At 47.7% G+C, this 48069-nt stretch carries 34 protein-coding genes and 2 pseudogenes; 32 read left to right on the top strand and 4 right to left on the bottom strand.

All coding sequences use genetic code 11. The annotated features are described in order from the left end of the window. The first annotated feature begins 196 nt into the window (after positions 1-196). The 10 genes from purH (at position 197) to ADU23_RS04615 (ending at position 12888) form a co-directional block, all read left to right on the top strand. A complete protein-coding gene (gene purH, locus ADU23_RS04660) occupies positions 197-1744 on the top strand; it encodes a bifunctional phosphoribosylaminoimidazolecarboxamide formyltransferase/IMP cyclohydrolase (RefSeq protein ID WP_053372680.1) in 1548 nt (515 codons plus the stop codon). A gap of 103 nt (positions 1745-1847) precedes the next feature. Further along, complete coding sequence (gene purD, locus ADU23_RS04655) at positions 1848-3113, top strand: phosphoribosylamine--glycine ligase (RefSeq protein ID WP_053372679.1); 1266 nt, start codon at positions 1848-1850, stop codon at positions 3111-3113. A 257-nt stretch (positions 3114-3370) separates the two neighbouring features. Beyond that, the gene (locus ADU23_RS31965) at positions 3371-4486 is read left to right on the top strand and encodes a polysaccharide deacetylase family protein (protein ID WP_053372678.1); all 1116 of its coding nucleotides are present in this window, start codon (positions 3371-3373) and stop codon (positions 4484-4486) included. A gap of 30 nt (positions 4487-4516) precedes the next feature. Continuing rightward, positions 4517-5962: a VCBS repeat-containing protein gene (locus ADU23_RS04645; RefSeq protein WP_053372677.1), complete on the top strand. Its 1446-nt coding sequence runs from the start codon at positions 4517-4519 to the stop codon at positions 5960-5962. A gap of 25 nt (positions 5963-5987) precedes the next feature. Further along, positions 5988-6836, top strand: coding sequence for a response regulator transcription factor (locus tag ADU23_RS04640; RefSeq protein WP_053372676.1), 849 nt, complete (start codon positions 5988-5990; stop codon positions 6834-6836). Then, the gene (locus ADU23_RS04635; RefSeq protein WP_197286036.1) at positions 6824-8227 is read left to right on the top strand and encodes a sensor histidine kinase; all 1404 of its coding nucleotides are present in this window, start codon (positions 6824-6826) and stop codon (positions 8225-8227) included. Before ADU23_RS04640 ends, ADU23_RS04635 begins: the two co-directional genes overlap by 13 nt. A 402-nt stretch (positions 8228-8629) precedes the next feature. Next, positions 8630-9451 carry an alpha/beta hydrolase gene (locus ADU23_RS04630; protein ID WP_053372674.1) on the top strand — a complete coding sequence of 274 codons (822 nt, stop codon included), beginning with the start codon at positions 8630-8632 and terminating at the stop codon, positions 9449-9451. Positions 9452-9961: 510 nt separating this feature from the next. Beyond that, the gene (locus ADU23_RS04625) at positions 9962-11035 is read left to right on the top strand and encodes a DUF3048 domain-containing protein (protein ID WP_053372673.1); all 1074 of its coding nucleotides are present in this window, start codon (positions 9962-9964) and stop codon (positions 11033-11035) included. 221 nt (positions 11036-11256) lie between these two features. Beyond that, positions 11257-11868, top strand: a complete 612-nt coding sequence (locus tag ADU23_RS04620; protein WP_053372672.1) for a DUF47 domain-containing protein — start codon at positions 11257-11259, stop codon at positions 11866-11868. A 24-nt stretch (positions 11869-11892) separates the two neighbouring features. Next, positions 11893-12888 (top strand): inorganic phosphate transporter, encoded by a 996-nt coding sequence (locus ADU23_RS04615; RefSeq protein WP_053372671.1) that lies wholly within the window; start codon positions 11893-11895, stop codon positions 12886-12888. A 645-nt stretch (positions 12889-13533) separates the two neighbouring features. Here the strand turns inward: ADU23_RS04615 and ADU23_RS04610 are convergent. Continuing rightward, positions 13534-14067, bottom strand: coding sequence for a hypothetical protein (locus ADU23_RS04610; RefSeq protein WP_053372670.1), 534 nt, complete (start codon positions 14065-14067; stop codon positions 13534-13536). A gap of 235 nt (positions 14068-14302) precedes the next feature. On the opposite strand from ADU23_RS04610, the gene ADU23_RS04605 reads away from it, so the two are divergent. From ADU23_RS04605 to ADU23_RS04585, 5 genes are all read left to right on the top strand, one after another. Further along, on the top strand, positions 14303-14593 hold the full coding sequence (locus ADU23_RS04605) for a YerC/YecD family TrpR-related protein (RefSeq protein WP_053372669.1): 291 nt from the start codon (positions 14303-14305) through the stop codon (positions 14591-14593). A 12-nt stretch (positions 14594-14605) separates the two neighbouring features. After that, the gene (locus ADU23_RS04600; protein WP_053372668.1) at positions 14606-15388 is read left to right on the top strand and encodes a sirohydrochlorin chelatase; all 783 of its coding nucleotides are present in this window, start codon (positions 14606-14608) and stop codon (positions 15386-15388) included. Positions 15389-15451: 63 nt separating this feature from the next. Next, positions 15452-16360 (top strand): diacylglycerol kinase, encoded by a 909-nt coding sequence (locus ADU23_RS04595; protein ID WP_176707798.1) that lies wholly within the window; start codon positions 15452-15454, stop codon positions 16358-16360. Positions 16361-16592: 232 nt separating this feature from the next. After that, entirely contained in the window at positions 16593-18080 is a 1488-nt protein-coding gene (rlmD, locus tag ADU23_RS04590; protein WP_053372666.1) for a 23S rRNA (uracil(1939)-C(5))-methyltransferase RlmD, read from the top strand. 649 nt (positions 18081-18729) lie between these two features. Next, positions 18730-19449, top strand: coding sequence for a hypothetical protein (locus ADU23_RS04585; RefSeq protein ID WP_053372665.1), 720 nt, complete (start codon positions 18730-18732; stop codon positions 19447-19449). A gap of 281 nt (positions 19450-19730) precedes the next feature. Here the strand turns inward: ADU23_RS04585 and ADU23_RS04580 are convergent, their stop codons facing one another. Next, on the bottom strand, positions 19731-21053 hold the full coding sequence (locus tag ADU23_RS04580) for an IS4 family transposase (RefSeq protein WP_053372664.1): 1323 nt from the start codon (positions 21051-21053) through the stop codon (positions 19731-19733). Between the two features lie 424 nt (positions 21054-21477). Here ADU23_RS04580 and ADU23_RS31960 point away from each other — a divergent pair. The 12 genes and pseudogenes from ADU23_RS31960 to ADU23_RS04510 form a co-directional block, all read left to right on the top strand. After that, positions 21478-22065: pseudogene (locus tag ADU23_RS31960) on the top strand (aminoglycoside phosphotransferase family protein); the annotation flags it as partial. 267 nt (positions 22066-22332) lie between these two features. Further along, a complete protein-coding gene (locus ADU23_RS04570) occupies positions 22333-22902 on the top strand; it encodes a GNAT family N-acetyltransferase (RefSeq protein ID WP_053377463.1) in 570 nt (189 codons plus the stop codon). Positions 22903-23456: 554 nt separating this feature from the next. Continuing rightward, complete coding sequence (locus ADU23_RS04560) at positions 23457-25424, top strand: serine hydrolase domain-containing protein (protein ID WP_053372662.1); 1968 nt, start codon at positions 23457-23459, stop codon at positions 25422-25424. A gap of 61 nt (positions 25425-25485) precedes the next feature. After that, a complete protein-coding gene (locus tag ADU23_RS04555) occupies positions 25486-26160 on the top strand; it encodes a response regulator transcription factor (RefSeq protein ID WP_053372661.1) in 675 nt (224 codons plus the stop codon). Continuing rightward, positions 26157-27515, top strand: a complete 1359-nt coding sequence (locus ADU23_RS04550) for a HAMP domain-containing sensor histidine kinase (RefSeq protein ID WP_053372660.1) — start codon at positions 26157-26159, stop codon at positions 27513-27515. The genes ADU23_RS04555 and ADU23_RS04550 overlap by 4 nt, the downstream gene beginning before the upstream one ends. Before the next feature lie 366 nt (positions 27516-27881). Further along, positions 27882-28247: a hypothetical protein gene (locus ADU23_RS04540; RefSeq protein WP_157265609.1), complete on the top strand. Its 366-nt coding sequence runs from the start codon at positions 27882-27884 to the stop codon at positions 28245-28247. Positions 28248-28560: 313 nt separating this feature from the next. Further along, complete coding sequence (locus tag ADU23_RS04535) at positions 28561-30390, top strand: sensor histidine kinase (protein WP_053372657.1); 1830 nt, start codon at positions 28561-28563, stop codon at positions 30388-30390. Beyond that, the gene (locus ADU23_RS04530) at positions 30365-31513 is read left to right on the top strand and encodes a response regulator (RefSeq protein WP_053372656.1); all 1149 of its coding nucleotides are present in this window, start codon (positions 30365-30367) and stop codon (positions 31511-31513) included. Before ADU23_RS04535 ends, ADU23_RS04530 begins: the two co-directional genes overlap by 26 nt. 178 nt (positions 31514-31691) lie before the next feature. Beyond that, positions 31692-32345 carry a M48 family metallopeptidase gene (locus ADU23_RS04525; RefSeq protein WP_053377462.1) on the top strand — a complete coding sequence of 218 codons (654 nt, stop codon included), beginning with the start codon at positions 31692-31694 and terminating at the stop codon, positions 32343-32345. 236 nt (positions 32346-32581) lie between these two features. Continuing rightward, complete coding sequence (locus tag ADU23_RS04520; protein WP_053372655.1) at positions 32582-33154, top strand: LamG-like jellyroll fold domain-containing protein; 573 nt, start codon at positions 32582-32584, stop codon at positions 33152-33154. Then, a pseudogene (locus ADU23_RS04515) lies at positions 33147-34271 on the top strand (alpha-L-arabinofuranosidase C-terminal domain-containing protein); the annotation flags it as partial. The gene ADU23_RS04520 and the pseudogene ADU23_RS04515, both read left to right, overlap by 8 nt. 400 nt (positions 34272-34671) lie before the next feature. Next, complete coding sequence (locus ADU23_RS04510) at positions 34672-38562, top strand: Ig-like domain-containing protein (RefSeq protein ID WP_053372653.1); 3891 nt, start codon at positions 34672-34674, stop codon at positions 38560-38562. 60 nt (positions 38563-38622) lie between these two features. On the opposite strand, the gene ADU23_RS04505 is transcribed toward ADU23_RS04510, so the two are convergent. Continuing rightward, complete coding sequence (locus ADU23_RS04505; protein ID WP_053372652.1) at positions 38623-39264, bottom strand: TetR/AcrR family transcriptional regulator; 642 nt, start codon at positions 39262-39264, stop codon at positions 38623-38625. A 169-nt stretch (positions 39265-39433) separates the two neighbouring features. On the opposite strand from ADU23_RS04505, the gene ADU23_RS04500 reads away from it, so the two are divergent. Further along, the gene (locus tag ADU23_RS04500; RefSeq protein ID WP_053372651.1) at positions 39434-40186 is read left to right on the top strand and encodes an SDR family NAD(P)-dependent oxidoreductase; all 753 of its coding nucleotides are present in this window, start codon (positions 39434-39436) and stop codon (positions 40184-40186) included. Between the two features lie 105 nt (positions 40187-40291). Beyond that, positions 40292-40849, top strand: a complete 558-nt coding sequence (locus ADU23_RS04495; RefSeq protein ID WP_063845941.1) for a GNAT family N-acetyltransferase — start codon at positions 40292-40294, stop codon at positions 40847-40849. Positions 40850-40908: 59 nt separating this feature from the next. Here ADU23_RS04495 and ADU23_RS04490 read toward each other — a convergent pair whose 3' ends face one another. After that, positions 40909-44802 carry a glycosyl hydrolase family 18 protein gene (locus tag ADU23_RS04490; RefSeq protein WP_053372650.1) on the bottom strand — a complete coding sequence of 1298 codons (3894 nt, stop codon included), beginning with the start codon at positions 44800-44802 and terminating at the stop codon, positions 40909-40911. Positions 44803-45246: 444 nt separating this feature from the next. On the opposite strand from ADU23_RS04490, the gene ADU23_RS04485 reads away from it, so the two are divergent. The 3 genes from ADU23_RS04485 to ADU23_RS33115 all read left to right on the top strand — a co-directional run. After that, the gene (locus tag ADU23_RS04485; protein WP_053372649.1) at positions 45247-45723 is read left to right on the top strand and encodes a GNAT family N-acetyltransferase; all 477 of its coding nucleotides are present in this window, start codon (positions 45247-45249) and stop codon (positions 45721-45723) included. A gap of 254 nt (positions 45724-45977) precedes the next feature. Further along, positions 45978-46850 carry a glycerophosphodiester phosphodiesterase gene (locus ADU23_RS04480; protein ID WP_053372648.1) on the top strand — a complete coding sequence of 291 codons (873 nt, stop codon included), beginning with the start codon at positions 45978-45980 and terminating at the stop codon, positions 46848-46850. Between the two features lie 251 nt (positions 46851-47101). Beyond that, positions 47102-48069: fibronectin type III domain-containing protein (locus ADU23_RS33115; RefSeq protein WP_197286035.1), on the top strand; the 968-nt coding region annotated here is incomplete at its 3' end.

Raw genomic sequence — 48069 nt, 5'->3', positions numbered from 1 at the left:
TCGCTGGAGGAATAGAGCTAGAAATTAGCTCTATTTCCCAAACTTCGGCTCGTTAGAGCGAAATAGGGCTAGAAACTAGACCTATTCCCACCGGCAGCGGTGGAAATGAGCCCATTCGAGCGAATGTAATGGACGGTCGGAAGGTTTTCTTTTGAGAAAAGCATTGGTTTGGTCAAATAGATGAGGAGGTATTTGCGTGGCTATTCGTAGAGCGTTAATTAGTGTTTCCGATAAGTCGGGAATCGTGGAATTTTCCAGAGAGTTAGCAAATCAAGGTGTGCAAATTATTTCGACGGGCGGTACGTTCAGCCTGCTTCAAAAGGAAGGCGTTCCGGTTATCGGTATTTCCGATGTGACGGGTTTTCCTGAAATTCTGGATGGACGCGTCAAGACGCTTCACCCGGCCGTTCATAGCGGACTGCTTGCCGTTCGTGATGATGAAGAGCATCAGAAGGCGATGAAGGAGCTTGGCCTTGACTACATCGACCTCGTTATCGTTAACCTTTATCCGTTCAAAGAAACGATCGCGAAGCCAGACGTATCGTACGAGGACGCAATCGAGAACATCGATATCGGCGGACCTACGATGCTGCGCTCCGCTGCCAAGAACCACGCGTTCGTAACGGTTGTAGTTGACGCCGGCGACTACGGCACGATTCTTGAAGAAGTGAAAGCACAGGGCGACACGACTCTTGAAACGCGCAAACGTCTGGCTGCCAAAGTATTCCGCCACACGGCTGCTTACGATTCCCTAATCTCGGACTACCTCTCCAAGCAAATGGGCGAGCCGCTTCCCGAGATTTACACCGTGACTTACGAGAAAGTACAGGATCTTCGTTACGGCGAGAACCCGCATCAGAAGGCTGCTTTCTACAGCAAGCCGCTTGCAGCAGCAGGCAACGTAACAACGGCTGAGCAGCTTCACGGCAAAGAGCTTTCCTACAACAACATCAGCGACGCCAACGCTTCGCTCGCGATTCTCAAAGAATTTGACGAGCCAGCGGTTGTAGCCGTTAAACATATGAACCCATGCGGCGTAGGTATCGGAGCAACGATTCACGAGGCTTACCAAAAAGCATATGCAGCGGACCCTACCTCGATCTTCGGCGGCATCGTTGCGGCTAACCGTACGATTGGCGCTGATACGGCCGAGCTGCTTGGCGGCATTTTCCTCGAAATTATCATTGCACCGGACTTCACGCCTGAGGCGCTTGATATTTTGACGAAGAAGAAAAACATCCGTTTGCTCAAGCTTGGCGAGCTGTCCGCAGCTGGCGAGCGCAAGCCGGAATGGCTTGTGACATCGGTTGACGGCGGCATGCTTGTTCAAGAGAGCGACGTTCACAGCGTGACGGAAGCGGATCTTCAATTTGTAACAGACCGCAAGCCGACTGCGGAAGAGCTCAAGCAGCTTCTATTCGGCTGGAAAGTCGTTAAGCACGTGAAATCCAATGCGATTTTGCTTGCGAAGGATGACATGACGATCGGCGTTGGCGCTGGCCAGATGAACCGCGTAGGCGCAGCGCGCATTGCGATTGAGCAAGCGGGTGAAGCAGCTAAAGGCGCAGCGCTTGCTTCGGATGCGTTTTTCCCAATGGGCGATACGGTAGAGCTTGCGGCAAAAGCAGGCATTACGGCGATCATCCAACCAGGCGGCTCCATTAAGGACGAAGAGTCTATCGCTGCGGCGAATGCAAACAACATCGCAATGGTGTTCACAAGCGTACGCCACTTCAAGCACTAGATTCGAGAGAAGCTAATTAAATGCAGCCGTACGTTAACGACAGTAAGCTGGCGAAGGCGGCGGCTGCAGCCGTTTCAAATAGTCATATAGGGGGTTAAGCGAAATGCGTATTTTGGTAGTAGGCGGCGGCGGACGCGAGCATGCGATCGTATGGGCGCTTAAGAAAAGCGAAAAGGTAGACGAAATATATTGCGCGCCGGGGAATGCCGGCATAGCGCAGCTTGCTGATTGCGTGCCGATTGCAGTCAATCAGTTCGATGAGCTAATTGGGTTTGCCAAGGATACGGCGATTGATCTTGTGTTTGTAGGTCCGGATGATCCGCTTGCGGATGGCATCGTGGATGCGTTTGAGGCTGCCGGCATTCAGGCATACGGCCCTCGCAAAAACGCAGCGGAAATCGAAGGCAGCAAAATTTTCATGAAAAATTTGTTGAAGAAATACGATATCCCAACGGCGAAATACGAAACGTTCACCGATTACGAGACAGCTTCCGCATACCTGCGCGAGCAATCTGCTCCGATCGTGATTAAAGCAGACGGCTTGGCAGCGGGCAAAGGGGTTACGGTTGCAGCTACGCTTGAGGAAGCGGAGCAGGCGCTGCACGAAATGATGGTTGATAAAGTGTTCGGCCAAGCGGGCAGCCAAATCGTAATCGAGGAATGCCTAGTCGGACAAGAAATGTCGATTCTGGCTTTCGTTGATGGCGAGACGGTTCGTGCGATGGTTCCCGCACAGGACCACAAGCCGATTTTTGACGGCGATAAAGGTCCGAATACAGGCGGAATGGGCACCTATACGCCGCTGCCGCATATCGATCAAGCGATTATCGACCAGTCGATTCAAAATATCATTATTCCTACTGCAAAAGCGATGGTCAGCGAAGGCCGGCCGTTCCGGGGCGTTCTGTTCGCAGGCCTTATGATTACAAAAGACGGCCCAAAAACAATCGAGTTTAATGCGCGCATGGGCGATCCGGAAACGCAGGTCGTATTGCCGCGTTTGGAAACGGATTTGGTTGACATCGTGCTTGCATCATTGAATGGCAATCTGGACCAGCTTGACATCCAGTGGAGCGACGAAGCGGCAGTCTGCGTCGTTGTGGCATCGGAAGGCTACCCTGCTTCCTATCCGAAGGGCAGAGTCATTACAGGACTTGCTGAAGCAGAGGCGCAGGGCGCGCTTATTTTCCACGCAGGCACTGCCGAGAAGGACGGGCAGTTCGTTACAAACGGCGGACGCGTGCTTGGCATCGTCGGCCGCGGACGCGATATCGCGGAAGCGCGTGCTCGCGCATACGAAGCCGTCAGCGTCATTGACTTTGAAGGCAAGCAAAACCGTACGGACATTGCAGCCAAAGCGCTTATTTAAGCCGGGAGCAAGCTTAGCTTGCTTCTAAATATTTCCTAGCTAATAGAGCGGAAAATCCATCCAATGGCGCATCGAGCGCCGTGAAGGACGGGGCTGTCGCCTAAATGAGTCAGCCAGACGTATCTGGCTGGCTTTTTTTGTTTTATTTTCACGACTAATGTGTCAAATGCACTCGAAAGGTGTTACTTATTTGTAACTCTATCAATCATCAGTAGAGTTACAATTATGCTATCAGCGAGGAATAGTAGGTGAGTGGAATGGCAAAAGCAAAAAGGCATCGTCGTCACATTTTTGTAGGGGTCGTTATGGCTGTCGTTATGGTATGGATCAGCGGCTGTTCGGCTAGTCAGTCTTTCAGTCTGGCATCATTGTTGTCAGGCGATAAGGCACCAGTTGTAGACGCAGGGAACGTGGAGAAGGGACCGCAGACAGCAGGCGGGACAGACGGAGCAGGTGATGTCGTGATCGTAGGCAATGGCGGAACCGAAGACGGCGGCATTATCCATGGCAATATTGAAGGCAAGCCAACCGGAGGCAAAGAAACAACTCCGCCAACGGACAAGCCGGATGCGCCAGCAACGGATAAACCGGATACGAAGCCAACGGACAAGCCGGATGCGCCAGCAACGGATAAACCGGATACGCTGCCATCGGACAAGCCGGATGTATCAGCAACGGATAAACCGGATGCGCCAGCAACAGGCAAACCGGATGCGCCAGCAGGGAAGCCAGGCAAGCCGGCCGAGGATAAGCTGGACAAGCCTGATCAGATTTTAACCGGTACGAAGCCGGGCAAGGAAGAGAAGCTAATCGCGCTCACGTTTGATGATGGGCCGGATAAGCGTTATACGACCGAGATTTTGGATATCCTGAAGGAAAAAGGAGTAAAAGCTACCTTTTTTGTAGTCGGGCAACAAGTAAGCAAAAATCCAGAGGTGCTTCAGCGCATCGTGGACGAAGGGCATGCGGTTGGCAATCATACTTATCATCATAAAGATTTATCGAAGTTAAATAAGCAGCAAATTATCGAGGAAGTCAAAACAGCGGATGCCGCAATCAAAAAAGCGATCGGCTTTACGCCCATATTGTTCCGCGCTCCGTACGGCGCTGTATCGGATACGCTTAAAGTATTATTGAAGTCGAATAATCGTGATCTAGTCGGTTGGAACATCGATACGCGTGATTGGGCAGGCACATCGTCAGCCGATATCCGCAAAATGATTAAGAACGAGGCGAAGCCCAGTGGTATAATATTAATGCATTCTTTTGGAGGCAAGCATATTAAAAACACGGTACAAGCTTTACCAGACGTTATTGATGATTTGGTGAAAAAAGGGTATACGCTGGTTACTGTCGATCAAATTATTGCTTAACACCGGTACATGTACGAGGAGGCTGTAAAGTTGGATGACGCAAGTTATACAAATGCCAGGCGTAGGCGCGGAAAAATAATACGATGGAGCGTTCTGCTCAGCGGCGTTATCCCACTCCTATTCTTGGCAACTGGCTGCCGTTATACAGCTGCGCCTGCGGACCTTCTGCAAAAGCCAGCCATTTCGCCAGAAAAGCAGGCGATTGTGCAAGCAATCGAAAAAAATCTGCCTGTTTACAGCAAGCTTACCCTTCCTCTTAGAGAGGAGCATATGGAAGCGATACGTCTGATTGACGTGGATGGAGACGGCGTGAAAGAGGCCGTAGTTTCTTATTACAATGAATACAGTTCACCTGAGCTTATGGTGTTTAAATATACAAAGGCCGCATGGAAGCCATGGGTGCTCGTGCAGCAGCCGCTTGCTAGAATGATCGATTGGCTGAAAATTGAGGATCTCGATAAAGATGGCGATATGGAAATTATGATCGGTTGGATTGGGGCATTCGACAGTCCCAATGTGCTCGAAATCTACTCGTTTGCTACAGCGCCGGTACGGAACGAGGCGGGCAAGCTGATGCTGAAGCCGGTAGAAACCTTTTCCTATTCCTACGGGGATACGGGCGATATGAATGAGGACGGACAGCTTGAGCTGGCTATCATCTCTGAGATCGGGACCAATCAGGAAATGGCGCTGCCAGAATACCATTTAACGATCTACAATTGGATAAATGGCGGCATGCGGGAGATTTACTCGGAAAAGCTGTATGACGGAGTAAATAACTACGAGCGTCTGCTCATAGGAAAAATCTCGCAAAGGCATCGAGGGATTATTTTGGAGGCGTCGACGGGTGCTCATGCTACTTACACCGCCATGTACGTGTGGGAGAGAAACAAGCTGCGGCTCGTCTATCCGAACTTTGACACGGAATATGAGAGCTTTAGCGGTACGCCTACGATGAGCGAGGATATTAACGGCGATGGGATTTTGGAGCTGCAATTGACCAAAGAGGCTCCGGGATATGAGAACGTTCCTTATTCCGAATCCAAATGGTTGAATGATTGGGTGCAATGGGATGGCAAAGATAATTTTGTTAAAATAAGAGAAGAATTCACCGACTATAGATACGGCATGCAGCTGCTTATACCCGAGCAATGGATGGGGCGCTATACGCTGCACAGCTCGGATGAGCAGTACGCCTTCGTGGCGATCGATTATTGGAATGAGAAATCAAATGTTACGGCCAAAATGGCTACTTTATATGCCGTTCCGCAGAAAGATTGGGAAAACGTCGAGTCCGTATGGAAGCAAAGCGCCAAGCCATACCGCCAGCTTCTGACCGACAGCGGCAACGTGTTCGCGGTTTCGTTCGTAAAGGAGGCGCCGCTTGGCTGGCCTGAAGCGGAGCGGCAAGCGTTCAGCGAGATGGCTGGGGTGGAAGCAGAGTTCGCTTCTTCTTTAACGATTCGTAACGATTAAGTGAGAAAAGCGGGTGCTCTAAGCTATGCGAATATTATTGTTGGAGGACGAGGAGTCCATCCGCGGCTTTGTCCGTATTAATCTGAAGCGTAACGACATGGAGGTCATTGAAGCTGAAACGGGAGAAGAGGCGCTAGCGCTTGCCGCTTCGGAGGGCCCTATCGATATCGCGCTTCTTGATGTGATGCTGCCTACGATCAGCGGCTTCGAGGTATGCGAGCAGCTTCGCTCGCGCTACCCGCGCATGGGAATCATTATGCTCACGGCGAAGTCGCAGGAGGAAGATAAAATTCATGGGCTGGAGCTAGGTGCGGACGATTATGTACAAAAGCCGTTTAGCCCTGGCGAGCTCATCGCGCGCATTAAATCCCTTTACCGGCGCATGAAGCCGGATGCTGCTGAACCGGAGCAGGAGGCTGGAGCCGCAGAAGAAGGGATTGCGGCAGCAACGGAGGGAGCTGCCGAGGCTAACGCGGCACTTAAGGCTGTACCTGAAGCCGCTCCCTATGCGCAGGCGCCAACATCGATGCAGCAGATGCAAGCTCCATATGTAAGCTTCCATCAGGAGCTGCGGGTGGAGCCGTTTCGATTATCTGTTGCAGAGCGCAAGCTTTGGAAGCTGGAGAAGGAAATTATTTTGACGCCGACGGAATGGACGCTTGTCAGACTGTTGATGGAGCGCGTAGGCGAGAGCGTCAGCCGTGATCACATTTTAACAGAGGTATGGGGCCGGTATTACGTTGGCGATCTCAAGGTGGTTGACGTGAACATTCGGAGGATCCGACAAAAGATAGAGAAAAACCCTTCTGATCCGGCCTTTATCGAAACCGTATGGGGATATGGCTATCGGTGGAAGCGGGGATGCAGCGAATGAAAAGCGTGCAAACGAGAATGGTGTGGAGCTATTTGCTGCTCATCGTGCTTGTCGTCAGCGTGCTTGGCGGCGTATTCGCGGCTTTGATGTGGAATTATTATTATGGAAGCGCGCAGAGCTCGGTCAAGCAAAGAGCGGAATCGGCGCTAACGCTGCACAGCCGGTCCCTTTCCTCGCTCACGGTAAAGGATCAAGGCGATTATATGCTGCAATACATGGTGGAGAGCAGCACGAGGCTGCAGCTGCTCGACAGCACCGGACAAATTCGAATTGATTCGGATGGCTTCGCGCCGGATATCCATTATACGACTGCTGACGTGAAGGCGGCTATTGCGGGGAAAACCGGCAGCTGGCGCGGCGTTGATCCGTACTACGGCGAGCGCGTCATGTCGGTAACGATACCGCTCTGGAATGAAACGAGAGTCGTATCGATGCTCCGTTACTCGGCTTCGCTGAATCAAGTTGATGCGATGGTCAGCCTGCTCATCCGAATGGCTGCGGCAGTTGGTGTCGGAGTCGTGCTGCTGTTTCTTGGGTTAAGCTTATTTCTTGCGCAGCGCATTGTGAAGCCGATTCGGGAGCTGACGCGGGCTGCGCGCTATATGGCGGAAGGAGACTGGACGCGGCGCGCGATGCAGCGCAATGATGACGAAATCGGTCAGCTGGCGGAAACGTTTAACGTGATGGTGATGGAGCTTAGCAAGCGGGAGAAGCTTAAGGACGATTTCATATCTTCTATCTCACATGAGCTGAGGACCCCTCTAACCTCGATAAAAGGGTGGAGTGAAACGCTGAAGGAAAGCGAGCCTACCGAGGATGATGAGGAAGTAAAGCTAGGCCTCTCGATTATTAGCAAAGAAACGGAGCGGTTATCGGGGCTTGTTGAGGATTTGCTCGATTTCTCAAAGCTGTCTGCGCGAACGATGGAGCTGCACAGGGAAGTACTGGATTTCAATAGTCCGGTCAAGGAGACGGTGAATCAGCTGGGTGTGCGTGAGGAGCATACGCGTGTGCGCATACTGGCCAATTACGGGAAAAGCCCGATCGTTGTGCGAGGCGATGCGAACCGTCTTAAGCAGGTCATCATCAACTTGATCGATAATGCGCTCAAGTTTACGCCTGCGGGAGGGACGATAAGAGTTGCCACTACGATCGAACAGGAGAACGCGATGCTCACCGTAGCCGATACCGGCTGCGGGATCGAAGCGGAGGATTTGCCGCATGTGACGGAAAAGTTTTATAAGGCAAACACGGGACAAGGCGGTTCGGGGCTGGGCCTCGCGATATGCAAAGAAATTATAGAGCTCCACGGCGGCCAGCTTACGATAGACAGCGAGCGTGGAGCCGGAACGATTGTGACGATTCGAGTGCCGATTATGCATGAGGAGTAATCCTCAGCCTATGGGCGCCCGAATCGTCATTCTTTGTAGAAAAGCAATTTCCGGTTGGCAATTACAAAAATAGAAGCGACAACAATTCCTAAAATAAGCAGGAAGGAAAGCCAATGTTCCTTCAGCCATTCTATCCACATAGGCATGGGAGAACCTCCTAAACGTTTTGCGAAGCAGTCTGCTTCGTAAGCTCTGTTCATGTGCATAGTATGTCCCGTTTGAGCGGTAAAATAATGATCGTGGGCCTGTTATGCTATAATAACGGAGGACTAGCACGCGATCGATTTTATTTTCCTATGCATGATTGACAGGCAGAGAGCGGTGATGCTATTATGGGTTTATTGTTAATTCAAAGTATACGGGTAGGAATTATTATATATAGGCAATCAGGAGGTTATCGGGATGGAAAAGCACTTGACGCTGCGACATGACGGACTTGAGCTTGCGGCAACGCTGCATTACCCAACTGACGGAAACAAAACCGAGTCAGAGAAGAGGCAAGCTATTATTATATGCCATGGATTCGTTGGCTCCCGTATCGGAGTTGACCGTTTATTCGTGAAGACGGCGCGTGCTCTTGCAGCGCAAGGCTCTTACGTGCTTCGTTTTGATTACGGCGGCTGCGGCGAGAGCAGCGGTGATTACGGCGCGCTTGGATTTGATTCGATGGTAGACCAGACCAGAGCGGCGATCGATTATGTGGCGAGCATGGAATGCGTAGACCCGCTGCGAATCGTATTGCTTGGACACAGCCTTGGCGGAGCGGTAGCGATAATGACGGCGGTTAAGGACAAGCGGGCAAAGAGGCTTGTGCTATGGTCACCGGTAGCTTATCCATTTAATGATATTGTACGCATAGTTGGACGCAGCAGCTATGACCTTGCAGTTACGTCCGGCAGTTCTGATTATCAAGGTTATACGCTGCAGCCTGTGTTCTTCGAGTCGCTGCTTCAGCATCAACCTTTTCAAGCGGCGACAAGATTTGGCGGTGAAGTGCTGCTCGTACACGGAACGAGCGATGATCTCATTCCAGTCGACTACAGCTTCCTTTACCAAAAGGTATTTTGGACCCGCAGCGACGGCTTATGCGACAAAGAAATCATTTTTCAAGCGAACCATACGTATTCGGCACGCGATCATCAAGAGGAAGCGATACGCGTGACCTCGGAGTGGTTGAACGGTCTAGATAAGAAGCAAGAGGAATGGCATCATTGGAGTATATAGGCAAGTGCAGGACGGCAATAAGGAAGGAGCGAGCTTTTTGGACTATAAAAAAGCTTGCTCCTTCTTATTTGGTTTGGCGTTTACATTTCCCGTTGTACGGGATATCTACCTTAATCGTAAAGCTGCTTCCACAGCTTAGGATGCATGAGGCGCAGCTTGTGCCCAAGCACATAAGGATCAACTCCGATTTTTAAGCCTTCCTCATACGTATTCAAAATTAGCTCCTTGATTGTATCCTCCGCGATTATCGTCATTTCCTTATAAGAAGTAGGCGTTTAATATTCGTACATCCCGGCTTTATAACTAGCTTTAATATGAAAATGGACGTCATTTCCGTGAATAACGGCATCTTATTCCTGCTGGGAGATAGGGATAAGATATGCATTTTATGGGTTTTGTAACCGAGAAAGCAACTTAATTGTCGAGACAACCGTCAGAAATTGTGTTTAAATGGAAGTTAAGTGTAAACGAATACAAGCTGCGCGTAGCGGGAAAAGGCAGGGTTAACGCATGATCAAAACCATTAAACAATCGGCAGTTTTGCTATTATTGTCGCTTATTCTCATCCTATCGGCATGCAGCGGAGGCAAGGGGGATAACGAATCCCCGCAGCAAACCGGCGAAACAAATGATCCGACTAACACGGCAGAGCCCGTAACTACGTCCGTTCCGCTTCCTTATGATGCGCCGTTAACCGGACTAAAGCTGGAGAATGCGGCAACAGCACGGCCAATCGTCGTCATGATCAATAATTATGCGGCAGCCCGTCCGCAATCGGGGCTGACTAACGCTGACGTCATTTGGGAAGTGCTTGCGGAAGGCGGCATTACAAGGCTAATCGCCGTATTTCAGAGCACAAGCGCATTAACGGACACGATCGGACCGATTCGCAGCATTAGGCCATATCTCATCGATATTGGTGACAGCTTCGGAGCGGTGCTTGCTCACGCTGGCGCGAGCAACGACGGTTATGCGATTTTACAGCGGCAGGGCAAGCCTTATTTGGACGAAATCTCGAATGCGGGCAGCTATTTCTGGAGAAGCAAGGAGCGGAAGGCGCCGCATAATCTCTATTCGAGCCTAGAGAAGCTTCGTACGGGTGCCGAGAAGAAAAAATACAGCATGGACAAGCAGGTACCGCCGTATACGTTTGCGGAAGCGGGCTCGACGGAGACAGGTGTTCCGGCTAGCGATATTACGATATCTTTTTTACTGAAAAATTACAATGTGGGCTATAAATATGATTCAGCAGCGGGATTGTATAAGCGCTCAATCGGCGATAAGCCGCATATCGATATGAACAATAACGAGCAGCTTTCGGGAACGAATCTAGTTGTGCTTGGCGCGGATCACAAAACGCTGGATAATGAAGGGCGGCTATCTGTTGACCTCAATAAGGGTGGCTCGGCGATTTTGTTCCAAAAGGGCAAAGCGATCGAAGCGGAATGGGTGCGCGCTCCCGATGGCATGATCAGAATTGTGAAAAACGGGGAAGAGCTTCCATTTGTTCCGGGCAAAACCTTTTTCCATATCGTGCCGAACAAACCGACATTCGAAGGACATGTCACGTGGGTACAAAACTAACACTTTGGAAACACTGTTAACAGACGTTAACGGATGAGCTTCCAAGGATAGAGAGGACGCAATCTTGTTTCAGGATTGTGTCTTTTTTATATTTTTTTCGAAAATTTTTAAGTTTTCTTAAAACCTTTACATTCTCTTAACAATTCGCATGTAAACTATGTTAAGATATTGTGGGCTCATAACAGTACGCCTAAACATCAAGTCGGATAAAGGGGATTACGATGTTCAAGAAAAAGGATATTTTCTTTAAGACGTTCGAAGAAATGGCTGACGCCATCGTAGAGGCAGTTGAGTATTTCGCCAAAGGCCTTTCAGATCTATCGGATGTATCGGCTTTCGCTAAGACCATGAAGGAATACGAAAGCAAATGCGACAAAAACGTGCATACGATTTTGAAGGAATTGAACAAAACGTTCATCACTCCAATCGAGCGCGAAGATATTATGGCCCTTACGACTTCGCTTGATGATGTGCTTGATGGCATTGAAGCTTGCGCGTCCCGGTTCGAAATGTACGACATTCGCGAGAAGGACGAGTACATAACGCTGTTCGGCGATATTCTTGTTCGTTCGTCTCACCAAATCAAGAAGGCAATCTACTTGTTGACAGAGCGGAAGCTGCTTGCGATTCGTGAGCCGAATATTGCGCTTAACGAGCTGGAGAACCAAGCTGATGACTTGCTTCGGGTCTGCATCAAGAGCTTGTTTACAAATGTCACAGATCCAATTGAGCTGATGAAGCGCAAAGAGATTTACGAGATGCTGGAGCAAACGACCGACTTCTGCGAAGATGTGGCTAATACGCTGGAATCGATCATTATGCGTAACAGCTAATCTGGGGAGTAGGAGTATTTCACAATGGATTTAATGGTACTATGGATTGTTGTCTTTTTGGCGCTTTCGTTTGATTTTATAAATGGGTTTCACGATACGGCGAATGCGATAGCAACAGCCGTATCCACGCGGGCGTTAAAGCCTCGCGTCGCAATCGTTATGGCTGCCGTGATGAACTTTGTTGGCGCGGTTACGTTTACGGGCGTTGCGGCTACAATCGGTAAAGGCGTCGCTAATCCGGCTGAGCTGGAGCACGGCGTTCCAATCGTTATCGCCGCGCTGCTTTCGGCAATCGCTTGGAATTTGATTACATGGTGGTTTGGTATTCCTTCCTCATCCTCGCATGCTTTGATCGGCTCTCTTGCAGGCGCAGTCATCGGCGGGGCAGGCATGAGTGCCATTAACTCCGGCGGTCTAATTAAAATCGTTCAAGCGTTGATCTTTTCACCGTTGATCGCTTTCTCTGCCGGGTTTATCATCATGTGGATATTGAAGCTGATATTTGCCAAATCAAGTCCGCATCAAGTGAATAAAGGCTTCCGGTTTGGCCAAATTTTGACGGCTGCTTTCCAATCGTTCTCGCACGGTACGAATGACGCTCAAAAAGCGATGGGCATTATCGTATTTGCCCTAGTTGCTTCCGACCTTCAGACGACGATGGACGTTCCGCTCTGGGTTAAAATTTCCGCAGCGACAGCAATGGCGCTTGGTACCTCGGTAGGCGGATGGAAAATCATCAAGACGATGGGTACGAAGATTTTCAAAATCGAGCCGATCAACGGCTTCGCAGCAGATATCGGTTCTGCGGTCGTTATCCTGACGGCTACGATGATTCATTTGCCTGTTAGTACAACTCACGTTATTACTTCGTCCATTCTAGGTGTAGGTAGTGCAAAACGCTTCTCTGGTGTAAAATGGGGAGTGGCAGGCCGGATCGTCGTTGCCTGGATTATCACGATTCCTATTACAGTTTTGATGGCGATGTTCTTCTATTGGATTATTCACTTCTTCTTTCTATAAGATGGAGTGACAATGAGATAGTGAGGAAAACCTCACTCGCCATGAACCTAGGTTCATGGGGAATGAGATTTTTCTCACTATTTTTTGTGTTCTCTACTCATCCATTTGGAGAGCGCTGAAAAGGGAATGGGTGTGGACAACCTGTGGCGAAACGCGGCGAAATTTGCGCGTATGCACATCATTAATAACAGTTGTGCATGAAAACACTTTTGTATGCCGCTCGATGGTGTATAATGTTTAAGCTATCGAAAAGATAACCAATTGAGGCGCGGAACGCTCTTTATTTGTGGATACATTCGAGGTTTGGCTCGTAATCATACATTTTCCGGGCGGGATATACACATTGAAGCAACAGCTGTGCATGAGATGGCCTATGGAGGCTGCCGAACGATGTCGAAGGTTGCACTTGTGCACAGGCGAATTGATTTCCGATGCGCTAAAAGCAATAAATGCTGTGGATAGCCGAGGTGTTGGCGTTATCCACAGCCGGATAACTTCTAAACGGATGTGTGAAATTGTGCATAAATAAATAAAGTGTCAGAATAATTCGATTTATACACAATTGGACCACAGCTGTGGATGAAATGAACACACCCTGATCGCTGCGCTTATGCACATCAATCAGGGTGAGTGTCATTTAACGGTTTATCGACGGCGCTTTGGCGTACGGCGGCGAGTTTTGCCATTGCCTGAACCAGAGCCGGAGCCAGGCTTGCGACGCTTGCGGCGTTTTGGCTTCCACTCGACTTCATCATCGTCGTCCGATTTGTCTTTTTTGAAGGAGCCCATTAACACTTTGACTAGAGGCGCCATTTGAGAGACGCTCGACATGACTTTCTGCACTTTCGTAACGGTTGTAAGGATACCGTCGATGCCGCCAATACGGTCGACAAAACCTTTGATTTCGCCTAAGTTGGCGAGATTGGCAAGGGAGAAGCCGCCTGCTTTGGGAGTGGCGGTCGTTTCGATTAGCTCAGTTGTTGACTGCGGTACGACGGCGGGCAGGATATCCTGCGCTTGCGGCGTCGATACTGCCGGCGGCATGGTTGGCAAGTCTGCGGCAAAGCTGAAGCCGGAAGACTTTGCCCCAGACGATTTGCTTGGCTGGTCCGCTAGGCGCTGGCCGCCGTGCCAATCGTAATGCTGGTTGCCGGTACCGGGGTTATTGCGATAATTCACACGGATCACAACCCTTCTTTTATAATAGTCTATGGGGTAGGCGAACATAAGGATTGGACGAATGTCCCGAGTGCGGAATTTTTTCTAGATAAATGCCCTGTGCTTGTATTGGCCATCGCATGAAAAATCGACGGCTTCCGCCTTCCGTTCTGTAAAGCGTGAATACGGTAATGTTTGAAAAAAACGGTTAAAAAAGATACAATAGTTACATTAGTTTTAATAGGAGTGAATGCGTATGCAGCTTAAAAAACTTAACGATAAAGCAATAGATCAATTATTCGAAGCGATTCTCACATTGAAATCAGTTGAGGAATGTTATGTGTTTTTTGACGATTTGTGCACCGTAAATGAGATTCAGTCGTTATCGCAAAGGCTCGAGGTCGCGCGTATGCTCGGCAAGGGCAGTACATACAATGCAATCGAAGCGGAGACAGGTGCCAGCACGGCAACCATTTCTAGAGTGAAGCGTTGTTTGAACTACGGCAATGACGGGTATAAAATGGCTTTAGAGCGTCTCGGAAGGTAGGTTCCTTCTCCGATGAAGCCAGGTATTCTTGTTATTAGTCACGGCTCCAGGGAAACCGCGTGGGTACAGCTTGTCGACGATGCAATTGCTTCTGCGGCAGCTTCACCGCGTTTATCTAATGTACCAATCGTGTCGTCCTTTCTTGAAATTGTTAAGGGACGGCTTATTCAGGATGGAATCGATGCTCTAGAAGAACAGGGCGTTACAGCTATGTTCGTAGTACCGTTATTTCTTTCGTCAGGCAGCACGCATGTGGATGAAATCGGGCAAGCGTTTGGTTTTCCGTGGGTATCGGATTTAGAAGGCGATCTTGGCACGTTCCGCGTAGCCGCTAAGGTTCATTATGGTACGCCAATTGATGACGATCCGGAAATCGCAGAGCTGCTTGCTTTAAATATTGCAGAATTGTCTTCAGAGCCAGGCAAGGAAGCTATATTGCTTATTGGCCATGGGAGCAAGGAAAAGGTATTCCATGAGCGCTGGCAAGAAGGATTAAAGAAGCTTGGGATGCGCCTCCGCGTGCTTGGCGGCTTTAAGCGTGCGGAATACGCAATGCTTCTGCCTGATCAGGCAGCGGCTAAGCTTGCAGCTATGCAGGCGGCTAATCCCGAGGAAGCGGTTATCGTAGTGCCGCTGTTCCTAAGCCAGGGCTATTTTACAAACCATGTTATTCCGACCCGACTTACTGGGCTTACGTATCGATATAATGGCAGAGCGATGCTGCCTCATCCGGCAATCGAGAGATGGCTGGAGCGTCAGATGTACAACGGATTGCAAAGTTTGAATGAAAAGTAGAAGACATGTGCATGTCTGATTACGATGGGTTGATTGGATGGTTAGGAGTGAGCCAAGATGGCAATCAAAAGGGCGAGACTGATATATAACCCGACATCGGGAAGAGAAGAAATGAAGAAGCGTCTGCCTGATATTCTCCAGCGTCTTGAACAGGGCGGCATCGAAACAAGCTGTCATGCGACGATCGGCGAAGGGGATGCGACGCTTGCGGCAGCGGAAGCAGCGGATCGCGGCTATGATATGATCATTGCAGCGGGCGGCGATGGGACGTTGTATGAAGTTATCAATGGTTTGGCGACTAAGGCTAACCGTCCTCCGCTTGGTATTTTGCCGGTGGGGACGACCAATGACTTTGCTCGGGCAACGGGCATTCCGAAGCATTGGGAGTATGCGGTCGATCTAATCATTCAACAGTATACGCGGCCGATTGATGTCGGTAAGGCAAATGAGCGTTATTTTATCAACATTGCCGGGGGCGGTTCCTTGACGGAGCTGACCTATGATGTGCCTAGCAAGCTGAAGACGATGATCGGGCAGTTGGCTTATTATATGAAGGGCATGGAGAAAATGACCCGCCTTCGCCCGACCGAGCTGACTTTCCAAGCGGCTGGCGTTGGCGAGTTTCATGACGAGTTCATGATGTTCCTCATCTGCAACAGCAACTCGGTTGGCGGCTTCGAGCGTTTGGCGCCAGACTCCAAGCTGGATGACGGCTTATTGGATGTTTTGCTTATTCGCAAGTGCAACCTGCCGGAATTTATTAAGCTGGTGACGCTAGCGCTGCGCGGCGAGCATTTGAACGACCCGCATGTTATCCATTTCCGGACGGATGAGCTGAGAGTGACTACGCCGGATTACGTGCAAATAAACCTCGATGGCGAGTATGGCGGCGTGCTGCCTTGCACGTTCTCGGTGCTGCCGTCGCATTTGCGTATTTTTGCGGATGAAACAGGGGAGTCTACGTACCGCTAGCTGCGGATGAATTGGGGAAATAGGGAATAATGGAGCTAAAAGAGTGATAGCGCATTAGTGAATAGAGCAATATTGAAATAGAGCAATGGTGAAAATGAGCAATTGTGAAATTTAGCAATAGTGAAATTGAGCAACAGTGAGACAGTGCAATAGGGAAACAGAGCAATAGGGAAACAGAGCGATGGATAAGAAATGAAAAGCAACAGCATTGAAGATAGAGCGGAGAGAGTTTATGAATAAATGTAGAAGCAGAGGCGGCAAAGGAAGATCACGCGGCGCGGCGGGGACGAATGCAGCGGCGATTCCGGTAGATGCGCCTTTTCAAAAAAATGAAGAGGTCACCGTCGATATAATCGGCCTGACACATGACGGAGAAGGGGTAGGCCGCGCTGACGGCTTTACCCTTTTTATTCAGGGTGCGCTCCCTGGCGAACGCGTGCGAGCAAAGGTCATGAAGGTGAAGAAGCAGTATGGATATGCACGGCTCGAGGAGCTGGTGCTTAAGAGTCCATCGCGCGTGGAGCCGCCTTGCGATATTTATAAGGAATGCGGCGGCTGCCAGCTGCAGCATTTCGACTACCCTGCGCAGCTGGAGTGGAAGCGGCAGCATGTCGTGGATAACCTTGTGCGCATCGGGAAGCTGAATGTGGTTGGAGAAGGCAATGCTGAGGGTAAGGGCATTGTTGTGCACAAAACGATTGGCATGGACGAGCCTTGGCGTTACCGGAATAAGGCTTCGGTACCAGTAGGCTCAAGATCCGATGATGGGCAATTGATCGCAGGCTTCTACGCACGCGGCAGTCACCGGATCATTGATATGGACGATTGTCTTATTGAGCATGAGCACAATGACGAGGTCATTCGCGTCGTGAAGCGCATCGGGCGCGAGCTTGGCGCAGCGCCTTACGACGAATCTACGGGCCGCGGCGTGCTGCGCCATGTGATGGCGCGGACCGGCGTAGTGACCGGCGAGATTATGGTTGTGCTTGTGACCAACGGCAAGAAGCTGCCGATGGCGGACCGCTGGATCGAGCGTATCCGCGAGGAGCTGCCGGGCGTGAAGAGTATCGTGCAGAACGTGAACGAGCGCGACACGAACGTTATTTTTGGCGATGTGACTCGCGTCCTATGGGGCAATGAGGTCATCTATGATGAGCTCGACGGCATTCGCTTCGCTATCTCAGCGCGATCGTTCTATCAGGTAAACCCGATGCAGACGGTGGAGCTATATCGCAAAGCAGTGGAGTATGCAGGCTTAACGGGCTCGGAAACCGTTATTGACGCCTATTGCGGCATCGGAACGATCTCGCTGTTCCTCGCTCGTCGGGCAGGGCGTGTCTACGGCGTTGAAATTGTGCCGGAAGCGATTGAGGATGCGGCGCGCAATGCTGAGCTGAACGGCATCACGAACGCGTCGTTTGAAGTAGGGCCAGCGGAGGTTGTAATACCTCGCTGGCGCAAGGAAGGGATTACGGCGGATGTAATCGTCGTTGATCCGCCTCGCAAAGGCTGCGACCCGGCGCTGCTCGAGACGATTCTGGCTATGCAGCCGGAGCGGGTCGTTTATGTGAGCTGCAATCCGTCTACGCTGGCAAGGGACTTGCGAGTGCTCGAGGACGGCGGGTATAGGACGGTTGAGGTGGTGCCGGTGGATATGTTCCCTTGGACGGTTCATGTGGAGAGCGTGGCTGTGTTGGTGAGGGATGGTAAAGTAAACTGATTGGTAAGAAGTGGCATGGATGGTAAGCTGTCAAAGCACTTTTCAAATTAGAAACAGGAAGTGCTGTAGTTCACTTGATGGATTGCTGACAAAATATAAATAATAAAAAAACACTTGTTTGAAATCAACAAGTGTTTTTTTTATATTAATGATCTATTGACCTGAGTACTTAGGTTAAATAGGTGAGAATCAAAAAAACGAAATTATTGAGAAAAATGAAAATTCGGTCGACAGTTAACCACTGAAGATCGACCCTGAGAAGGGGCTATATGTCAGGGGAGCACTACAGCAATTAAGAAGTTAACCTCCCTATCGAGCCAAAGTAAATGTTATAGGAACGAAAGTATCGAAAGCAAGAAGTTGGCGTTTTTATGTGTAGTCTTCCTTGTGTTAAAGGGATTCTAGTGCAGCCAAACAACCTTGTGACAGTATGAGAAGAAACTAAATCGAAGTTTTGCGAACATTCATTCATTAAATACTTTGAAATACTTCACTGTTTTAATGTGTAAAAACTTCTGTATAAAAAAGGTAAATCCTATTGACTCATTGAATTATACTATTGGACTAAATTACTGGCATGGGTATATTCACTTACAAAGATAGGAACCGTCCAACAAGTAAAAGGGGATAAACAATAAGGGGGAGAACCATGAATTATCGAGAAATTTATTTAAATGAGTTAAGAAGAAAACGTAATAAACGAACAAAGCCAAGAGCTACAATAATTAATAAAATAATTTCTAAGCCAAAGTTGCCTGCAAATAACGAAATTGACAATAAAGGCCGTTGGTATAAATATATTATTAATAGAGGAGACTCGGCATTAGACAATGGATATTACTGGGAAGCAATAAGTATTTACTATTCACTTATTGAAGATCGTTTAAATTCAATTGTTTTAAAAATATATAAGAAAACTAGAGCCTCTCATCCTGCTTACAGAATATTTGAAAATGAAATCAAAAATGGTTTTTCATATGGAGTCAATAAAAAAATTATTTGTATTGAAGAACTTTTGACTGAACCACACTACGGTAATTTATTAAAACACTATTTTAAAATCTCTTCGGTATCGACTAATAACAAGTACAGTATTTTAGACAACATAGATAAAAAAAATAATATAAGTGCGTCCGCACCAGGAAAAGCAAATTACGAAGCGTGTGTTGACGGAATCTTGGCAAGTGTGCGAGAGTGGGGGCAAAAATATCGTAATGCTCTTCAGCATGGTATGGGTGATCCCAAAGAATATTACAATAAGCATAATAGTGTTTATCCTTATCAAGACTTCAAACAATGTGCACAAGATGGTAAAAAGGTATTAAGAGAACTAACCGCAGCAGTAGCCGGATTAAAGAAAAAATTATAATTTTCTTGAGTAAATACCAAGCAAACGACACATGTGGAAAGCGTTGCGCTATTAACATGGCACCATAATTCATATTTTGATGGATTTGCTTTTAAAAAAAGAGGGGCACCAAGCCAATGTCATTAAGTTAAGCTAAAAGACAAAACCGGAAATAAAGCGGAATTCGAAACGGCATGGGGAGAAGCCCTATGCCGTTTGTTTTTTAGTTCAACCAAGTAAAAAAGCGTACAGCAAACAAAGCGGATACAATATCCGCTTAAAAAATGTTCAAGTGAACCGAATTATGCTACTCTGTAAACGAAGCTAACCGCTGATTTATAACGGATTTTGCGTGTATTCTTCTGACCTGGGCGAATGGGTCGAATCGGCAAAATGTTTTTTCGAATCAGTGCTTCAACATCGGGCAGGAGTTCATCGTCGCGTAACCACAAGAAATGTCTACAAACATGAACGGCAACCGTGAAGTTGACTTGGTAGGCGTGCCGTTTATCCATTTGCGAAATGACGACGTGCGAGGTCATCATTTCAGCGAAATTGTACATGATCATTCTTGCGAAAATCTCTTGGACGATGAACTCTTGCTTTTTTGCGTGAAAACTAGTCAGACCGACAGTGTATTTTAATGCCCGGAAAGAGGTCTCAATGCCCCATCGCATGTTATAAATGGACTTGATTTCATTCGGTGGGAAATCAGCGGCAAAAAGATTCGTAATGACGGTTTCATAACCGCCACTGGGCAGGATGAAACGAACAACCCGAAAGGAAATTGGGTAATACAAATTATCTTGCACATCCAAAAAATCAAAGGTAGACGTGGAAGGGACGAATTTGTACATTTCGGGATGAGCCTTGATCTCTTTGGTTTGTTTTTTAGTGAGTGTTAGATGAACGTCAATATCAAACGCTCCGCTAGCGGGCAAACGCAAGCCCGAAAGAATACCATTGGAATCCAAATCCTTTACTCGTATGACGTAGTTCCACCCTTTGCGTTCAATATGCGCGAAATTGTTGTAACTTTCATAACCTCGATCAGCAACCACAATCGTTTTGCCCTTGATGGGAGAACGGTCAACCATCGCAGCCAGCGCCCTTCCCTCGTTGCACAACCTTCGTGGCTGAACAATCGCATCCACGTAGAGTCTGTTGCAGAGGTCATAGGCTGTATTCAAATGCAGAAGATTATAACCTTTCGTGTTCGGTTGACTTTGAAAATAGGTATCCTTGTCCGCAGGGTCCGTTGCGATATGCAAATCCGAACCGTCAACGGCAAGTAATCGATACCCGCGATAGTCCTTGATATCCGTATGCGACTCTGTAAATTCATGAAACAAGAATTCCACAGCAGATGGCAGAATTTTATTCCTCTGTTGGACAAAAGCTGAAGCGGTTGCGGTGTTTACATCATAGCCTTGTGATTCCAAGAGTTCCTTATATAGGCTGTTGCCCCCCATGGAGATCAGGAGTTGCATAACTGTTTCAAAGGGAAGCTTTTTCTTTCGGGTAAAATCCTTTTCAGGGTTTTTGACATAAGGTGCTGGTGCGGCTGACATTTCTTGTATGAGGGATGTCAGCGTTTTTTTTAATGAATTTGCGTAAGTATCCATTGGCGTAACCTCCTCGTTTTTTCAAGGGGCTTCGCCACACAATTCCTTCTATCTGTCAAGTCCTATTCACATTTTTGTACAAAAAAAGAGCAGGTTATCTTTTCGATAGCCTTGCTCTTTTTTTGATTTTTGGCCCTGCGCCTTATCTTAATGACATTGGGCACCAAGCCTCTCTTTTTTGCATTTTTATAGATAATAGTGACTAATAAAGATTAAAATGGAAAGAGAAAAACACGCATAGAAGAACATAGCAGTCAAAAGCTCAAACTATTGGTATGTCTCGGGCTTAACAGTTGCCTCGTATTTTGCATGAATGTCCAAGCGAAGGTTAGGAAGAGAAATGCTAAGTAGCATTAGATACTCGAAAGGATGATCCTGATTGGGCACTTTTATAGGCAACGTGAAATGGGCAGAAAAAAATGAAATGCTGGATGATTTATTAAATCGGCAGGACAGCTTAACGATTCATTCCATGGACCAAGGATTTGAAGCCGAGGTTAAGCTGATCAATTCGGGTAAAGAAAGTTTCGTGTTAAAAGTATGGAATAAAGGCTCCAAGCCGAATGTTAGCTTTCAATTTAAACTGCTGAATGCCCTTCATGAACGAGGATTATCCGTATCAACGCCGCTAGGCTGGGGGATCGATTCAAACGGGGACCAGGTGATGCTAACAACGTTCGATGGAACGCCCGTGAGTAAAGTGAATGACAAGAAAATGACGGATATTGCAAATATTTTAGCTATGATCCATCAAATGGACCTGAAAGAAATTCAAAATATTAATCTTCCAAAGTATGATTTCTGCGATTACTTTTTTCCCGGGGTGAGAGAGCACTCAGACATTTATCAAGCGTTAGCTCCTCTTGTCCAAAGGACTCCAATTAAACAAGAGCATATTATTCACGGTGATTATCACTTAGCCAACATTTTGGAGGAAAATGGCCGGTATGCCGTAATCGACTGGACGAACGGACAATTGGGAGACCCTAGGTATGATTTTGCATGGTCGCTTACTCTGAAAAAAATATACATTTCGGAGACGCATGCCGAAGTTTTTCGTACTGCTTATCTATCAAAGAATGATATGCCGCAGGAGGAGCTTGATGCCTTTGAAGCGCTGGCTTGCCTTAGATGGATTTGGCTAAGCAGAAACGGAGGCACGCCCAAAGGGCCTCATACAATGGAGCGGGTAAGACGCTTAATAACGGGCAATCCATTTTTAAAAGAGTTTGAGTTCAGCGATATTTCCACAAGTAAGAATAAGAGGAGCGGTGACGGGATGGATATTGAAGCCATGTTTGAGCAGTTTCCTATTTTAAAATCGGACGGATTGGTATTGAAGAAGATTGAAGACTATCATTTTAACGAAGTCTTTGAAATCTATAACAATGATATAGTGTTTGAATATTGCGGAATCATACCTAAACACAATAAAGACACGGTAAAAAATATGATAGGTCATTTTGAGAGAGATTTTAATAAGCGTTCGAGGGTCAAGTGGGGGGTATTCGCGAATGACGAAAGCGATCGATTGCTTGGCATTATTGAAGTTTTCGATTTTAATCAAAAGGTGAACATGGTGTCGATAGGCTACTTTTTGGCGGAATCGCATTGGGGCAGAGGAATTGCCGCGGAAGCGGTCAAAATAATGCTCGATTACTTGTTTATGGACGTCAACGTCAATCGCATTCAAGCTGATGTGATGCCGCCAAATGAACGATCAAAGAAGGTATTGCTGAAAAACGGCTTCATTAAAGAAGGGACGTTAAGACAAGCCACAGTATGGGCGGGCAAAGGAATCGTCGATTTGGAAATATACAGTATTTTAAGAGAAGAGTATGTAAAATGATTGGACTAAAAATATAAAGGCAGGGTGTCTTCATGGAGAGATGCAGCAAATGTAATGGTAGCGGCAAAGTTAGCGGATTCCTGTGGAATAAGCAATGCAATAAATGTAAGGGCAGAGGCCACATTATTCCTCGAAAATATCCATTAAGGAGTGACTCGTTCGCAGCATCAACAACTGATGATCAGCTTGATTATGATGTAAATCAAAGCAGCTACTATGAAGAAACGCCGCCGCGAAATTTCAGCGACTATTCTAATACGGAGGACAATTCTTCCTCAAGAAGCGAGAGCAGCCGCGACGATTCATCGAGTTCGGATAATGGGTCTTCTTCATCTAGCGATTAGTTTAAAACAAGTCACGTTCGTGTCTAGTCCCCTCTTTCGTGGAGGGGATTTTTGATTGCGTTTTAATTTACCCCACCTAAATAGCCCAATCATCGCCTCTTTTTTGTAAATCCCTCCCAGGTTCACGCTCCGTTCACATGCTTATGATATGCTCTCCAAAGTAACTCGAGAGTTCACTATCACAAAAATGCTGAATGTTGGAGGACTATTATGTCATTTTCGATGAAGAAGATAAGCTATAAAATGATTTTATTGGTGTTGCTGGTGGCAGCGCTTGGAGCAGGCTCGTTAGGGGTTCAGGCATCCGCTTCCGCTGCACCTGCCACGTCTACACGTCTGCCCGACCAACCGTATGAAGCGGCAGATGTAGACGACGCCGTTCAGTTAACGGCATTCATTGATGGTATTATGAAGGTGCACATGGACAATTACAAAATTCCAGGCGCGGTCATCTCGGTCGTTAAGGATGGGAAAATCCTGCTCGGCAAAGGTTATGGCCATTCCAATATCGAAGAGGGCTCGCTGGTTAACCCAGAGACCGACATGTTTCGGATTGCTTCGACAACGAAGCTGTTCACTTGGACGGCTGTCATGCAGTTGGTTGAGCAGGGCAGGATTGATCTCGACACCGACGTTAACACGTATTTGAAAACGTTAAAAATACCAAAAACCTATTCGGAGCCGATTACGATGCGCCATCTCATGACCCATACCGCCGGATTTGAGGAAGGGGGTCTTGGCTATCAAATTACGACGGACCCTAAGAAGCTGCCGGTATCCATCTCGGAGACGCTATCCAAGCATATGCTGGCGCGGGTAATGCCCCCGGGCGAGATGGCGGCGTATTCCAACTATGGTGCTGCGCTGGCGGGACTAATCGTCGAGGAAGTTAGCGGAATTGCTTATAATGACTATATTCAGCAAAATATTTTTGATCCGCTCGACATGAAATATGCCACGGTTCAGGAGCCAATTCCGGCAGCTTTGAAGCCTAACGAGGTGCAGGGCTATGCCCGGGAGAGCGGCACATTCGTTGCCAAGCCGCCTACGTTCGAAGGAGGCTTCCGCCCTGCGGGTTCGGCATCGGTCTCGGCGCTCGATATGGCTCATTTCATGCTCGCCCATCTTCAGGACGGACGTTATGGCGACACACAAATGCTCAAACCAGAAACGACTAAGCTGATGCATTCGCCGGCATTCCAGTTTGACAAACGGATGCCTGGCATGGACCTTGGGTTTTACGAGCTGCAAATGAACGATATTCGTGTTATTTCCCATGGCGGCGCCGATACGTTATTCAATACGGAGCTTTATCTATTGCCGGAGCAGCAAATTGGCATCTTTGTTTCCTATAGCGGTGGCGATGGCGGGGCAGCAGCATCCGGGCTGGCGAAAGCTTTTGTTGACCGTTATTATCCGAAGAAAGACGCCAAGCAACCTCCTGTGTCCGCTGAGCTTGCAAGCTCCGTGCAAAAATATGCCGGCTCCTATCAATTTACGCGCCGCAACCATACCGATATCGATAAGTTCTACAGCTTCATGTCCCAAATCAGCATCACGGCAGCAGGCGAACAGCTATCGATTGGCAGCGGCGCCGAACAGCAATTGTACGTCCCCATTGAACCCAATATCTTTCAAGAAGTTGGCGGCACGCAGCAAATCGCATTCCGCACCGACGAATCGGGGAAGGTCACTCATTTGCTTCTCGATTTTCTTCCGTCCATGCCGCTTGAGCGCACGCCGCTCATCGATCGGAATAAGTTCTGGTTTCCTTTGCTCGGTCTTTCGGCAGCTCTGTTCATCACCGCATTGTTAGGGTTTGCTTATCGCAGGCGGGAGATCAAAGCAATGCCGGGCGTGCAAAAGTGGGCAGTTTGGCTATCGGCAGCTACTGCGGCATGGGCGCTAGCGACGTGCGTCGCGACATTCGTCGTGGTTTTGAACATGGACCTGCTGGATCGGCTTAGCCGAATTACGCTGTCGTTAAATCTTTATTTATTCATGCCGATCATCCTTCTAGGGCTGACCTTGGCAATCATAGCAGTAAGTGTAATGGCATGGAAAAACAAATATTGGACGGAGCTAAAACGCGTGCATTACTCGCTCGTAGCGTTGTCGGCCGTCGTACTCAGTGTATTCTTTTTCCATTGGAATCTATTAGGTTGGCAGTTGGGGTAAAGCAACAACAGCTGTCCGCCCGCTAGAGAACAAATGATAAAGATCGGAGGTTTACTCTCAAATGGCTAAAATCCTAATCGCGGATGACGATGCGCACATTCGCGAGCTGATCACCTTATTTTTGCGAAACGAAGGATTTGAGATTATAGAGGCAAAAGACGGTGCGGAAGCGCTGGCGATTGTGGAAAATGCGCAGGTGGATTTGGTTATCCTCGACATTATGATGCCTAACTTGAACGGTTGGGAATTATGCAGGGAGATCAGGCGCATCGATTCGAATATCCCTCTCTTAATGGTCACGGTGAAGGGCGAATCGGCGCAAAAGGTGAAAGGCTTTCAGCTTGGAGCAGACGATTATTTAACGAAGCCTTTTGATCCGATGGAGCTTGTGATGAGGGTGAAGGCGCTGTTGAAACGTTATTTGATTGTCGCCTCGCAAACGATACAGCTTGGCGGCATTGAGCTGAATCGCCGTAACTTTCAAGTGATAAAGGGAGATGAAACGCTGAATCTTCCTTTAAAAGAGTTTGAGCTGCTGTTCAAGCTGGCTAACCATCCCGGGCAAATTTTTACCCGCGAGCAGCTGATCACTCATATATGGGGAAAAAATTACGAAGGCGATGACCGAACCGTCGATGTTCACATTAAGCGGCTAAGGGAAAGGTTCGCCGGCGATTCGCAGCATTTTACGATTGAAACAGCCCGTAGTCTGGGGTACCGGTTAGTCATTACATGATCAAAACCTTATATGTCCGCATCATTATCACGTTTCTGGCCGTCATTATTTTCAGCTTGCTGTCCTCCTTCTTTATGGGGTACTTTCTATTCGAGAAAGAAATAAACCATACCGGACAAAACGATATGATCGCCGTAGGCGAAGAGATTATAAGTCTCTATGAAAAAACTAAGCCGCCTAATCGCGACGCGTTCATGCAGCGCATGGTGAAGGTGTCTGCTTACCCGATTCACATTTACGATGCTTCGGGCAGCTTTACTTTCTATGATTTAGACGATTCGGGCAGCCTCAAAATTCCAGCGGATGCGGTTCGGCAGGTGCTGGAGGGACAATATTACCGCTCGCCGGGCGAGGGGGAGCAAACGTTCGTCGGTCTTCCCTTTCCAGCTGAGGGGGAGCCTCATGCCATGTTCATGCAGTTTTCCCCGCAGAACGAAAATGTCCTTAACCGGATGATGCTGCTCATTTTGCTGCTCGGCTTGGCGATAGGAAGCTCATGCATTCTTATCGCGGCGCGTTATTTGGTCAAGCCCCTCCAAGCATTGACGGGGGCGACCAAGCGGCTTGCAAAGGGCGATTTTGACGTGGAAATCAAAACGAAACGCGTGGATGAAATGGGAACCTTGACTCAAAGCTTTAATGAGATGGCGAGCGAGCTTAAACAGCTGGAGCAGATGAGGCAGGATTTTGTTTCGAATGTCTCGCATGAAATCCAAACCCCGTTAACGTCGATTACCGGCTTTGCCATGGCTATGAAAAACAGTACCTTGGTAGCGGAAAATGATCGGAATTATTATTTGGATATCATCATCACCGAGAGCGGGCGACTTTCCAGGCTTAGCGATAATTTGCTGAAGCTGGCTTCTCTGGATTCAGAGCATCATCCGTTTGAGGCTAAGACGTATAACCTTGTCGAGCAAATGAGGCAAATGGTCGTAACTTGCGAGCCGCAATGGTCGGCGAAGGGCATTCACATTGATTTGGAAGGGGCTGATGATGCCAAAATAACGGCGGATCGCGACCAGCTTAATCAGGTATGGATGAATTTGCTTGGCAACGGCATTAAGTTTACACCCGCGGGCGGCCAGATCGGAATAAGCATTGCCCAGTCGGCAAATGAGATCATTGTCGCGATAACCGATTCGGGAATCGGAATAGCGCCGGAGCAGCTCGATTACGTGTTTGAGCGGTTTTACAAAACGGACCCATCGCGGAACCGCAGCATCGGCGGCAATGGACTAGGGCTTGCCATTGCGAAAAAAATCGTCACGCTTCATCATGGAAGCATCGAAATGAAAAGCCGGCTGGGCGAGGGTACGACAGTGCTCGTTCATTTGCCCATTCGGAAGCGGTAGCAAGACGATGAGCGGAACCGCTGCTGTTTATGTTCTCATAAGCTATTTTCTTCATATGAAAATATGGTGGGCCATCTTCGTAACACGAAGCGATTTGTACAGGAGCTAGAAGGGTCCGAGCAGCTTCCCGAAAAAATTATACTGAACGACAAAAACCGCGAAGGCTTGATGCTGCGCGGTTATTGTCTTATTTTGCATAAGTTTTTCATTATTCTTTTATTTGTCCGCTGTAGACTTATTTATGAAAGCTATGAATCGGTCTATGAAAAGAAGCCCATGTCCATAGCGTTTGGAGTCAATTGAATCATCGGGCAAGGACGATAAATCGATTAGGACAAGGATTGCTTTATGAAAGGGGAATTTATGTTGGGAACAATTTTTGCGGGAAAATGGAAAGGCATCATGCTCAAATGGCTTTTGATCGCAAGTATGGTCGGGGGCATTATTCAGCACGGTCTCGGCGCAGGGTATGAAGCGGCAGCTGCGGAGTCCGTGGCACCCTCTCCGCATGATATCGCGGGCCATGGGGCGGAGAATCCAATGAACGAATGGATGGCTAAAGGGCCGCGCAGCTTGGAAATAGCAGAAAACGGAGGCTCTCCTTCGGGCACCTTGCCCAGCGGTGGCGGCGGCGGACCTGTTGTTGCGCCGATACCCAATCCGCCGGTTGAGACGGCTGTAACGGCTATGGCAAGTCTGTCTAGTGTGAATGGCTTCCGGTCTCCAACATGATTACGCTCGCCGATTTGGTTGTCGCGCTGCAGATGGCGAACGGCAACCATTTATGAATGGAGTAATTAACGTTTCGCGCATAGTCCAAAGAAGGCCGATCCGGTTACGGGTCGGTCTTCTGTATGCGACGGTCTATGACTCTTTGGCGTGCATTAGAGCAACAAATGGGGTATATCAAGGCTTCTACGCTTACGAGTATAATAGATAGAGAGGGAGTTCATTCCCCAGGCCTGCATGATCTGTTTTAAAATAATGCTGCCTAGCTGGCGCGTAAAGCGGCGCGGCAGTCATTTGATACAAGGGAGACTCAGCTGTGGACACAAGACAATGGATGTCGGTAACGCTTTTCCTCGCAACGGCAATAATGCTGTTTGTCTCATTCTTATCCTACCGGAAACGCCATCTGCCCGTTGCCAAAACGATGATCCTGATCATGCTGTCAGCGGCTTTTTATGCACTTGGCTACGCGTTCGAGGTGTTGAGCCGCAATCTGGACGAAATGAAGCTGTCGCTTCAAATCGAATATATAGGCATACCTTTTGTTTCTACGCTCTGGCTGCTTCTAGCGATCCAATTTACCGGGACGGCGGTTCGTTATCGTAGGCGGCTCGTGCTGCTGCTGTTTATTGTCCCCGTAATCGTCTTTTTCCTCCATTTAACCAACGACTGGCATCATTTGATTTATGAGCAATATATCCTGAATACGGACTCTGCGATTCCTTTGTACACGACAATCAAGGGGCCGTGGTATGAGGTGCACACCCTCTATAATTATTCCGTTCTATTATGCGGGATACTGCTGTTCATTCCTATGTATTGGCGTGCTTTGCCGATTGTACGCAAGCAAATCGTCGTTCTTCTGCTCGGCGCAGCTGCGCCTATGTTTCTTAATACGTTCTTTTGGACAGGGCTGAGCGTCGATTTGACGCCGTTCGGATTCGCCGTATCAGGTATCGCCTACGTGTGGGGGATTCTCCGGTTTAATTTGCTTCGCTTAACGCCGCTTGCGCTGGCGAAAGTGTTTGAAACGATCCGGGACGGGGTCGTCTTACTCGATTATGAGGATCAAATCGTCAGCTACAACCGTGCGGCCGAAGAGGTGCTTCCCGAACTTGGTTTAACGAAGCGCTACCCCGCTGATATGGAGAAGGTGCTGACGGCAAACCCAGAGCTGCTTGAGCGCATTCGCGCCGCAAGCGGCGGGGAAGAACGTTTCCCGTTCCATAGCGTGCATGCGAACCGGAACAAATATTATAACTGCAGCATTTCGCTCGTCTATGATTCGGGCAATATTTTGATAGGCAGAATTTTAATGTTCAACGATATTACGGAGCTGAAGGAGAGCGAAGCGCGGCTTCGCGAGAATGCCCGGCAATTGTCAGAGCTGAATGCGTTCAAGGACAAGCTGTTCACCGTCGTGGCGCATGACATTCGTGATCCGATTGCGCTCCTCGTCAGCTTGACCGAGCTGCTGGGCGATGAGTGGACGGCCGCTGACTTCGAGCATGCCGAATTGGTGCGGGAGCTCAAAGGACAAGTACAAAGCACGTTCAATCTCGTCGATAATTTGCTCGATTGGTATCGCAGCCAGAAAGGGAAGGTCGTGTTTCGTCCTTTAGGCTGGAACTTGCAGCAGGTCGTGCGTCAGGCTTTGCTGCTCTCCGGCGCGAAGGCTGGCATGAAGCAAATTCGTATGCTGGAGAATATCGATGAGAAGCTTACGGTTAGAGCGGATAAAGAGATGCTGGATCTCATTTTGCGAAACCTGCTTTCGAATGCGATCAAGTTTACGGGAATAGGCGGGGAGATTGAAGTGGGGGCTGCTCTCGAAGGCGATATGATCGTCGTATCCGTACGTGACAACGGAGCGGGAATCGACGATGAGACATCGGAATTGCTGCGCCTGGAGGAGCCGTTTTTGAAAGGATTGGTTAGCGGGGATGATTCGGGGGATACGAGGTTCGGAATAGCGCTGACACGCGAATTTGTTCGCATACATGGCGGAAGCCTTTGGTTCGAGAGCGAGCCGGGCATTGGAACGACCTTTTCATTTACCTTGTTCGGATCGGCTGGTATACGGGAAACGTTTGATAACGGTGGATGGGAGGAGGACGCAAATGAAAGTTATTTTGGTGGACGATGAGCCAACGATGCATTTAATTTTGCGTAAGATGCTGGTTAAGCTGCCCGGCATTCACGTGGCGGGCACTTTTACGAATACGCAGTCCGCAGCCTCCTTTCTCAAGGAGAACAGCGATATTGGATTGGCTTTGGTAGACCTTTCTATGCCGGGCGAGAGCGGGATGGAGTTCGCAGCCAAGCTCGAGGCTTCGGATTCGCGCATACAAGTCGTCTTTGTCACGTCGCACAAGGAGTTTGCTCTTGAAGCGTATGAGCTGTCCGTGCTGGATTATTTGGTTAAGCCCGTTTCGCAAGAGAGGCTGCAGCGGACCGTATACCGCGCGCTTGCGAATCAGCGTGCGATCGATTCATTGTCGATGCTGCCTCCGGCTACCACAGATTCAGGCAGCATCGTCCTAACGATGCTAGGCGACGTCGCCGTAAGCAATGGAGCGGGCCGCGTCAAGTGGATCTCGCGGAAATGCGCGGAATTGTTCGCTTATTTACTGTTATACCGCGGCAAACGAATCCCCCGTTCCAGGCTGGTCACGGATATTTTCGGAGGGATGCACCTAGCCAATGCAGAGAACTATTTGAACACGACCGTCTATCAATTGCGCAAATCGCTCGAGCCGCTTGGGATGCGAGAGGCCGTGCGCTCGGAGAACGATGGTTACGCCCTGGAGTTAAAAGCTCCCGTCATCGATTACGCGGCATTTGAAAAGCAAGCGGAGCAGCTGCAATCCATCGATAGCGATAATGTGGAGAGGGCGCTGCAAATCGAACGGCTGTATACGGGCGATCTGTTCGGGGACAAGGCTTATGTGTGGGCGATTCACGAGACGGAGCGTTACGCGGAATTGTACGCCTCGTTCGTAAAGAGGGTTGCCGAGGTGCTCATTTCGAAACGTGATACGTCCTCCGCCTCAAAGCTGCTGCTTAAGCTGAACGAGCGCAATCCGCTGGATGAATCGGTAATCCGCCAGCTCATGACGATACGCGAGATGACCGGAGACAAAAAAGGGCTAAACGCTCTGTACACCGATTATGTTCGGCTTCTCAACCGCGAGCTTGGCATTCGCCCATCCGCTGAGCTGATCCATTTATACGACTTGCTGATAAGCCGGCTTGCCGATAAAAAATAATATAGCTGGCTTGTTTAATTCATCTATTTTTTTCCTGCAAGCATGGGTATTACCTGATATACTATGCAGCATGCTAAAATAGGGGAAAGAGAAGGGAACAAGGAGAAACCTTGATCCCTGCGCTCTTTCCCCTCATTTTTTGTCATTTAGAAATAGCCTTAAGGAAACGATGGTGGATATGAAAATTGAATTTGAGAACGAAATAATCGAATGTAATGTGATATACGGAAACAGAGAGAAAATTTCCATTCAAATAGACTCGTTAGGATTTATTACCGTGAAGGCTCCCAATGGGACTAGCGAAGCGGTTATTGTCAAGGCTGTGGAGCATCATGGGAAAAAGATTGTGGACAAGCTGCATCTCATCGCGGAAGCCCGGAACAAGCCTAGGACAAAAGAATATCAAGAGCAAGGAAAGTTTCTTCACCTTGGCAAAGAGTATTTCCTTAATGAGCTAATTGACACCGCGGGTTTGGATGAAGAGGAGCTAAAGAAAAATCTTAAGAAGTTTTATTTTAATAGCTGTAAGAAAGTAATAGGAGAGAGAATTAAGAGCTATCAAGCGCAGCTGAAGGTCAAACCTAAATCCATAGAAATCGAAGATTCACGGACGAAATGGGGAAGCTGCAGCTCCAGCAAAAATTTAACCTTTAATTACCGGCTGGCAATGGCGCCAATTGATGTGATCGATTATGTAATCGTCCATGAGCTATGCCATTTGCTCCATATGAATCATGATCGGTCTTTTTGGCGGCGCGTCGGCAGCATTATGCCTGATTATAAAGAGAAGGAAGAGTATTTGGCGCGGCACGGGCAAGCAATGACACTCTAGACACGAGACACGAATATATATGCGAAATAACAGGAAAGAAACTTCTGCGTTCGATTAACAGAGGTTTCTTTTGCTATTTTAGGCTATGGAGCGGAGTAAAATCAGTTATAAAATATACATTAGTTAATATATTAATTGATTAGCAAATATGTTATTATGTCCGTGTGGAAAGAAAATGATCAGCTTTACATTAGGTTATGTGTGCTTTCTAATACAAAGATGACAGGTGATCTTCTATGGAACATGACAACAGAAACAGGATTAACGATAACAAGATAGCGCATTTCAGATTTGATAATCCCGTGCATGTTGGACTGGACAGCTCCGGGAGAGGCAATGACGCGGTTGCATCAGGCTCAGCGCAACCTTGGGTTCAAACGGTAGGAGGCAGAGCGGCGGTTACGCTTGCTGGCGGACAAAGCGGCACATCCTATTTGCAGCTGCCTGCCGGTCTTTTGAAGGAAGTCAGCGACCATACAGGGATCACGGTTGCTGCTTGGGTTTACGCAGGTAAAGGAGCCAGCGTATGGGAAAGAATTTTTGATTTTGGCAAAAGCCAGACAGGGCCTTATCTCTTCCTGACGCGTCAATTGCGCGGTACTTGCTTTGCAGGAGAGGACTTAGTCGCTGATCCTGGAAAGTCCTTTGCAGCGGGAGAATGGATGCATATTTCCATGTCTGTTACAGGAACAAAGGGCGGCACATTAAGCAGTGCAGGCCCTGTTATATATGTTAACGGCGAAATGGTTGCCGACGGGTCGATCAGCCAGACTTCAAGCGGTACGTATGCCAAGCTGCGCGCAAAATAATGCGGATGTGGTCAGATTGGCGGCAACAGCGCCATTATTCAACAAGGTGCTAACAGATGGCACGTATAGATGGACGCCGGATTGCATCTGGTTCGATGACGAGACGGTGTGGTATACGCCAAACTATTACGTCCAGCAGCTGTATGCCAAATACCTCGGCAACAAGGTTGTAGGCACTTCATTCACGACTTATCGGAACGGCGAGAGGACAGCGCTTATTCCTCATGGCGGAATTGAATTGGCAGCAGGAAATGCAGCGATTGTGGTCAAGCACGCAAAAGTGACCTCAAACGCGGACGGCAGCGTGCTGCTGGAGCAGGATTTTACGAAGCCATTGGACGCTGCATGGAAAGTCATTCCGGGCTCGGATGGCTATACGGTTGATCCGGTCAAAGGCTTAGTGCTTCACGCACAAAGCAGCGGCCTGAACGGGTTGTATTTGCTGAATGAAGCATGGACGAACTACAAATTAGAGGTCGTTGCGGAAAAGATAGGCGGCGAAGACGGCTTCTACGTTGGCGCTGGCTTGACGGATATCTCGCCGGATCAAAAAGATGTCATCGAATATGCGATCGGCTATAAGGGCAGCGCAACCGGCGTCAAAGTGTACAAGCGAGGAATCGAAGGGTATACGCTGGGCGATTATTCCTCCAGCACGGCAGCCGGCAACCTAAGAGCGAGCTGTTATGAAGCGTTAACCAATCAAACGGAATATACGATTACGGTTGACTACGGCGGCGCGAATGGGAAACAGCTAATCTGCTCATATACGGATGGCATAACGACTAGCAAGGTTTTGGAATATAAGCTCGAAGCTTATAATAGAGAGATTTACAACTCGGTTACGAAGGATGACAAGCATATATACGTGAAGCTTGTGAATGCCGACAGCGTGGAGAAAGCTATTAAGCTTGATTTTGCAGGGATAAAAGTGACGTCCGCTGGCAAATGGGTATCATTAACCGGCGACTCCCCGCTTGTGCATCTTCCGAATGTAAATAAGAAGAATGATGAGAAGATTGCACCATGCGAAAAGGTAATAAATGTGGATAACGGCACGGCAACGATAACCTTGGCTGCCCATTCCGTAAACGTGCTTATTTTGGCACTCATTTAACAGGATGCAAGTCAAATAGGATGGAGCAGGAATAATAACCTGTTTCATCCTATTTTTGTCTATAATCCATTTCTATTCCTCGAAAGTCATTTAAACAGATATTTACATAATATCGAGTGGGGGAAAATCGTATAATGTTGTTTTATGTCCGATTTTATTTTAGTGTTCTTGTTTTTGTGTGATTTTTACACAATTTTATTACTGATGTTAATATTCCCATTACAAAACGGACTCATGATAAAGACTGTCGCTACCCTTATAAGTTTATGCGCTTAAACAACAACTTGAGAGGAAGGGTGAGGAAAGACAGGACAACCAGACAACAAAAATCATTTTTCCGATGGAAATGATCATTTGCCAAAAGAGCACAATAAGAAAAATAGAGGTGGAGATAAGCCGTATGGTGTTATTAGAAAAAAGACTAACGAAGATTTTGTTATCCCTTGCCATTATGCTGCAAGTCGCATTGTTGCCCATTTCGGGTATGGTAGATCGTCAAGTAGCTGAAGCTGCTGCGAACACTACATTCAAAATTGCGGTTCTCCCTGACACGCAAATGTATGCTCGTCACAGCCCGGAAATGTTCAATTCCCAAACGAACTGGATAAAAAAATTCCAGCATAGCGAAAATATCGTGTTCACTGCTCAACTTGGTGACATTGTCGATCAAAGCACGGAAGAACAAGAATGGAAAAATGCCGACCATGCCTTTAAGATTTTGGACGATGCGAATATTCCATATGGATACGCGCCGGGAAATCATGATGTTGCTTACTGGGACGATGAGGATGCTCGTGATGACAATGACATGTATAATACGTTTTTTAATCAATACTTTAAGCCTTCCAAACGCATGGCTAACAAACCTGGATTTGAAGGCGCGTCACCGAAAGGCTACAGCTCCTACTACACATTTGACGGCGGAGGGAAAACCTTTCTTGTTCTTTTCCTAGACTGGAAGACAGGCTCAGACTCATTGAATTGGGCACAAACCGTGTTGAATGATCACCCTACCCTTCCAACCATCATTGCTACCCACCAGATTCTAGATATTGAAGCCGATGGGAAAACAGCGAAAATGACGGGGAATGGCCAATATATTTGGGACAATCTCGTTAAAAACAACAATCAAGTTTTTATGACGCTTAACGGCCACCACCATGGAACAGCACATATGGTCCAAAAGAATGCCCAAGGCAATGACGTATTTATGTCCGTTATTGATTATCAAGGCTCTTATCTAGGCGGAAACGGCATCATGCGTACGATGGAATTTAATTTGGATGCCGGTACGATTTCAACGGAAACATTCTCGCCTTGGGTCATGAATATGCCTTTGGATGAGCGGGACCCTAGCTATGATTTAGAAGAAATTACGGATGGCAATAACAAATTCACGATTAACATGGACTTCAAAACACGGTTCAAAGGGGTTTGGGATACGCAAAACAGCGCGCCAACCGTGTCTGATTCAACGTATAACACTTCGACAGGGAAGACAATGAGCGCAAGGCTGAGTGCTTCTGATAAAAATGGGGACAAGCTGACTTACTCTATCGTTGATTCGCCTGCGAAGGGCACTCTCAAATTAACCGACAAATCGAAAGGAACGTTCTTGTATACATCCGCTCCAGGCAAGACAGGAGATGATCTGTTCACGTTTAAGGTGAATGACGGCTTCGTCGACTCTGCTATCGGGACAGTGAAAATTAAAATTCGCGAAGCTTCGGATAACAACGGCGAGGTTGCGCATTGGAAATTCGAGAAGCCGGCTGACGGTTCTTTTAACGTAAAGGATGTATCCGGTAACGGCAATGATTTGTACATGGTTGATCTCAGCACTAAGGATCTTCCTGATATGGGGATGAAATGGACGGATGATAGGGCACCGTTCTCCAAAAGCATGGGCAGCTTGCAAATTTCATCCTATGGTAAATTTCCAGAAGAACTGGCTTATTTGCGGACACCGGACGATGCGCCGTTAAATGCCATGACATTCCAAAATGGCTATACCGTCGAAGCTTACATCCGCTTGGCTGATAACTTTGATAAGGACAAAAACGGTTGGATGGGTATCCTTGGACGTTATGGCACAGGTGCTGACGGCGGGAAAACCGATGGGAACAAAGAAGAGCCTATCGCTACGTTGTCGATCTCCAATCTTAGACAGCTGCAGTGGGCTGTTTATCCAAGCAATTCCAATGATCTTAAGACCAACTGGTCCGGTGAAATGTTCTATGACTGGATTCACGTGGCACTTGTAAACGATACGAAAACGACGAAAATGTACTTTAACGGCTCCCAAGTCATGATGAATGATGACGGTCCAGATTCTGTAGGTTTATCCACGGCTACAAAAAACGGCAAGTTCGTGCCATGGATCGTTGGTGCTTATCATTATGACAATGTATTTGAAAGAGCGTTTAACGGGTCGATTAATGAAATTCGGATTACGGACCATCCGCTTGACCACTCCGAGTTTTTGCTGAACGACAATACGATGCCAGTCAGCAATGATGCACAGGTGACGACGGACCAGAACAAAGCAGTTAACGGCAAGCTTTCGGCTGCTGATGCAGACATGAACCCGCTATCGTATGAAATCGTATCTCAGCCCAAGTACGGCTCAGTCTCGGTGGACAAAAACACAGGCGAATACGTTTACACACCGAATAATGACTATAGCGGCGCCGATCAATTCACATACCGTGTATATGACGGCAAGGTGTACTCTAACGACGCCCACGTCAGTGTGACGGTCGTGAAAAATAATGCGCCTAAAGCATTTGACGGCAATTTTATCGTTGCTCTAGGAAATGAATTGACCGGAATACTGAAAGCGGAAGATAAAGACGAGGACAAGCTTACTTATGAACTAGTCAAGCAGCCGGGCAAAGGAACGTTTGAATGGACGGATGCGTCCAAAGGCGCCTTCAAATATGTGCCAGCAAGTGGACAATCAGATTTTGATTACTTTACTTACCGCGTAACGGACGGCAAAAACGAATCGCTTGAAGCGGCAGTAATCGTAGAAATTGCAAATGCATCCGGTACAGGAGATTGGAAGGCGTCCAATTTGGAGTATACGATTCGCCAAGGCGGAACGTTTAACGGTACCTTCTCCAATGCGGTCGATCAAAGCAATCGTGAAAAAGTACTGGGCGTTACGCTAGTAAGCCTTCCGGAAAAAGGACAGGTAACCGTAACCGAAGCGACTTATGGGTCGTTCGTTTACAAAGCTGATCCAAGCAAGACAGGCACAGATGTGCTCACATTCAAAATTAGCGATGGCAAAAGACTGACGAATACAGCTTATGTTCTCTTCCATATCGAGCCAAACAACAAGCCAATAGCCGCGAACCTTCAGCTTCAAACGCTGAGGGAGAGCAAGGTGGAGGGGCGGATGGATGCGAGTGACAGCGATAAGGATGCACTCAGCTACATGGTCGTCGACCAGCCGAAGTTTGGCAAGTTGACCGTAACCGATGCCGTATACGGGAAATTTAATTACGTGCCTAACGCTGGTTTTACCGGATCGGACAAGTTTACTTATAAGGTAAACGACGGAATGTCTGACTCCAATACAGCTGAGGTTAATATTATTGTTTCTTCACCTTGGAGCAATAATGGCGGCGTTGGAGGACCGATCGTGATCCCGCAGACGCCAAAACCGGGCGATAACAAGCCGGAAAAGCCAACCGTGCCGCCAGTAAAACCAGAGAAACCTGCGGATAACACCGAAAAGCCTGCAGCTCCTGTGAAGTTTGACGACCTATCCAGTCATTGGGCTAAAGGCGCAATCGACAAGCTAAGCGCACAAAATATCATTAGCGGATACCCGGATCAGACATTCAAGCCGGAAAAAGAGATGACACGTGCGGAGTTCGTTGTTTTGCTAGTGAAAGCTCTGCATTTGAAGGGTACGGACGGTCCTGAATTTAGCGATCTTAACGGCCACTGGGCTGAAGAAGCAGTCAAAACAGCTGCTACGCTAGGCATTATCCAAGGGGTAAGCGATTCAACGTTTGCGCCAAAACAAAAGATTACACGAGAGCAAATGGCGGTTATTCTCGTTCGCGCTCTAAAGCTGAAGGTCGACAACGGGGAGAAAACTAAATTCGTGGATCAAAAGGATATTTCCGATTGGGCAGTCGGCTCCTTACATGCACTAGTAAGCCAAGGCATTATCAAAGGTTATGAGGATGGTTCCTTCCGTCCGGATAAAGCGATGAACCGCGGCGAAGCAGCATCGGTGATCGTTAAATTGATGGAAATACAAGCAAACTCATAACTAGAAAAAAGAAGCTGTTCCGAGCCGCATCATGTGGCTTGGGACAGCTTTTTTTGATAGTCAGGCTTTCAGGTAATCCAGAAATATTTTTTTTAGAACAGCAAGCTGATGATCGTTTTCTAGATCCGATTCGAACAGGAGAATGTTTTTTTGCATGGATAATTTTTTTGAAAAAAGGCCAAATGTATTGATGAGCGTAGTTAATGTTTCCTTGACCGGAAGATCGGACCGAATGGATCCATCCTCCATGCCATTTTGAATAATCCTCGCATACTCGCGTGATATCAATCGATTCATGGCGTTGAATTGTTGAATATCCTCTAAAGGGACGGGTGAGTGAGAGGCATAGCTCTCGAAATCAACCATAAATTTTATGCTTGAATGGTCAAGGTCCTCGATAAATAAATCAAATAATTTTTCAAGCTGCTCGAGGCATGAAAGAGGCAATTCTGCTACATCATGAAACCGTTGAAGCATCGGCTCAAGCAGCTTGGTAGCGACCGCGACGATAAGCTTTTCTTTTTTTGGAAAATAGCGAAATAAAGTTGCGATGCCGATGTTCGCGTCAGTGGCAATATCCTGCATCGTCGTTTTTTCGATGCCCTTATGATTGAATACGCGCTCTGCCGCTTCTAGAATCGTGATGAGGCGCTGCTGCTTGCCGTCAAGCCGTTCTTTCTCGTATCTTTCTTTTGGATCCATGAGAGGTTAATCCTTTCAGATTAGCGATTTCGATTACATGTAGTATATCCACTGCTTATCCTTTAAGCAAGGAAGGATTGAGCTTTTTTTATGAGTGTGGTATGATTATTATCATAGTGATAGTAATACTATCATTAAGGTGATTAAACAACAAAGGGGACATGCACACATGACTCGTCTTACTGGGAAAGTCGCAATTATTACTGGAGCAGGCAGTGGTATGGGGCGCGAAGAAGCACTTTTGTTTGCAAAAGAAGGGGCAACGGTTGTCGCAACCGATATTAACGAAGCCGCTGTGCAGGCCGTTGTGCAGGAAATTGAAGCAGGTGGCGGACAAGCTGCAGCCTATGCGCATAATGTAAGCTCGGAGGAAGCGTGGGTTAGCGTTGTTGATCAAACGATCAAGACGTATGGCAAAGTGGATATCTTAGTAAACAACGCAGGCATTTCTCATGCTGTCGGGCTGCTCGATACGACGGTTGAACAATGGAATAAAGTTATGAGCATTAATTTGACCAGCACTTTCCTTGGCATGAAACATGTCATTCCACATATGCAAGCTAATAACGGCGGCTCGATCGTCAATATATCATCGATTGCGGGTCTGACAGGCGGCAGCGGAGCGGGGGCTTATACGGCTTCCAAAGGGGCTGTCCGTATGCTGACGAAAGCGGCGGCTGTCGATTTTGGCAAGGACCATATCCGTGTCAATTCGGTACATCCGGGCTTTATTGAAACGCCAATGAGCGCGGAATTCGTAAATAACAAACAAATGCTGCAATGGTTCTTGTCTCAGACGGCATTGCCTAGAGTTGGACGTGCATCCGAGGTGGCTGAAGCTGTCTTGTTCCTAGCGTCTGACGAATCTGCTTATATTACAGGCGTTGAGCTGCCTGTAGATGGCGGCGTTACCGCAAAATAATAATCGATTGCTTAAGGGCTATCCCGCTTCGGGATAGCCCTTTTGTTGTGAGTGGAGAAAAGGATATAATAAAAGGAGCTTATAGCCATTTGGAGGACAATCATCATGCCAACCTTTTCCCGTACAGATTCCATTGGAATCATTCAACCGAATATTACCGTGTTTCAAGCTAGGCCAGAGGATACGGATGCTGTATTGCAGCTGCTCGTCCGTACGGCTGAGTGGTTAAAGAGCAAAGGCTCTACGCAGTGGAGCGGCTTGCTGCAAGGCGAGGATTCTCATCAGACGCCGGAGGCAATCAAGCGCGGGGAAGTTTACATTTTCATGCAAGAAAATATTTTGGCAGGCATGGTCATGCTTATGCAGCGCGAGAGCGCTTGGGATAGGGAGCTATGGGGAGATGAGGGCCATTCCTCCTCCATCTATCTGCACCGTCTAAATATTAACCGTGAAGCCGCAGGCAAAAATCTAGGCGAGGCCATCGTTCACTGGGCCGACTCCGGTATTCAATTCGCAGGCAAAGACCGGATTCGGCTTGATTGCATTGCGAATAACCCGAGGCTGAACGCCTTTTATGTGAGCTGTGGTTATGAATGTAAAGGCTCTGCCTCTAATCCGATGGGAGAGTTTAATAAGTATGAGAAGCTTATTAGCTCCAAATAATTTGCAAATGAAAAGGACGGAGCAGCTGCAACAGTCTGCTCCGTCCTTTTGTCGCCTTGCTAAGTCAATTTCAAAGCATCAAGCAATCTCATGACCGTTACAGCTGCTTGCGCTTTGGTCACTTTGGACAAAGGCGCAAACGTATCCTGGGACACGCCTAACATAATTTGCTGCTCTACGATAAGCGCAACCGATGGTTTGGCATAGGAGGAAACCGCTGCTTGGTCCTTGAAATGTTCAAGCACCGAATTGTCTGCTACATTCGTCTTGCCCGCATACTTCAGCGCATTCGCGAGTATGACGGACAAATCCTGACGGGTGATGGAGCCGTTAGGGTTGAAGGCATCCTTGGTTGTGCCTTTGATCAGCCCTAGTTTCTTGGCAGCTACAATATCACCGGCAAACTCGGAATTGCTGTCTACGTCCTTGAACGGGTTATCAGCTGCATTAGGCAAGATGCCCAAACCCTTGACAATCATGGAGATGAACTCGCCTCGGGTAATAGCGCTGTTTGCGCCGAAACGATCTGCCATCTCTCCAGAGACGATCAGCTTGGCCGCTGCGCGCTCCACATCTTTGCGTGCCCATTCCATCGTTACATCATTAAATTTGAAGCTTGTTTCAACGATGGTGTAAATGCTGTTTCCGTTTCTTATTAATTCCGCGGCTACGGTTCCATCCGAATTCGGAGTGAATTTGGTAGGGACGGAGCGGAACTGGTCGGTGCCTGGCAGATAAACAACGCCGGTTGCCCGGTTCACGTCGATATCCTTCGCGCTTAAAGTAAAGATGCGGCTGAACATATGTTGACCGAAATCAGTCACTTCAACGTATGTGCTGCCCGTTGTGAGCTTCTCGATTTTAAAATCAAGCGGCTTAGCAAGCACCTTCAGCCCGCTAGCTTTTGATAGCTGCTCGATCTTGCCTGCGCTGCTTGCATCCGGCGCTGTGATCGAGATTTTAATGTCGGCGGAGAGATGGATAGCATGAACCGGAATCAAGTAGGAAACGCCATGCAAGACGATGGATATGGACGGCATTTCTCCTTTTTTGGCAATCGCTTCGATAACGGCTTTAGTGATAAGGATATCCGCTTGCTTCGCCTCTTTGCCTACCGTTACTTTAAACGTTGCAGAATCGGCAGCATTGATGGTCTTAATAGCCGCATCTGCCTGCACATTGACGGTCCATTTATCTCCGTCTTTCGTGATGCTTGCATCAAGCTCATCCTTCGCTTTAGCTGGCGGCGGAGTCAAGCCTCCTCCTGGTGAAGTGGTTACTGGTGTTTTCGCGACAATAACGTGGCTAGCTGCGGAAACTCTCAGCACTTGAGCATCCTTTTTCTCGACAGCAAGCACATGGATTTTGTAGTCGGCATAGGAAGCAAACGCGCTTTCAGTAAATTTGGTTTCGGTAACGGTACCTGCATATACATTATTGACGTACACTTCGTAGCCCGATGCTCCGGTTACTGCGTCCCATTTCACCTGCAGCTCATTGTCGGTTTTAGCAATAATCGCAAGGTTGGAAGGAGCAGGCAACGCGGAAGCATTCACGGAGCCGTCAATTGGCAAATCATGAACGAGCTGCGTGGACAAGGTTTTGTTGCGGTCACCGCTAATATCCCAGCTCATTACTCCGGCCAAATCCAATGATTTGACGAGGGAAGCGTTGTAGATCATCGATGTTTGGTCATTGTACGTAATAAAGTAGCCATTTTTCTTGTTGTACAAAAAGGCAACTTTGGATGCTTCGTTCCAATTGCGGACATAACCATCTTTGTTTATATAGTTGTTTTCTATATCGGAGTAATCAAAGATACCTGCTTCCCACGACCCCGCCGGAATGGCGGTACAGGTCTGATATTCGCCGTTCTCAGGGCAGCCGCTCCAGCCTTTGCCGTAGAACGGAATGCCGAGCACCAGCTTATAGGCAGGAACCCCGCCATTCAAATGGCCTGTTGCTCCGCCTCTTACATTGTTGCGCAGCGCAGAATCTCGCGGATGGTTCTTATCTGCGTACAACGGAGCATTATGATGAGCGAGCAGCTCCCAGCTTCCGCTGTAATCATAGGTCATAATATTGATAAAATCCAAGTAGCTGACGGAATTAGCAAAATCCGCATTCACAGTAAAATTGTCGCCTTGGCCGGAAGCGATCGTCAGCAAGTAATATTTGCCGTCTTCCGAGCCGGCTGCATCCAACGCATCACGAACGGTTTGCATCATGAGCGTGAAGTTTTGCTTATCCTCTGGAAGATGACTATTGTGCGTCTCTCCGCCCTCTACGGGGTACTCCCAGTCGATGTCGAGGCCATCCAGACCATACGCACGAAGGAACTTCACAGCGGAGTTAGCGAATGTACGACGGGTTTCCTCGGTTGCTGCCATGTTCGAGAAATTTTTGGACCATGACCATCCGCCTACAGAAACCATCATGTTTAAATGCGGATTATCTTCTTTGATCGAAGCAAACGCTTCAAAGTTTTTTATATCGTTGTCATGATCGCCTAGGACGATTTCGCCGTCATATACATAATTTTTTTGTAGTGGAATTTTTTCGTTCTGACATGCTGTCGAGCCTGTTCCGTACTTTTTCCAGCACAGATCCGCGAAGGCATAATTGATATGCGTCACTTGCGATACATCGACCTGATCCGGCTTGAAATTCCGGGCTGTCTCAGAGACAGACCAAGACGTATAGTACGTTACGATGTTATAGTTGCTTCCCGGCACGGCGCTAATCGAAGCGCTCTTCGGTGATTCCCATAGATTGTTTTTGGCTGCGACCGCAAAAGTGTAGGATTGGCCTTCTTGTAGGGCAGCCGCAACATAACGGTTCGACTGGCTTGAGCCGATTAGCTTGCCGTCTTGATAAATATCGTAGCTTGTAGCGCCAGGCGTAGGAGCCCAGCCTAGTGAAACTGTCGTCCGGTTAGCCGTGACGACTTGAACATCCCTTGGAGCTGCGAGTTGTCCCCATATAAGCTCCACCTTATTGCTTTTCTCTGATGCCGTCATTAATTTATTAACCGTTTTTTGTGCGCCAACCTCAAAATAAACCGAGCCAGTTACGGTGTCAGGAACGGTATATGTAACCATATTGGAACCGTCCCATACGCCGGATGTCCATTTTCCATTGACGTAGAAATCATAGCCATCCGCGCCAGGACTTCCCGTCCATTTCAAGGTTAAGCTGGAATCTGTTACGGCTGTCACCTTCAAATGTTGTGGAGGAGCGAGTGGCAGCTCTTTGTATTCGCTTTTATCTTCCGTAGTGGTAAAGGTGACCAAGTTGCTCTTAAGCTCAGGCGTTAGATTTGGCGCTTGGATGCCGTCAGGGCCAATATAGAAGGAATACGTAGTATTTGGCGTTAGACCGCCGACGGTTTGGGCTCCGCTGTTCGCCCAAAGAATATATTTATTGTTCTGGTCCCAAATCCAATAATCATTAATGCCCGGTGCGGCATCCCAGGTTAATGAAACGGTATTATGCGTAACCTCAACGACTTTTAAATTCGTAGCACCCGCGGCGGGAGGTTTGACAGGTTCGCCCGCTGGCGTCGTAAACTCGATGATATTGCTCTTGTGTGCAAGGGTATAGGGCCTCTCGAACCAAGTAATATAAAGCTTATACGTCGTCTCGGGCTTCAAATCAGTAAGTGTACGGCTTCCGTTATTTCCCCAAGTGTAGTAGTCATCCGTTCCCGCATACCAAACGTCAATGTCGGAAATAGCGTCATTACGATCCCATTCAATCTTAGCGCTAGTAGCGGTTATAGAGTCGGCTACAACTCTTAAATTTTGCGGAGCAGAAGGGTCTGCTTGAGCCGGGGGGGCGTTTTCAGCGGCGTAGGATACAGAAGAATTAAGAAACGAGCTAAACAAGAGGACAAAGCTGAGCAACAGCATATATATCTTCAAATCTTTTTTTCTGGCAAAAAAATCCACCATATCACCTCTAATTGGAATAGTCGAACCGTGCAGCATTTTAATTCATGCGCATGTCTGGGTGTCGATGTCCGATCGTGCTGGTTGGATAGTTCCGGATGGCATTAGGAATGGGGAATCTCGATGACTGGGAGAAGAGCCGTAAAAGCATTTTAAAGCGATGATTGTGTTGTGAGTGAACGTACTAAACCCGCACCTCCCCTTTAGCAATTGTAAAGATTTTGTGTACCTACTATTATCATGGGACGAATAGAGAGAGATGGGAAGGGGGATATTCTATTTACAATGGGGTAAAATTGTATAATTATGCAATTTGGCGGAGTAATTGCGATATTTGGATGATAAGTGCATGAAACGCAAAATGTTTATATCATTCCGCTTTGATTGACGGCAGGAAACGAATAGGTTATTGTTAAAGTCGCTTAAGGACACTAAAGGAGCTACAACATGCCTACAATTATTGCAAAACCGTTCGATCAGGACGTGCAGACGCTATTGAGCGAGCTAGAATCGGGTTATCATGCAGGGGAATTGAGCAGGAAGGATCGCTCGGAGCTGCCCGAACAGATCTATATGATTGAAGCGGATCAGGAGATGGCCGGATACGGCGTCATTTGGGAATACGAGAATGGAAAGCAGTTAATTCAGAAGGCGGAAGCCGATTATTTTAGCGATGATGAGAAGTATCTGCAGAAGGACTTCTATATTGATATCAAGAACAAAAAGGATTTTATATTTATTGAAGCGCTGGATGTTCTGAAACCGTTTGAAGGCAAGGGTTATGCTGCTTTTTTCATTAACTGGCTCAAAGAGAAATATCCGAACAAAAAAATGTATGTGTATTCCATAGATAAATCGCAGAACTTCTGGTTTAAGCAAGGGTTCGAGGTTTTGAGCAGCACGGCGTGGATGACTTATAACTAAGGGTATTCACGTGCTCGGAATAGTGAAGGAAAAGGATTGAACGATATAAATGACCGAGGAGATGCTGCGTATGCATCTCTTTTTTTTGTTTACAGCGATGCCCCCACTAAACCTATTTTTCCGGCTTGGAAGTGAATGCAGATGAACAAATTCGTGCCAGATCCGCCTTGGAAAAGGCTGCTCTGACCTTTTTGTGTTTCGGGCTATGTGGCTCATGGTTATAGTATTAAGACTAGTGTTTAGGAGGCAGATGGATGAGGAGACAAACCATTTCTAAGATTTGGCGGAGAATCGGGCTGGCATTGGTCATGCTGTGCTGTGCGGTCTTTATCGTATCTGCATCAAACCCCAATACGCCTGAGGGATTTTTAATTATTGCTCACCGTGGAGCTTCCGGTTATGCACCTGAGAATACGATGGCTGCCTTTGAGGAGGCAGAGAAACTTGGCTCCGACTTTATTGAATACGACGTACAGTTCAGCAAAGACAGAGAGCTTGTCGTCATTCATGACGATACGGTTGATCGCACGACGGAGCATACGGGTTCCGTGGACCAGTACACGTTGAATGAGCTGAAAGGAATGGATGCAGGAATCAGCTCAAGCGCGGAGGAAGAAGATAAGACGATTTCGTCTTTCCAAGAAGTGATGGATCGGTTCGCGGGGAAAATGGGCATGCTCATCGAGATTAAGGATTCAAAGCTATTTCCGGGAATTGAAGAGAAAGTGGCTGAGATTGTACGCCAGTATGAGCAGCGGCATAATTATACCGCGTTTAAGGGCAACGGGCAGTTACAAGGGATGGCAAAGATTAAGAACAGCTCAGGCATCATCATTCAATCCTATGATTTTGACTCGACGCGCCGCATGCACGACTTGCTGCCTGACATACCTGTCGCTGCTCTCGTTCATGAGGATCAGCATCCTTTAACGGATGAGACGCTTGATGAGTTGACATCTTATGCAGCGTACATTAACTATACCTATGATTTGCTAGATGAGGAGCTTGTACAGAAAATCCATGACCGAAATCGCAAGGTGATCGCATGGACGATTCAAAATGACAGCGATATGGAACGGATGAAAAAGCTTGGAGTGGATGGCGTAATTACCGATTATCCGGGATAAGTATGGATACCTATGATTGGAAGTCAGGGCGACTAAGCCTTGGCTTCTTTTATTTGTGCGGAGATGTTGAGGTTTGCAGGATTATGGCATTATTTGTCGAATTAATTTTTCTAATAAAACAAGTATCTTCCATTCTTTGGCACCGGCGGATTTAGAGAGTGCTGACGTGGCAGCCTTATCTTATTACATACCTCATGAAGGGACTGATTTTTATCAAAGGTTCGTTAAAATTATGCAAGAAAGTATTGGTTGTGACATTAAGTTGTATGCTCGTGCTTTCTGGAGGCTTCACGTTTAATCGTTCTAGTGAAGCCGTATTTGCGGCAGCAGGTCCAGAGACTATAACGTTTTCCTCGAATGAAGCTAGTTTATGGAACGGTGGGATTGCTCATGACGGCGAGGGCTCTTCGTTTAATATCCCAGGTCTGAATTTGGAATTTTATAATATTAGCGATACGATCGGCACATTGATAACAAAGCCATTAGTTCATGGTCACACAGAGAGTAACGACCATTTTGACGCACTTACAACCTATGATCCGAGCTTTACCTACGACGGATGGAAAGGGATGGGGATAAAGTCGGCAGATGGAAGCGAGTTTCAGATCAACGGCTTCTTTTATTCCAATTTTGGCGAAGTGTCACCCATTACGATTACAGTAGAAGGCTACCGCAATGGAACAAAGGTGGCGGACACTACATTTGTAGCAAGTGATGTAGTATCGGACTACATATCAAAAAACGTCACGCTAGATTCGACTTTTGATAATGTCGATCAGGTATTGTTATATTCCAGCAATGAAAGCTGGCATGGAATTAACAATATTATCATTGACAGCGCGGTGATTCCGGCTGCTGCGGTAACGAACGCAGCCAGCGCAGTGACCAAGAGCAGCGCTGTTCTAAGCGGAACCGTGAACGACAACGGCTCGAATACGTCGGTCTCTTTTGACTATGGCCTCACAACAAGCTACGGCAGCAATTTAGCTGCAACGGTTGGCGGAACGATATCGGCTGGAGCGGGTAATACGGCCAGCTCGCTTACGCTATCGGGCTTGACCCCCAATACGACCTATCATTACCGCGTGAAGGCGGAAAACGGCGGCGGGATTGCGTACGGCAGTGACCAGTCGTTTACGACAAACGATCTCACGGATGCCGAGAAAGTAGCTGCCGCGAAGGCGGCGTTAGCAGTTGGATATGCGGGAAGCGACTCGGC

Origin of the sequence: Paenibacillus sp. FJAT-27812, from assembly GCF_001273905.1 — a bacterium.
Taxonomy (GTDB): domain Bacteria; phylum Bacillota; class Bacilli; order Paenibacillales; family Paenibacillaceae; genus Pristimantibacillus.
This window is presented reverse-complemented; position numbering and strand designations above follow the sequence as displayed.

Coding starts and splice junctions, on each gene's coding strand:
- ADU23_RS04480 (WP_053372648.1), top strand. CDS start 45,978: ATGAGGAGACAAACCATTTCTAAGATTTGGCGGAGAATCGGGCTGGCA.
- ADU23_RS04600 (WP_053372668.1), top strand. CDS start 14,606: ATGAAGCCAGGTATTCTTGTTATTAGTCACGGCTCCAGGGAAACCGCG.
- ADU23_RS04525 (WP_053377462.1), top strand. CDS start 31,692: ATGAAAATTGAATTTGAGAACGAAATAATCGAATGTAATGTGATATAC.
- ADU23_RS04510 (WP_053372653.1), top strand. CDS start 34,672: ATGGTGTTATTAGAAAAAAGACTAACGAAGATTTTGTTATCCCTTGCC.
- ADU23_RS04615 (WP_053372671.1), top strand. CDS start 11,893: ATGGATTTAATGGTACTATGGATTGTTGTCTTTTTGGCGCTTTCGTTT.
- ADU23_RS04605 (WP_053372669.1), top strand. CDS start 14,303: ATGCAGCTTAAAAAACTTAACGATAAAGCAATAGATCAATTATTCGAA.
- ADU23_RS04580 (WP_053372664.1), bottom strand. CDS start 21,053: ATGGATACTTACGCAAATTCATTAAAAAAAACGCTGACATCCCTCATA.
- ADU23_RS04560 (WP_053372662.1), top strand. CDS start 23,457: ATGTCATTTTCGATGAAGAAGATAAGCTATAAAATGATTTTATTGGTG.
- ADU23_RS04635 (WP_197286036.1), top strand. CDS start 6,824: ATGCAGCGAATGAAAAGCGTGCAAACGAGAATGGTGTGGAGCTATTTG.
- ADU23_RS04505 (WP_053372652.1), bottom strand. CDS start 39,264: ATGGATCCAAAAGAAAGATACGAGAAAGAACGGCTTGACGGCAAGCAG.
- ADU23_RS04640 (WP_053372676.1), top strand. CDS start 5,988: ATGCGAATATTATTGTTGGAGGACGAGGAGTCCATCCGCGGCTTTGTC.
- ADU23_RS04520 (WP_053372655.1), top strand. CDS start 32,582: ATGGAACATGACAACAGAAACAGGATTAACGATAACAAGATAGCGCAT.
- ADU23_RS31965 (WP_053372678.1), top strand. CDS start 3,371: ATGGCAAAAGCAAAAAGGCATCGTCGTCACATTTTTGTAGGGGTCGTT.
- ADU23_RS04500 (WP_053372651.1), top strand. CDS start 39,434: ATGACTCGTCTTACTGGGAAAGTCGCAATTATTACTGGAGCAGGCAGT.
- ADU23_RS04555 (WP_053372661.1), top strand. CDS start 25,486: ATGGCTAAAATCCTAATCGCGGATGACGATGCGCACATTCGCGAGCTG.
- ADU23_RS04550 (WP_053372660.1), top strand. CDS start 26,157: ATGATCAAAACCTTATATGTCCGCATCATTATCACGTTTCTGGCCGTC.
- purD (WP_053372679.1), top strand. CDS start 1,848: ATGCGTATTTTGGTAGTAGGCGGCGGCGGACGCGAGCATGCGATCGTA.
- ADU23_RS04495 (WP_063845941.1), top strand. CDS start 40,292: ATGCCAACCTTTTCCCGTACAGATTCCATTGGAATCATTCAACCGAAT.
- ADU23_RS04625 (WP_053372673.1), top strand. CDS start 9,962: ATGATCAAAACCATTAAACAATCGGCAGTTTTGCTATTATTGTCGCTT.
- rlmD (WP_053372666.1), top strand. CDS start 16,593: ATGAATAAATGTAGAAGCAGAGGCGGCAAAGGAAGATCACGCGGCGCG.
- ADU23_RS04485 (WP_053372649.1), top strand. CDS start 45,247: ATGCCTACAATTATTGCAAAACCGTTCGATCAGGACGTGCAGACGCTA.
- ADU23_RS04530 (WP_053372656.1), top strand. CDS start 30,365: ATGAAAGTTATTTTGGTGGACGATGAGCCAACGATGCATTTAATTTTG.
- ADU23_RS04570 (WP_053377463.1), top strand. CDS start 22,333: ATGGATATTGAAGCCATGTTTGAGCAGTTTCCTATTTTAAAATCGGAC.
- ADU23_RS04630 (WP_053372674.1), top strand. CDS start 8,630: ATGGAAAAGCACTTGACGCTGCGACATGACGGACTTGAGCTTGCGGCA.
- ADU23_RS04585 (WP_053372665.1), top strand. CDS start 18,730: ATGAATTATCGAGAAATTTATTTAAATGAGTTAAGAAGAAAACGTAAT.
- ADU23_RS04490 (WP_053372650.1), bottom strand. CDS start 44,802: ATGGTGGATTTTTTTGCCAGAAAAAAAGATTTGAAGATATATATGCTG.
- ADU23_RS04620 (WP_053372672.1), top strand. CDS start 11,257: ATGTTCAAGAAAAAGGATATTTTCTTTAAGACGTTCGAAGAAATGGCT.